This window comes from Enterobacter sp. HSTU-ASh6 (assembly GCF_026319105.1).
Taxonomy (GTDB): domain Bacteria; phylum Pseudomonadota; class Gammaproteobacteria; order Enterobacterales; family Enterobacteriaceae; genus Enterobacter; species Enterobacter sichuanensis.
Window position 1 is genome coordinate 111,878 of record NZ_WSPD01000010.1, and the last position, 56,990, is coordinate 168,867.

General features: G+C 55.8%; 54 protein-coding genes and 2 pseudogenes (1 of these 56 cut by a window edge). 23 read left to right on the forward strand and 33 right to left on the reverse strand.

Annotated elements, in window-relative coordinates:
• The first annotated feature begins 30 nt into the window (after nt 1–30).
• Both GM298_RS14220 and GM298_RS14225 read left to right on the forward strand, forming a co-directional pair.
• Complete coding sequence (locus GM298_RS14220; protein ID WP_025758602.1) at nt 31–1,056, forward strand: LLM class flavin-dependent oxidoreductase; 1,026 nt, start codon at nt 31–33, stop codon at nt 1,054–1,056.
• A gap of 28 nt (nt 1,057–1,084) precedes the next feature.
• Nucleotides 1,085–2,032 carry a zinc-dependent alcohol dehydrogenase family protein gene (locus tag GM298_RS14225; RefSeq protein WP_266154314.1) on the forward strand — a complete coding sequence of 316 codons (948 nt, stop codon included), beginning with the start codon at nt 1,085–1,087 and terminating at the stop codon, nt 2,030–2,032.
• 3 nt (nt 2,033–2,035) lie between these two features.
• On the opposite strand, the gene GM298_RS14230 is transcribed toward GM298_RS14225, so the two are convergent.
• Nucleotides 2,036–3,070, reverse strand: a complete 1,035-nt coding sequence (locus GM298_RS14230; protein WP_059385276.1) for an AI-2E family transporter — start codon at nt 3,068–3,070, stop codon at nt 2,036–2,038.
• Nucleotides 3,071–3,491: 421 nt separating this feature from the next.
• Between GM298_RS14230 and mdtJ the strand changes: the two genes are divergently transcribed.
• The 3 genes from mdtJ (at nt 3,492) to GM298_RS14245 (ending at nt 6,417) form a co-directional block, all read left to right on the forward strand.
• Complete coding sequence (mdtJ, locus tag GM298_RS14235) at nt 3,492–3,854, forward strand: multidrug/spermidine efflux SMR transporter subunit MdtJ (RefSeq protein WP_025758605.1); 363 nt, start codon at nt 3,492–3,494, stop codon at nt 3,852–3,854.
• Complete coding sequence (gene mdtI, locus GM298_RS14240) at nt 3,841–4,170, forward strand: multidrug/spermidine efflux SMR transporter subunit MdtI (RefSeq protein ID WP_025758607.1); 330 nt, start codon at nt 3,841–3,843, stop codon at nt 4,168–4,170. Before mdtJ ends, mdtI begins: the two co-directional genes overlap by 14 nt.
• Nucleotides 4,171–4,254: 84 nt before the next feature.
• On the forward strand, nt 4,255–6,417 hold the full coding sequence (locus tag GM298_RS14245) for a bifunctional diguanylate cyclase/phosphodiesterase (protein ID WP_047958430.1): 2,163 nt from the start codon (nt 4,255–4,257) through the stop codon (nt 6,415–6,417).
• 1 nt (nt 6,418) lies between these two features.
• Here GM298_RS14245 and GM298_RS14250 read toward each other — a convergent pair whose 3' ends face one another.
• From GM298_RS14250 to puuD, 9 genes are all read right to left on the reverse strand, one after another.
• Entirely contained in the window at nt 6,419–7,240 is an 822-nt protein-coding gene (locus GM298_RS14250; RefSeq protein ID WP_045284891.1) for a trypsin-like serine peptidase, read from the reverse strand.
• 278 nt (nt 7,241–7,518) lie between these two features.
• On the reverse strand, nt 7,519–7,911 hold the full coding sequence (gene asr, locus GM298_RS14255; protein ID WP_266154316.1) for an acid resistance repetitive basic protein Asr: 393 nt from the start codon (nt 7,909–7,911) through the stop codon (nt 7,519–7,521).
• A 166-nt stretch (nt 7,912–8,077) separates the two neighbouring features.
• Nucleotides 8,078–8,617, reverse strand: coding sequence for a thioredoxin fold domain-containing protein (locus GM298_RS14260; RefSeq protein WP_025758611.1), 540 nt, complete (start codon nt 8,615–8,617; stop codon nt 8,078–8,080).
• Nucleotides 8,618–8,780: 163 nt separating this feature from the next.
• Complete coding sequence (locus GM298_RS14265) at nt 8,781–10,268, reverse strand: carboxypeptidase M32 (protein WP_266154317.1); 1,488 nt, start codon at nt 10,266–10,268, stop codon at nt 8,781–8,783.
• Between the two features lie 149 nt (nt 10,269–10,417).
• On the reverse strand, nt 10,418–11,689 hold the full coding sequence (gene puuE, locus GM298_RS14270) for a 4-aminobutyrate transaminase (protein ID WP_045284887.1): 1,272 nt from the start codon (nt 11,687–11,689) through the stop codon (nt 10,418–10,420).
• A gap of 25 nt (nt 11,690–11,714) precedes the next feature.
• The gene (locus GM298_RS14275) at nt 11,715–12,995 is read right to left on the reverse strand and encodes an NAD(P)/FAD-dependent oxidoreductase (protein WP_266154319.1); all 1,281 of its coding nucleotides are present in this window, start codon (nt 12,993–12,995) and stop codon (nt 11,715–11,717) included.
• The gene (gene puuC, locus GM298_RS14280) at nt 12,992–14,485 is read right to left on the reverse strand and encodes an aldehyde dehydrogenase PuuC (protein WP_126801185.1); all 1,494 of its coding nucleotides are present in this window, start codon (nt 14,483–14,485) and stop codon (nt 12,992–12,994) included. Before puuC ends, GM298_RS14275 begins: the two co-directional genes overlap by 4 nt.
• A gap of 157 nt (nt 14,486–14,642) precedes the next feature.
• Nucleotides 14,643–15,200 carry an HTH-type transcriptional regulator PuuR gene (gene puuR, locus GM298_RS14285; protein WP_008502454.1) on the reverse strand — a complete coding sequence of 186 codons (558 nt, stop codon included), beginning with the start codon at nt 15,198–15,200 and terminating at the stop codon, nt 14,643–14,645.
• A 25-nt stretch (nt 15,201–15,225) separates the two neighbouring features.
• Nucleotides 15,226–15,990 (reverse strand): gamma-glutamyl-gamma-aminobutyrate hydrolase, encoded by a 765-nt coding sequence (gene puuD, locus GM298_RS14290; protein ID WP_025758617.1) that lies wholly within the window; start codon nt 15,988–15,990, stop codon nt 15,226–15,228.
• Between the two features lie 214 nt (nt 15,991–16,204).
• Between puuD and GM298_RS14295 the strand changes: the two genes are divergently transcribed.
• Nucleotides 16,205–17,623, forward strand: coding sequence for a glutamine synthetase family protein (locus GM298_RS14295; RefSeq protein WP_013096832.1), 1,419 nt, complete (start codon nt 16,205–16,207; stop codon nt 17,621–17,623).
• A 356-nt stretch (nt 17,624–17,979) separates the two neighbouring features.
• A complete protein-coding gene (locus GM298_RS14300; protein ID WP_095449736.1) occupies nt 17,980–19,371 on the forward strand; it encodes an APC family permease in 1,392 nt (463 codons plus the stop codon).
• Nucleotides 19,372–19,446: 75 nt separating this feature from the next.
• On the opposite strand, the gene GM298_RS14305 is transcribed toward GM298_RS14300, so the two are convergent.
• Nucleotides 19,447–20,700, reverse strand: a complete 1,254-nt coding sequence (locus GM298_RS14305) for an MFS transporter (RefSeq protein WP_252087123.1) — start codon at nt 20,698–20,700, stop codon at nt 19,447–19,449.
• A gap of 121 nt (nt 20,701–20,821) precedes the next feature.
• Here GM298_RS14305 and GM298_RS14310 point away from each other — a divergent pair, with 121 nt between their 5' ends.
• The 3 genes from GM298_RS14310 (at nt 20,822) to bioD (ending at nt 23,895) form a co-directional block, all read left to right on the forward strand.
• Nucleotides 20,822–21,754: a LysR family transcriptional regulator gene (locus tag GM298_RS14310; protein WP_095449734.1), complete on the forward strand. Its 933-nt coding sequence runs from the start codon at nt 20,822–20,824 to the stop codon at nt 21,752–21,754.
• 94 nt (nt 21,755–21,848) lie between these two features.
• Complete coding sequence (gene mlc, locus GM298_RS14315) at nt 21,849–23,069, forward strand: sugar metabolism global transcriptional regulator Mlc (RefSeq protein WP_025758620.1); 1,221 nt, start codon at nt 21,849–21,851, stop codon at nt 23,067–23,069.
• A 130-nt stretch (nt 23,070–23,199) separates the two neighbouring features.
• The gene (bioD, locus tag GM298_RS14320) at nt 23,200–23,895 is read left to right on the forward strand and encodes a dethiobiotin synthase (protein WP_266154321.1); all 696 of its coding nucleotides are present in this window, start codon (nt 23,200–23,202) and stop codon (nt 23,893–23,895) included.
• Here the strand turns inward: bioD and clcB are convergent.
• From clcB to GM298_RS14350, 6 genes are all read right to left on the reverse strand, one after another.
• On the reverse strand, nt 23,830–25,140 hold the full coding sequence (clcB, locus tag GM298_RS14325; protein ID WP_266154322.1) for a voltage-gated ClC-type chloride channel ClcB: 1,311 nt from the start codon (nt 25,138–25,140) through the stop codon (nt 23,830–23,832). The two genes, bioD and clcB, sit on opposite strands and share 66 nt — an antisense overlap.
• A gap of 102 nt (nt 25,141–25,242) precedes the next feature.
• The gene (gene osmV / locus GM298_RS14330) at nt 25,243–26,391 is read right to left on the reverse strand and encodes an osmoprotectant ABC transporter ATP-binding protein OsmV (RefSeq protein ID WP_025758624.1); all 1,149 of its coding nucleotides are present in this window, start codon (nt 26,389–26,391) and stop codon (nt 25,243–25,245) included.
• Complete coding sequence (gene osmW / locus GM298_RS14335; protein WP_045284879.1) at nt 26,391–27,038, reverse strand: osmoprotectant ABC transporter permease OsmW; 648 nt, start codon at nt 27,036–27,038, stop codon at nt 26,391–26,393. Before osmW ends, osmV begins: the two co-directional genes overlap by 1 nt.
• 8 nt (nt 27,039–27,046) lie before the next feature.
• Nucleotides 27,047–27,946, reverse strand: coding sequence for an osmoprotectant ABC transporter substrate-binding protein OsmX (gene osmX / locus GM298_RS14340; protein ID WP_045284878.1), 900 nt, complete (start codon nt 27,944–27,946; stop codon nt 27,047–27,049).
• 18 nt (nt 27,947–27,964) lie between these two features.
• Nucleotides 27,965–28,675: an osmoprotectant ABC transporter permease OsmY gene (osmY, locus tag GM298_RS14345; protein ID WP_059385289.1), complete on the reverse strand. Its 711-nt coding sequence runs from the start codon at nt 28,673–28,675 to the stop codon at nt 27,965–27,967.
• A 274-nt stretch (nt 28,676–28,949) separates the two neighbouring features.
• Nucleotides 28,950–29,897, reverse strand: a complete 948-nt coding sequence (locus tag GM298_RS14350) for an NAD-dependent epimerase/dehydratase family protein (protein WP_259564677.1) — start codon at nt 29,895–29,897, stop codon at nt 28,950–28,952.
• A gap of 92 nt (nt 29,898–29,989) precedes the next feature.
• Here GM298_RS14350 and GM298_RS14355 point away from each other — a divergent pair, with 92 nt between their 5' ends.
• The gene (locus GM298_RS14355; protein ID WP_262783860.1) at nt 29,990–30,424 is read left to right on the forward strand and encodes a MerR family DNA-binding transcriptional regulator; all 435 of its coding nucleotides are present in this window, start codon (nt 29,990–29,992) and stop codon (nt 30,422–30,424) included.
• Here GM298_RS14355 and GM298_RS14360 read toward each other — a convergent pair.
• Together GM298_RS14360 and GM298_RS14365 are read right to left on the reverse strand one after the other, a co-directional pair.
• A complete protein-coding gene (locus tag GM298_RS14360; RefSeq protein WP_266154325.1) occupies nt 30,389–31,126 on the reverse strand; it encodes a YoaK family protein in 738 nt (245 codons plus the stop codon). The genes GM298_RS14355 and GM298_RS14360 overlap by 36 nt on opposite strands.
• 160 nt (nt 31,127–31,286) lie before the next feature.
• Nucleotides 31,287–31,910: a glutathione S-transferase family protein gene (locus tag GM298_RS14365; protein ID WP_266154326.1), complete on the reverse strand. Its 624-nt coding sequence runs from the start codon at nt 31,908–31,910 to the stop codon at nt 31,287–31,289.
• A gap of 431 nt (nt 31,911–32,341) precedes the next feature.
• Here GM298_RS14365 and GM298_RS14370 point away from each other — a divergent pair, with 431 nt between their 5' ends.
• Entirely contained in the window at nt 32,342–32,797 is a 456-nt protein-coding gene (locus GM298_RS14370) for a hypothetical protein (RefSeq protein WP_266154327.1), read from the forward strand.
• A 37-nt stretch (nt 32,798–32,834) separates the two neighbouring features.
• Here the strand turns inward: GM298_RS14370 and GM298_RS14375 are convergent.
• Nucleotides 32,835–33,032, reverse strand: a pseudogene (locus GM298_RS14375) (YybH family protein); the annotation flags it as partial.
• Nucleotides 33,031–33,660, reverse strand: coding sequence for a hypothetical protein (locus tag GM298_RS14380; protein ID WP_266154328.1), 630 nt, complete (start codon nt 33,658–33,660; stop codon nt 33,031–33,033). The gene GM298_RS14380 and the pseudogene GM298_RS14375, both read right to left, overlap by 2 nt.
• Nucleotides 33,661–33,953: 293 nt before the next feature.
• Between GM298_RS14380 and GM298_RS14385 the strand changes: the two genes are divergently transcribed.
• Nucleotides 33,954–34,625 (forward strand): DUF4019 domain-containing protein, encoded by a 672-nt coding sequence (locus tag GM298_RS14385; protein ID WP_126801175.1) that lies wholly within the window; start codon nt 33,954–33,956, stop codon nt 34,623–34,625.
• 348 nt (nt 34,626–34,973) lie between these two features.
• Here GM298_RS14385 and GM298_RS14390 read toward each other — a convergent pair whose 3' ends face one another.
• The 3 genes from GM298_RS14390 to GM298_RS14400 all read right to left on the reverse strand — a co-directional run bounded on the left by GM298_RS14390 (nt 34,974) and on the right by GM298_RS14400 (nt 36,023).
• A complete protein-coding gene (locus tag GM298_RS14390; RefSeq protein WP_266154330.1) occupies nt 34,974–35,189 on the reverse strand; it encodes a DUF6500 family protein in 216 nt (71 codons plus the stop codon).
• Between the two features lie 92 nt (nt 35,190–35,281).
• Complete coding sequence (locus GM298_RS14395) at nt 35,282–35,599, reverse strand: YebG family protein (RefSeq protein ID WP_025760254.1); 318 nt, start codon at nt 35,597–35,599, stop codon at nt 35,282–35,284.
• A gap of 70 nt (nt 35,600–35,669) precedes the next feature.
• The gene (locus GM298_RS14400) at nt 35,670–36,023 is read right to left on the reverse strand and encodes a helix-turn-helix domain-containing protein (RefSeq protein WP_095449810.1); all 354 of its coding nucleotides are present in this window, start codon (nt 36,021–36,023) and stop codon (nt 35,670–35,672) included.
• 335 nt (nt 36,024–36,358) lie between these two features.
• Here GM298_RS14400 and GM298_RS14405 point away from each other — a divergent pair, with 335 nt between their 5' ends.
• Together GM298_RS14405 and oqxB are read left to right on the forward strand one after the other, a co-directional pair.
• A complete protein-coding gene (locus GM298_RS14405; RefSeq protein ID WP_025760255.1) occupies nt 36,359–37,534 on the forward strand; it encodes an efflux RND transporter periplasmic adaptor subunit in 1,176 nt (391 codons plus the stop codon).
• Nucleotides 37,535–37,558: 24 nt separating this feature from the next.
• On the forward strand, nt 37,559–40,714 hold the full coding sequence (gene oqxB / locus GM298_RS14410) for a multidrug efflux RND transporter permease subunit OqxB (RefSeq protein WP_266154331.1): 3,156 nt from the start codon (nt 37,559–37,561) through the stop codon (nt 40,712–40,714).
• 66 nt (nt 40,715–40,780) lie between these two features.
• Here oqxB and GM298_RS14415 read toward each other — a convergent pair whose 3' ends face one another.
• The 3 genes from GM298_RS14415 to GM298_RS14425 all read right to left on the reverse strand — a co-directional run bounded on the left by GM298_RS14415 (nt 40,781) and on the right by GM298_RS14425 (nt 43,463).
• On the reverse strand, nt 40,781–41,260 hold the full coding sequence (locus GM298_RS14415) for an RrF2 family transcriptional regulator (RefSeq protein WP_266154332.1): 480 nt from the start codon (nt 41,258–41,260) through the stop codon (nt 40,781–40,783).
• A 137-nt stretch (nt 41,261–41,397) separates the two neighbouring features.
• Nucleotides 41,398–42,786, reverse strand: a complete 1,389-nt coding sequence (locus GM298_RS14420; protein WP_266154333.1) for a sensor histidine kinase — start codon at nt 42,784–42,786, stop codon at nt 41,398–41,400.
• Nucleotides 42,786–43,463, reverse strand: coding sequence for a response regulator transcription factor (locus GM298_RS14425; RefSeq protein WP_025760259.1), 678 nt, complete (start codon nt 43,461–43,463; stop codon nt 42,786–42,788). The genes GM298_RS14420 and GM298_RS14425 overlap by 1 nt, the downstream gene beginning before the upstream one ends.
• A gap of 98 nt (nt 43,464–43,561) precedes the next feature.
• On the opposite strand from GM298_RS14425, the pseudogene GM298_RS14430 reads away from it, so the two are divergent.
• Nucleotides 43,562–43,786, forward strand: a pseudogene (locus GM298_RS14430) (nucleotidyltransferase family protein); the annotation flags it as partial.
• Nucleotides 43,787–44,007: 221 nt separating this feature from the next.
• Here GM298_RS14430 and GM298_RS14435 read toward each other — a convergent pair.
• On the reverse strand, nt 44,008–44,691 hold the full coding sequence (locus GM298_RS14435; protein WP_045284864.1) for a hypothetical protein: 684 nt from the start codon (nt 44,689–44,691) through the stop codon (nt 44,008–44,010).
• Nucleotides 44,692–45,180: 489 nt separating this feature from the next.
• Between GM298_RS14435 and GM298_RS14440 the strand changes: the two genes are divergently transcribed.
• Complete coding sequence (locus GM298_RS14440) at nt 45,181–46,896, forward strand: SulP family inorganic anion transporter (protein WP_047958469.1); 1,716 nt, start codon at nt 45,181–45,183, stop codon at nt 46,894–46,896.
• Nucleotides 46,897–46,940: 44 nt separating this feature from the next.
• Here the strand turns inward: GM298_RS14440 and dmsD are convergent, their stop codons facing one another.
• The 3 genes from dmsD to GM298_RS14455 all read right to left on the reverse strand — a co-directional run bounded on the left by dmsD (nt 46,941) and on the right by GM298_RS14455 (nt 50,501).
• Entirely contained in the window at nt 46,941–47,555 is a 615-nt protein-coding gene (gene dmsD / locus GM298_RS14445; protein WP_266154335.1) for a Tat proofreading chaperone DmsD, read from the reverse strand.
• A gap of 82 nt (nt 47,556–47,637) precedes the next feature.
• The gene (gene ynfE / locus GM298_RS14450; RefSeq protein ID WP_266154336.1) at nt 47,638–50,076 is read right to left on the reverse strand and encodes a selenate/tellurate reductase subunit YnfE; all 2,439 of its coding nucleotides are present in this window, start codon (nt 50,074–50,076) and stop codon (nt 47,638–47,640) included.
• Nucleotides 50,077–50,207: 131 nt separating this feature from the next.
• A complete protein-coding gene (locus GM298_RS14455; protein WP_095440751.1) occupies nt 50,208–50,501 on the reverse strand; it encodes a DUF1161 domain-containing protein in 294 nt (97 codons plus the stop codon).
• A 104-nt stretch (nt 50,502–50,605) separates the two neighbouring features.
• Here GM298_RS14455 and GM298_RS14460 point away from each other — a divergent pair, with 104 nt between their 5' ends.
• Nucleotides 50,606–51,316 carry a YnfC family lipoprotein gene (locus GM298_RS14460; RefSeq protein ID WP_266154338.1) on the forward strand — a complete coding sequence of 237 codons (711 nt, stop codon included), beginning with the start codon at nt 50,606–50,608 and terminating at the stop codon, nt 51,314–51,316.
• Nucleotides 51,317–51,333: 17 nt separating this feature from the next.
• Here GM298_RS14460 and speG read toward each other — a convergent pair whose 3' ends face one another.
• Both speG and GM298_RS14470 read right to left on the reverse strand, forming a co-directional pair.
• Nucleotides 51,334–51,894, reverse strand: coding sequence for a spermidine N1-acetyltransferase (gene speG, locus GM298_RS14465; RefSeq protein ID WP_023311549.1), 561 nt, complete (start codon nt 51,892–51,894; stop codon nt 51,334–51,336).
• The gene (locus GM298_RS14470; RefSeq protein ID WP_008502414.1) at nt 51,894–52,232 is read right to left on the reverse strand and encodes a DUF1283 family protein; all 339 of its coding nucleotides are present in this window, start codon (nt 52,230–52,232) and stop codon (nt 51,894–51,896) included. Before GM298_RS14470 ends, speG begins: the two co-directional genes overlap by 1 nt.
• A 152-nt stretch (nt 52,233–52,384) precedes the next feature.
• Here GM298_RS14470 and GM298_RS14475 point away from each other — a divergent pair, with 152 nt between their 5' ends.
• From GM298_RS14475 to GM298_RS14495, 5 genes are all read left to right on the forward strand, one after another.
• Nucleotides 52,385–52,711, forward strand: a complete 327-nt coding sequence (locus tag GM298_RS14475; RefSeq protein WP_025757996.1) for a YnfA family protein — start codon at nt 52,385–52,387, stop codon at nt 52,709–52,711.
• Between the two features lie 111 nt (nt 52,712–52,822).
• On the forward strand, nt 52,823–54,037 hold the full coding sequence (gene manD, locus GM298_RS14480) for a D-mannonate dehydratase ManD (protein WP_047958474.1): 1,215 nt from the start codon (nt 52,823–52,825) through the stop codon (nt 54,035–54,037).
• Between the two features lie 14 nt (nt 54,038–54,051).
• Nucleotides 54,052–55,071, forward strand: coding sequence for a Zn-dependent oxidoreductase (locus GM298_RS14485; protein WP_025757994.1), 1,020 nt, complete (start codon nt 54,052–54,054; stop codon nt 55,069–55,071).
• 73 nt (nt 55,072–55,144) lie between these two features.
• Nucleotides 55,145–56,512 (forward strand): MFS transporter, encoded by a 1,368-nt coding sequence (locus tag GM298_RS14490; RefSeq protein WP_047958476.1) that lies wholly within the window; start codon nt 55,145–55,147, stop codon nt 56,510–56,512.
• A 219-nt stretch (nt 56,513–56,731) separates the two neighbouring features.
• Nucleotides 56,732–56,990: the 5' portion of a mannitol dehydrogenase family protein gene (locus GM298_RS14495; protein WP_128339591.1), read on the forward strand. 1,205 nt of this gene lie beyond the right edge of the window; the window shows 259 of its 1,464 coding nt (coding positions 1–259); it begins with the start codon at nt 56,732–56,734; its stop codon lies beyond the right edge, outside the window.

Below are 56,990 nucleotides of genomic sequence, written 5' to 3' on the forward strand. Positions count from 1 at the left end.
GCACGCAACGCATTCTCAGGACACATCGTAATGAAAAAGATCGGGTTTTTATCGTTTGGTCACTGGACACCTTCTCCGCAGTCCGGCACGCGCTCAGCGGCAGATACGCTGCTGCAGTCCATCGATTTAGCCGTGGCGGCTGAAGAGCTGGGGGCAGACGGTGCCTATTTCCGCGTACACCACTTCGCCCGACAGCTTAGCTCACCGTTTCCTCTGCTGGCCGCCATTGGCGCAAAAACGAAAACCATCGAAATCGGCACGGGCGTGATTGATATGCGTTACGAAAATCCGCTGTATATGGCCGAGGATGCGGGCGCGGCGGACCTCATTTCCGGTGGACGTTTGCAGCTTGGCATTAGCCGCGGCTCTCCGGAACAGGTTATTGATGGCTGGCGTCATTTCGGCTATGTCCCGCAGGAAGGGGAAAACGAATCGGATATGGCGCGCCGCCATACCGAAGTGCTGCTTGATGTGCTGCGCGGTGAAGGGTTTGCCAAACCAAATCCGCAGCCGATGTTTCCGAATCCGCCGGGGCTGCTGCGCCTGGAGCCCTATTCCGAAGGGCTGCGCGAGCGTATCTGGTGGGGCGCCGGTTCAAATGCGACGGCAGTGTGGGCGGCAAAGCTGGGCATGAATCTGCAAAGTTCAACCCTGAAAGACGATGAAACCGGTGAGCCGTTCCATATTCAGCAGGCAAAACAGATCCGCGCCTACCGTCAGGCCTGGAAAGAGGCCGGACATACGCGCGAGCCGCGGGTGTCGGTGAGCCGCAGCATTTTTGCATTAATGGACGACCGCGACCGGATGTACTTCGGCACCAGCCGCAACGACAGCGACAGCGTGGGTTACCTGGATGAGAAAACGCGCGCCATCTTCGGGCGCAGCTATGCCGCGGAGCCGGATAAGCTCATTGAACAGCTGAAAAAGGACGAGGCGATTGCCGAGGCCGATACGCTCTTACTGACCGTACCGAACCAGCTGGGGGTGGATTATAATGCGCACGTGATTGAGTCTATTCTCAAACATGTCGCACCGGCAATGGGCTGGCGCGAGTAGTTGTTACGCTAGCAGCCGTGAGATCGTTATGGAAAACCTTGCCCTCTGGTATCGCCGTTTTGGCGAGCCAGAATCTGTTCTGCAACCTGAAACCGCGTCATTGGGGGCGCTAGCACCGGGTCATCTCCGTGTCCGGATGCTGTTTTCGCCAGTCAATGCGTCCGATCTCATTCCCATCACGGGCGCCTATCGGCACAGAACTCCGTTACCGGCGGTAGCGGGGTATGAGGGCGTCGGTGTCGTTACTCAGGCTCCCGCGTCGTTTAGTCATCTGCTGGGTAAACGCGTTCTGCCGCTGCGTGGGCAAGGCACCTGGCAGCGCTATGTTGATTGCCCGGCCGAGTATGCGATCCCCGTACCGGACACCATTGACGTGCATCTGGCCGCGCGGGCCTATATCAATCCGCTGGCGGCGCAGATGATGCTGACCCGCTACCCCGCTCAGGGAAAACGGGTGTTGCTTACGGCTGCAGGATCGGATTGCGGCATTCTGCTGGGGCAATGGGCGCGTCAGGCGGGTGCGGAAGCGGTGTACGGCATTCACCGTTCCGCCGTGCATGCTGAACGGCTGGAGGCGATGGGGATCATTCCTGTTGCGCAGCATGACGCGCACAGAATCGGCGCCGTCGCCGCACGCAGCGATATTGTCTACGATGCCACCGGCGGGCCGCTTGCGGAAGCAATCCTCAGCGTGATGCCCGGGCAGGGGATGTTTGTCTGCTACGGACTGCTCTCCGGCCAGACTTTCCGACAGCTGCGTCCTGAGCCACGCGTGGCGTGGTTCCATATCCGTAACGGCCTGGATGGGCTCAGCGCGGGGGCGTGGCGCGCGGCGTTCGATCGCATCTGGCTTCGCCTGCCCGCCAGCCGGTACAGCGATGTCGCGGTATACCCCCTGGCGGAATGGCAGAGGGCGCTCAGCGCTTATCGCGAAGGTGGAAGGACCTGCAAGCCTCTCCTGTCAATGATGGACTGACCGCTACTGATGGCTCATATCGCTCAGCAGCACGGCGATACTTTGCCCGCCTGCCGTCTGTTCCAGGGCAATTTTGACGATGATGGTCAGCGGGACGGAGAGCAGCATCCCTACGGGCCCGAGCAGCCAGCCCCAGAATATCAGGGACAAAAAGACCACCAGCGTGGAGAGCCCCAGTCCTCGCCCCATCATGCGAGGCTCAAGAATATTGCCGAACACCAGATTGATCGCCAGATATCCGGCCAGCAGGACCAGCGCGTCATAGAACCCACTGAACACCAGCACCTGAAGGATAGGGGGGATCGCCGCCAGCACCGACCCGATGTTGGGAATATAGTTGAGCGCAAACGCCAGTAATCCCCAGACAAACGCAAAGCGGACGTCCAGCGCCAGCAGCATCAACCAGACGACAACGCCCGTCACCAGGCTAATAGCCGTTTTCAGCACCAGATAGCGGGAAACGCTGTCCAGCGCGCGTTGAATGGCCCCCATTCCCTCAACCGGCCGGACCATGATCTGCTGCAGCTTCGCCGGCAGCTGGGGCACCTCCAGCAGCATAAACACCACCGTTAAGAACAGCAGGAAAATGGAGGTCATGGCATTGGAAAGCTGCGTCAGCAGGCTGGTGACAACTGTCATGGCCGCATTGGGGTCGATAAATTTAAGGAGCTCTTCGACCGAGACTTCGATCCCTGCGCGCTGCAGCCAGGGTTCAATCTGCAGCAGCGGTATTGCCAGCGAAGAGCGGTATTTCGGCAACGTTCGGGCCAGCTCATTCAGCGAGGTACCGAGATAGGCCACCAGCAAGACCATGGCGATAATAATAATGCTGATAAGCAGCGTGATCGCCAGCACGCGCGGGATGCGTAGCCGCGTCATGCGCTGCACCAGCGGGTTAAGGATCACCGCAATAAACAGCGCCAGAATAAACGGCACAATGATGTCGGCGGCAACGCGAACGCCTGTCAGTATAATCACCAGCATGCCCAGCATGATGACAGTTTTTAACCCGTTCAGGGTAATGATGGGTTTGGCCATGGTGACTCCGCAATGTTCTTTTTATTTATAATAAAGGTGAAGGGCGATGCAATAAACTAACCAAAATCAAACGGGATGAGTAAAGAATTGCAAAGACTTTGAGTTAAATCCTGGCTTATGGTACAAATTTGGCGTGTTCAACTACCGAGGACAATTTTGATCCGCAAAGACGAGAAGCAACACCGCGGATAATTGTAATTTTATGGACAATATGTTCAGGACGTACTCTTCAAACCACACTGCTGTATTTTCCACCTCTTTTTACCTGCTTTCTGGTGAGCAACACTGGCGCACCGCACTATAGTCATATCTTCTGCCTGAGCTGGCGCTAAGCGCTTAGCTATCTGATTTCAATTCGTATTTTTTGGTTTGCTGCGTACAGCGAGCCACGATGGATTATATTCTCAAGCAGGAGAAAAACATGTTTTACTGGATCCTTTTAGCTCTGGCAATTATCGCGGAAATTACCGGCACGCTGTCGATGAAATGGGCAAGCGTCAGCGAGGGTAATACCGGATTTATTTTAATGCTGGTGATGATTTCCCTTTCTTATATTTTCCTCTCGTTTGCGGTGAAGAAAATTGCGCTGGGTGTCGCGTATGCCCTATGGGAAGGGATCGGCATTTTATTAATTACGCTGTTCAGCGTGCTGATATTTGACGAAACATTAACAACCATGAAGATCGCTGGCTTAACAACGCTGGTCGCGGGTATTGTGCTGATTAAATCAGGTACCCGTAAACCGACTAAACAGCTGAAGGAGCAGAACCATGCAACAGTTTGAGTGGGTTCATGCGGCCTGGCTGGGGCTTGCCATCGTGCTGGAAATTCTGGCGAACGTTCTGCTGAAATTCTCCGACGGTTTCCGTCGTAAAGTTTATGGCCTGCTGTCGATTGCCGCGGTGCTGGGGGCATTCAGCGCCCTGTCCCAGGCGGTCAAAGGGATCGACCTGTCGGTGGCCTATGCGCTGTGGGGCGGTTTTGGTATCGCCGCCACGCTGGCCGCAGGCTGGGTACTCTTCGGGCAGCGTTTAAATAACAAAGGCTGGATCGGGCTTATACTGCTGCTTGCCGGCATGATCATGATAAAACTCGCCTGACAGACTTCACGCCATGATTTACAGGCAGCGAAATTCGCTGCCTGTATTACGCTTAGAAAAGCAAAACCGTGAAGAGGATGGCTGATGTATCGCACATTAAGCTGGCGCAATATTCCCAATGCGAGAACGTTGTTTGCCATGGTCTTCATGGCGGGGATCGGCTTAATTATCTCCATCGTCGCACTTCTCTATCTTTCCCTGCACCTAATCAGTACAAAAACCAATGAAATTGATGAACACCGCACGGCGCTTTCCGTGCAGGGCGCCATTCAGACATCGGTGAATCGCGTCTCCTCGCTGGTCCTTGATAACGCCGTCTGGGACGATGCGGTTCGGGAGGCTTACCGCTCCACGCTGGATACCGACTGGTTGTACAACACCTGGGGCGCCGGCTTTAAAATCAACAACCTCTATGACGGCACCTTTGTGCTGGATGAACATTTCAATGTCATCTGGGGATCGTTTAAAAGTCAGCCTTTTCAGGAGACGACGCTCGATTTTTTCGGCAAAGGCCTGAAAGCCCTCATTGACCAGCATGCGCGCGCCTTAGCGAGCGAGAAAAATATCTATGCCGGGATCAGCAAAACGCGAAGCGGCGTCGCCTTTGTGGGGATTGGGCTGATACGCCCAATGGTCGGACGATTGCGGGTGACCGATGGAACGCGCCGCTATCTGGTGATTACCCGTCACCTGAATGCCCGAATATTGTCTGACCTGGGGGCGACCTTTCAGATTGAGAACCTCAACTTTACGCCAGAAAAAATCAACGCGCTGAGCATGCCGCTGCGCAGCGCGGCAGGGGAGTTGGTCGGTTATCTGAACTGGCAGGCGCGGCTTCCGGGTGCGCAGGCCGCCCGGGCGGCCTCTTCTGACATCAGACAGATTGTGGTTCTGGCCTCGGCTCTGATCCTGCTGTTTATTCTGGTGAGCAGCGTGGGGCTGTACAAGCTTGCCCGCGGAGAGAGTCTGGCGCGTCTGGTCGCCAGAACGGACTGGCTAAGCCGTCTGCCGAACCGGCGTGCGCTCATTGAAGCGCTGGACCGGGTGAGTTTACGGGGGGATATCGACGTCAAAAGCGTGGTGTTCATCGATCTGGATGGCTTTAAAGACGTCAATGATATCTACGGTCACAGCGTGGGTGACGATCTGATTGTGGCGATTGCGAAAACATTGAATGAACGCGTGCCGCCGGGCGGAATGCTGGCGCGAATGGGCGGGGATGAATTTGCCATGACCATTGGCGGAGATAACGCGGAAGCCCGGGCCGCCGCGTTTGCCGTTTCGGTGCTGGACGCGTTCGCCACCCCGATTCAGCTGGGGGAACGCACAATCCATATGGGGGCCAGTATCGGTATCGCCAGCGGAACCCTGATTGAATGCACCAGCTCCGAGCTGTTTCGTCGCGCCGATATTGCCATGTATCATTCCAAAATGAGCGGGAAAGGGCGGATTACCCACTACGACGCCGAACTGAACAGCGCCCGTGAACGCAAGCTGGCGATTGAGAATCAGATCCGTAACGGTCTGGAGCGTGATGAGTTCGAGGTCTGGTATCAGCCGATTATTGACGCCCACAGCCAGAAAATGAGCAGCGTCGAGGCGCTGGTCCGTTGGCCACGACGTCCGGAAGGGCCCCTGGGCCCGGATACCTTTATCACCATCGCGGAGACCAGTGGCCTGATTTACAAACTGGGGCAGTTTGTGTTGCAGCGGGCCTGTCAGGATCTGCAGCCGTACAGTGACTTAACGCTCTCGGTTAATATCTCCCCCGCACAATTTCGCGATCCTGCCTTCGAAGAAAAAGTCGCCAGCGTGCTGGAGATCACCGATTTTCCGGCCAACCGACTACAGCTTGAGGTCACCGAGTCCTATGTGCTGGAAAACCCGGAGCGTGCCCGCATGGCAATAGCCAACCTGAAGGCGTTGGGTATCGCGGTAGCGCTGGATGACTTTGGCACCGGTTATTCAAGCATTGGCTATTTACGGCGTTTCAACTTTGACACCATCAAGATCGATAAGTCGCTGGCCGGGCTGGTAGACAATGATGAACAGGCGGCCGCGCTGGTGAGCGGCACGGTGCGGATCGCCAATGCGCTGGGCATGGCGGTGGTTGCAGAAGGGGTCGAAACCGAAAAGCAAATGAAACTCCTGCGGCTGGCTGGCTGCGATCAGCTGCAGGGTTTTTGGTTCAGCCAGCCCATGCCGATAGAGTCAATCAAGGCGTTACATCAGGTCAGACGGTGCTGATTTACTGCTGCGCCAGCGCTTCCAGCTGGTCGCGAAAACCGGTGACGGACAGGGCCCGGTTATCGGCACGCCAGCGGTCTTTCGCCGCCGGGGCTGAGCTCTGAACACCGATCAACTGCCAGCCGTTTTCCGTTTTCAACATCAGCGGTGAGCCGCTATCGCCTGGTAACGTATCGCACTGGTGAGAGAGTACGCTGGTTTGTGCCCAGCCGGTCACAATGCAGTCGGTGTGCGTGTAAAGCGTATCCAGATGATCGACAGGATAGCCTGATTGCGTCACCTTGCGGTCGGCGGCTTTCAGCGCGGCGGTAAGGGCGGCTTTATCACCGTCAAATAACGGCAGTGGCGTAATACCTGAAGGCGGGTAGCGTAAAACGATCAGGCCAAAGTCCCATGAGGCGGCGCCGGGTGGCACAATCCAGCCGTCACCATCCGGTTTCAGGCGTTTGCCGAGAGAGGGATCCACCCGGCCTTCAATGCCGTGGATTTCATAGCGCCAGGTGCCTTTTTGCGACACAAAGCGCAAGGCAACCGCTTTATCCGGCTTGCCGTTTGGCGGCGTTAACAGACAGTGGCCTGCCGTCAGGGCAAGCTGCGGGGTGATCAACGTGGCGGTACATAAGTTACCGCTGGCGGTTTCCAGCTGACCTATAGCATCCCAGGGGGCCTGGGTGGGATCGGCGACGCGCGTGCGGTCGTCATGACCGAAAAAAAGCGTCTTTAGCTCTTTCGCGCTAATGGTGTCATCACCGCCATCATCCGCATGTGAGAATCCAGAAAAAAGACCAAACGTTCCCAGTAACAACACAACAGATTTACGCATATCACACTCTGGTGGGGGTAATTATGATTATTAAAAGTGAACCCTATGAAAATACTATAGACGGGACAGCGCTAAAGTGGGAGTAAAATCAGCGTGCTACATTCAGGAAAGATAAAAATGGCTGGCGATGAGCGCGCATAAAATAAGCAGGATCAGAATCAGCTCAAACCGATAGCGTCGCAGCATACGCCCTCCGGATAAAAAAACGGCGCGGAACCTTTTCCGGTTCAGCGCCGGTTTACCAACGTGCCCCGGAGGGCACGGTTAAGCTTGTACTCTTACGCAGCTGGCTGTGCAGCTGGTTTAGCAGCTTCGTGTTTTACTGCTTTTTTGTGATGTTTTTTAGCAGCCTGCGCTTTCTGTTCTACAGGCGGTTTGGTCGCTTTTTTGTGGTGCTTTTTAGCGGCCTGCGCTTTCTGCTCTACAGCTGGCTTAGTCGCGTCTTGTTTTACGGCTTTTTTGTGGTGCTTTTTAGCCGCTTGCGCTTTTTGCTCAGCAGCTGGTTTAGCGGCTTTATGATGTTTCTTGTGGTGTACCGCTTTTGCAGGCGCAGCGGTGGTGGTTGCAGCTGGCGCAGCGGCAGCTGGAGCAGTTGCAGTAGTCTCAGCAGCGAACGCAGCAGAAGACAGACCCATAGCAGCGGCAACAACCAGAGCTAATACTTTATTCATGTTCATACCCTCGAATTTGGTTTTTCATTTAACCCCACTGCGGGGCCGTTGAAATAACTATATCCCTGTAAATTCGGGGTTTCCGTGAGTGATTGGTATCGGCGTGTAACGGAATGTACAAAGGGGGAGAAGCGTGTACGAACAGGCCCGTTCGTACACGTGAGGGCTATTTCTTTAACGCAGCCAGAATTGCAGCCGGTGGCTGGCTGCCAACAATCGAGCGTGATTCAGGCTCAATGACCACCATGAACGGTGTGATGTTGATGCCCAGCCTTTCAGCCAGCGCAGACTGGCGAGCGATCCGGTCGGAACAGGCCTGCGTTGTGTCGTTATCCGGTAAAAAACCCGTCATCGCTTTTTGCAGGCTTTTGACCCTGTCGGTTGAACACCAGACGCGCCCCATATCCTCAATGACCGAGTCGCGAATAGCGTCGGGGGCAACGGTCAAAAACGACATGGTCAAACCGGCATCCGTATACTGCCTGACGTTTTTCACCACGTTGCTGCAGTAGATGCACTGGTTATCAATAAACACCAGTAGCTTGTATTTTTCTGCGGGAGCCTGAAATGTGATGGGCTGGAGGTCAGCGAGAGAGTGGGTGATATCGTTATATGCTTCTTGCGGAGTGTTATCCGCGGCCGCGAAGGTGCTTAAACTCGTCGCACACAGTACGGCTAACGCCATCGTTTTCATTATGCCTTTCATTATTCATCCCTTTATTTATTGTTAACCCTGGCCTGATTGCGGTGTATTTATATGGCCAGGATTTAACTACATACCTTAAGTGCGCTCGGAAATAAATGTGCAAAATCATCTTATTATGCAGAAGGGCAAGGAAAGTGCCGGAGCGCGCTCCGGCAGAAGGGAATTACAAATAACGTGAAGTGAGATGTTCGCGGAAGTAACGGATATTGAGATCTTCCCCCGTCGCCTGGGTAATCAACTGCGAGGTGGTAAAGCGGCTGCCGTGCTGCCAGATGTTCTGGCGCAACCAGTCAAACAGCGCCGAAAAATCACCTTCAGCGATTGAGGACTGCAGATCCGGAAGCGCCGTTTTCGCCGCATGGAACAGCTGTGCGGCATACATGGCCCCCAGCGTATACGACGGGAAGTAACCAAATCCACCGTCGGTCCAGTGAATATCCTGCATACAGCCGTTGCGGTAGTTGTCTTTGGTGGATAACCCGAGCCAGGCCTGCATTTTTTCATCCCACAGGGCGGGAATGTCGTCCACCTCGATCTCGCCGTTGATCAGCGCGCGCTCAATCTCATAGCGCAGCACCACGTGCGCCGGGTAGCTCACCTCATCGGCATCCACGCGGATATAGCCCGGCTTCACGCGCTGGTTCCAGGCGATAAAGTTCTCTTCGCTGAACGCCGCCTGGCTGCCAAAGCGGGCGTGCACCGCAGGGAGAAGATGTTTAAGGAAGGCCTCGCTACGGCCAAGCTGCATTTCAAAGAACAGGCTTTGGGATTCGTGGATCGCGGTTGAGCGGGCGAGGGCAATCGGCTGTCCTGCCCAGGCGCGCGGCAGGTTTTGTTCGTAGCGCGCGTGTCCGGTTTCGTGGATCACGCCAAACAGCGCGCTGAGCAGTTCATCTTCGTCATAGCGCGTGGTGATGCGCACGTCCTCCGGTACGCCGCCGCAGAACGGGTGCGCACTCACGTCCAGGCGACCGCCGTTAAAATCGAAGCCGAGCATCTTCATCGCTTCCAGGCCCAGCTCGCGCTGTGTTGCCGTCGGGAAGGGGCCCTGCGGGGGAACAAACGACCGTTGAGCCTGTTTTTCCACCACGCTTGCCAGCAGGTCCGGCAGCCAGGATTGCATATCACCGAACAGAACGTCCAGACGGGCGCTGGTCATGTCGGGCTCAAAAATATCCAGCAGTGCGTCGTACGGTGTGCACCCTTTGGCTTCGGCCCGCAGGCGAGCCTCTTCGCGGCTGAGTTTGACCACCTCTTTCAGGTTGGCGGAAAAGCCCTGCCAGTCGTTAGCGGGACGCTGGGTGCGCCAGGCGTGTTCACACTTGCTGCCCGCCAGGGATTTGGCCTCCACCAGCGATTCCGGTAGCAGCGAGTCCTGCTGATATTGACGCGTCATTTCCCGCAGGTTGGCGCGTTCGACGTCATTCAGATCTTCACCTGCTGCTGTAGCCAGCAGATCGCCCACTTTCTTATCGGTCAGGATCTGGTGTTGCAGGACGCTCATTTCTGCCAGCGCTTCGCCGCGCGCGGCGCTGCCGCCAGGCGGCATCATGGTAAACATGTCCCAGCTGGCGATGGAGGAGAGGTGCGAGAAACGGGAGAGGCGCTGGAAGGTTTTCACAAGTGACTGATAGGCGGATGTTTTTTGCAATTGTTTTTCCTCTTGCCAGGGATGTGTTTCAGGGAGCATACAATGAAACAGACCAAATTCCCCAACATTTCCCACACGGAGGAGATCTCTGCAGATCTCCTTCGCTGAAACCGTCGCCGGCATCCCGGCAGACGGTTTTCGCTGGGCACTTAGGCCTTATCACGCATAACCTGTTGCAGGATCGCCAGCGCCTGGGTGAACTGGGCATCCGGAATGGTCAGCGGATAAAGGAAACGGATCACGTTGCCATACTGGCCGCAGATCAATAACAGAAGGCCCTGAGCGAGAGCTTTTTGCTGGATCGCCTGCGCGATGGCGGCCGAAGGTTCACGGCTTTCGGGATCAAAAAACTCCGCCGCAATCATCGATCCTCTTCCCCTTATCGCCACGAGCGCAGGAAAGGTACCCTGGATCTCCTCCAGCGTGGCTTTCAGTCGATCGCCCAGATGACGGGCGCGCTCGCACAGCGACTCGTTGTCGATAATATTCAGCACCGCGTGCGCGGCGGCCACCGCAAGCGGGTTGCCTGCATAAGTCCCCCCCAGACCGCCGGGAGCTGGCGCGTCCATGATTTCAGCGCGACCCACCACGCCAGACAGCGGCATTCCGCCTGCCAGGCTTTTAGCCATCGTCATCAGGTCGGGCTTGTCGGCGTAGTGTTCCATGGCAAACAGTTTACCCGTACGGGCGAAGCCGCTCTGCACTTCGTCGGCAATCATCACGATCCCGTGCTCATCACAGATTCGGCGGATGGCGGCCACCAGCTCTGGCGGGGCGACGTTGAATCCGCCTTCACCCTGGATGGGTTCAAAAATAATCGCCGCCACCTGTTTCGCCTCAATGTCTGCTTTGAACAGGCGTTCTATCGCCGTAATGGCATCCTGCGTCGTGATGCCGTGCAGCTCAGAGGGATACGGCACGTGATAAACCGACCCCGGGAAGGGGCCAAATCCCAGCTTATAAGGCGCGACCTTGCCGGTTAAGGCCATGGTCATATAGGTTCGGCCGTGAAAGCCTCCCCCGAAGGCAATCACACCCGGTCTGCCGGTGTGGGCCCGGGCGATTTTAATGGCGTTTTCCACCGCTTCTGCGCCCGTGGTGAAGAACGCCGTTTTAGCCGGGCTCTGGACCGGGGCCAGCTCGTTAAGTTTCTCGGCTAATGAAACATAGCTTTCATACGGCACAATCTGGTAGGCCGTGTGGGTGAACTGGTGAAGCTGTTTTTCCACTGCGGCCACCAGTTCAGGATGACGATGGCCGGTATTCAGCACCGCGATCCCGGCGGCGAAATCAATATAGTCGTTGCCTTCCACGTCGGTAAGGGTGGCATTCTCCGCCGTGCGGGCAAAGAAATTACACATTACGCCTACGCCGCGCGGGGTGGCAGAAAGTCTGCGCTGATGAAATTCCTGGTTACTCATGTCAGATACCCTTTTGTCAAAACGATCATACGCCAAGACGATCGCGCAGGCTGTAATACGCCGCGCCCATCGCCGTAAATGGAATCCGCAGGCTGCGGCCGCCCGGGAAGGGGTAGTGCGGGAGGTTGGCAAACGCATCAAAGCGCTCAGCGTCACCGCGCAACAGTTCCGAGATCAGCCGTCCGGCCAGGTGGGTGCAGGTCACGCCGTGGCCGCTGTAGCCCTGCATGTAATAGATGTTTTTATCCAGACGACCAAACTGCGGCATACGCGACAGGGTCAGCAGGAAGTTGCCTGTCCAGCGGTAGTCGATTTTGACGCCGGCCAGCTGAGGGAAGGTTTTCAGCAGCTTTGGCATCACCAGGCGCTCGACATCGTCCGGATCGCGTGCGCCATAGACTACGCCACCGCCGTACAGCAGGCGGTTGTCGGCGGTGAGACGGTAGTAATCCAGCAGGTAGTTACAATCTTCCACGCAGTAGTTATTGGGGATCAGCGTGCGGGCTACCTCTTCCGGCAGCGGGGCGGTGGTCACCACCTGGGTGCCGCAGGGCATGCTGCGTTTTGCCAGTTCCGGTTCTATCTTATCGCCCAGATAGGCATTCCCGGCGACGATCACGTAGCGGGCCGCCACCTGGCCATGCTGTGTGCTCACCACGGCGGGGCTGGTGTGCTGAATGGCGGTGACCGGGGACTGTTCAAACACCCGCCCGCCGTTCAGGCGAATGGCGTCCGCTTCGCCGATCGCCAGGTTCAGCGGATGAATGTGTCCCCCGCTGCGGTCCAGCAGCGCGCCGGTATAGCGTTCGCTGTCGACTTCCCGACGGATGGCGTTGGCGTCCAGCAATTCCAGCTGCGTGTTGCCGTAGCGTTCCCAGTTGGCTTTTTGCTCCTCCAGCGTTTCCAGCTGCTTATGGTTTAACGCCACAAACAACCCGCCGGGACGATAGTCGCACTGAATCTGATAGCGCTGGATACGCTCCCGGATGATCTCTCCGCCTTCAAACATCATGCTCCCGAGGACTCTGGCGGCATCGGGTCCGTAGTTTTTCTCAATCACGTCGATATCGCGGCTGTAGGAGTTAACCAACTGGCCGCCGTTGCGTCCGCTGGCGCCGAAACCAATGCGCGCCCCTTCAAGGAGCACCACGTCGTAGCCCATTTCGGAGAGATGCAGCGCGGAGGAGAGGCCGGTATAGCCGCCGCCCACCACGCACACGTCACAGCTGATCGACTCGTTAAGCGTCGGGAAAGGTTCGTAAGCGTTCGCGCTGGCCGCGTAGTAGCTGGTGGTATGTTCGGTCATGATTGAGACTCCAGGGCAATCCAGATGGTTTTCAGTTCAGTAAATTTTTCGAGCGCGTGCAGGGACTTATCGCGACCGTTGCCGCTCTGCTTATAGCCGCCAAAGGGGACGGTCATATCACCGTCGTTATAGTTATTGACGAAGACTGAGCCTGCTTTCAGGCGGCGGCTCATGCGATGCGCGCGGGAGAGATCGCGGGTCCATAGCGCCGCGCCAAGCCCATATTCACTGTCGTTGGCCAGCGTTAAGGCTTCCTCTTCGGTTTTAAAACGGGTGACGACCAGCACTGGCCCGAAAATCTCGTCCCGGCACAGCGGGGAGTCAGGGTCGATGTCGACAAAAATGGTTGGACCGACTGCGCAAGGCCACGATTGTTCCCGCCCGTCCAGCAGCAGCGTACCTTTCCGGGTTCCCTCGCGAATAAACGTGTGGACGGTATCGGCGTGCCCGGCGTCGATGAGCATCCCCATCGTGTTGTCAGGGTCGAGCGGATCGCCCGGCTGCCAGTGACTGGCCTGCGCTTTCAGCCTTGCCAGAAAGTCATCGGCGATGCTGTCTTCAAGCAGCAGGCGGGTACCGGCGATACAGACTTGCCCCTGGTTGTAAAAAATCCCGGCGGCGGTCGCGCTCACGGCCTTGTCCAGGTCCGGGCAGTCGGCAAAGATAATGTTGGCGCTCTTGCCGCCGGCCTCCAGCCAGACGCGCTTCATGTTGCTTTCTCCCGCGTCCTTTAACAGCTGCTTGCCGGTACGGGTTGAGCCGGTAAACGTCAGCACCTCAACCTCCGGATGCAGTGCCAGCGCCTGGCCCGCTTCGTGGCCGTAACCGCTTATCACATTCAGCACGCCGTCCGGCAGACCCGCCTCTTTCGCCAGCCCGGCCAGCCGCAGGGCGGTGAGCGGTGATTTCTCCGACGGTTTCAATACCACGCTATTGCCCGCGATCAGCGCCGGGCCCAGCTTCCAGCAGGCCAGCAGCAGCGGGAAGTTCCAGGGGACGATGGCCGCGACAACCCCGATCGGCTCGCGCACGATCATCGCCAGCTCGTCCGGACCCGTAGGCGCCACTTCGCCGTAGACTTTATCCGCCGCTTCGGCGTACCAGCGAATGGCGCGAGCCGCACCGGGAATATCGTCGCGCAGGCTATGGCGGATGGGTTTACCGGTGTCCAGTGTTTCCAGCAAGGCCAGCTCTTCGCCGTGGTGTTCCATCAGATCGGCGAGCTTATTTAGCACGGCCTTGCGCTGCGCCGGCGACGCCTGCGACCAGTCACCGCGCTCAAATACCTCACGCGCGGCCTGAACCGCGCGGTCCACGTCCGCCTGCTTGCCCCGGGCCACGTTCGCCAGCGTCTGTTGGGTAGCAGGATTGACGGTTGCAAACGTGGCATTATCGGCGGCGTCACAATAAACACCGTTAATAAATAACCGGGTCTCAATGGCGCTGTTTTTTACTTTATCCTGCCAGTAAGTCAGGTGCTGAAAATGCATATTCACTCCTTTCTTTCGCAATCAGATAAATAAAGGCATGGCCGTTTCAGGCAATACGAAGCCGTGAGGCATCCCGGGAATTAACCCGTTGAATGCCGACATTGATCGTTTTTATTTGTCCCGGCGTAAGCGTGCTTACGCCGGGACTGAGTGGTAATTAGAACGTGGTGGGGGTGTGGGCACTGATAATGCGGCAGATGCCTGCCGAGGTGTTGCTGAAGCTGTGCGGTATGCCGGTATTGATGGCATAGCTCTGCCCCGCAACCAGGTGATATTGCTGGCCATTAATGGTCAGCAATATTTCACCTTCCAGTATCGTACCGATCTCCTCACCCTGGTGTTTGATCCTCTCTCCGGTCGTGGTTCCAGGCTGGTAAGTTTCAAAAATCATCGCCAGCGTACGGTTCGGATTTCCGTTATGAACCAGCTTCATCGAAACCCCCTGACTGCCTATTTCGATAAGGTCTTCCTGATTAATAACCACCTGCGGTTCATCAGGTTTTTCCGGTTCCGAAAAGAATTCCGAGAGCGACAGCCCATAGACTTTCAGCAGCTTTTGTAGCGTACTGATGGCAGGACTGACTTTGTCCTGCTCAATGGTGCTGATGGCACTGTGTGTTAACCCAGACAGTTCGGCGGCACGCCGCTGCGAGAGACCCAGCTGCTGGCGGATCTCAGACAGACGTTTCCCTGGCGCCAGTCCGTCATCGCTCATAGTTGCATTTCCTTTACGGTAGTGGTCAAAGCCGTTGCTTCTCGGCAATGTGGCTTTGACAGGCGGTGATAAAACCTTCAAACAACATACGGGACAGGGCGTACTCGCTGCTGTTCCATTCGGGGTGCCATTGCACACCGAGGGCAAAAGGGTGGTCATGAACGCTAACCGCTTCGACCAGCCCGTCCGTCGAGCGGGCCTCCACGCGGAGCCGTGGTCCTAACGTTCGTGCGCCTTGCCCGTGTAACGAGTTTACCCAAAATGTGTTACAGCCTGGTATTAATTGAGACAGCAGTCCTCCCTCCTGAACCTGAACTTCATGAGACGGGGCGTATTGTAGCTCAACCGGCAGTTCAGGATCTTCCCGGTGCTCAAGCAGGTCGTTCTGCTCGAACAGGCGGCGATACAGCGTCCCTCCCGTCGCAACAACCAGTTCCTGCAGCCCCCGGCAGATGGCGAAAATGGGGATGCGCCTTTCGAGCGCGGCGGCAATCAACGCCATACTCAGAAGATCTCGCCCGGGATCGGCGTTAGGCTCATCGCCGTTTTCACCATACAGGTGCGGCTGCACGTTACTGGGGCTGCCCGGAAGGTAAATCCCGTCCAGGGTGGGCAGCAGAGCGGTAATGAGCTCTGGCTCCGCCAGCGCATGCGGTAAGGCAATAGGTAAGCCTCCCGCGTTAATAATGGCATTCAGGTACTTTTCTTGCAGGGTCTGGGTCTCATGACCCTTAAGCCTGTTTCTACACATCACCACGCCAATGACTGGCTTGTTCATTATATTTTCCATGATCGCCCTCACAAAGTGGACTAAATTTAGGCCATTATCGCCTGTTAAACGGCCTTTTCGTTCAATATTTTCTCAATCTAGCAACGAGATCTGCCTTTTGCAAACTTAATTTAACATTTGACAAACAAATTATTTGCATACAGATTCGATAGGGTGGACATTATATTTGACAGTCCAGAGCAGCGAACGCAAATCCCAAAAACGGTGGTAAATCATGGAAACCAATATCGTAGAAGTTGAGAACTTTGTGCAGCACACGGATGAGAGGCGGGGCAGCGCCTTCACACAGGAAGTGAAGCGCTATTTAGAAAAGTATCCTGACACCCAGTTTATTGATGTCCTCCTGACCGACCTGAACGGCTGTTTTCGCGGCAAACGCATCCCGGTTGCCGGGCTGAGCAAACTTGAAAAAGGCTGCTATTTCCCGGCATCGGTTTTCGCCATGGACATTTTAGGTAACGTAGTGGAAGAGGCGGGCCTGGGGCAGGAGCTCGGCGAGCCGGACTGTATCTGTGTGCCGGTGCCGGGCACCCTGACACCGTCCGCCGCCGACCCGGAATACATTGGTCAGGTGCAGCTCACCATGGTCGATGAAGATGGCGCTCCCTTTGACGTTGAGCCGCGGAACGTACTCAACCGACTCTGGCAGCAGCTACGCCAGCGCGGTCTGTTCCCCGTGGTAGCGGTAGAGCTGGAGTTCTATTTACTTGACCGTAAACGCGATGCCGACGGCTATCTGCAGCCCCCCTGCGCGCCGGGCACCGACGTGCGTAACACTCAGAGTCAGGTCTACTCGGTTGATAATCTGAACCACTTTGCTGACGTGCTGAATGACATCGACGAACTGGCGCAGCTGCAGTTGATCCCCGCCGACGGGGCAGTGGCTGAGGCCTCCCCGGGCCAGTTTGAGATTAACCTGCACCATACGGAAAACGTGCTCGATGCCTGCGATGATGCGCTGGCGCTAAAACGTCTCGTCAGGCAGATGGCGGAAAAACATAAGATGCACGCCACGTTTATGGCAAAGCCGTATGAAGAGCATGCGGGCAGCGGGATGCATATCCACATCAGCATGCAAAACAACAGAGGCGAGAACGTGTTCGCAGACGCCAGCGGCGAGGATTCCGCGCTGCTGAAACGCGCCCTGGCCGGGATGATCGATCTGATGCCAGCGTCCATGGCGCTGCTGGCACCGAACGTCAACTCCTACCGCCGTTTCCAGCCGGGAATGTACGTGCCGACACAGGCGTCATGGGGTCACAATAATCGCACCGTTGCCCTGCGTATCCCCTGCGGCGATCGCCATAACCATCGGGTCGAATACCGGGTGGCGGGAGCAGACGCGAATCCGTATCTGGTGATGGCGGCGATTTTTGCCGGGATTTTACATGGTCTGGATAACGATTTACCCCTGCAGGAAGAAGTTGAAGGTAATGGTCTGGAGCAGGACGGACTACCATTCCCGATTCGTCAGAGCGATGCGCTGTGGGAATTTATGCAAAACGATCACCTTCGCGAGCGCCTGGGCGAACGTTTCTGCCACGTCTATCACGCCTGCAAAAATGATGAATTACTGCAGTTTGAACGCCTGATTACCGAAACGGAAATCGAGTGGATGCTGAAAAACGCCTGATGACGTGCCCCGGTAAGGGGCCGCTTTGTTTCATCGCGTACGTATCACCAAACGGCCTGCGCGGAGCCTGGCCGAACTGTTCGCTGGCACGCCAGCTATCTCCCGGGAGTCGCGTTATGGAGAGCAGGCGGCACAGGGATTTTCTTAACGACACTGTGTGACGAGGTAGGAAATGATGCAGATGTTCAACTATCCGCAGGGCGAAGGGGGCCGGTCAGGCTCCTGCTGTGAGTGCGAGCCAGAGACGGTGTGCTGGTCCGATCGCGTATGTTCTTTACAACTTCCCCCTTTGCTAAGCAGGTTTGCGTTAAGGACAACGCGATTGCAAACCACGGTAAGCATGGGGGGGACGGTTTATGGCGACTAACACGTCTCTTGACTCGTCGGGCATGACCGGAAGAACCCGGCTGCGCAGCTCCCTCAAGCTCTGGCAGGTGGTCATGATGGGGCTGGCTTACCTCACCCCCATGACCGTGTTTGATACCTTCGGCATTGTGTCCGGTATCAGCAATGGCCACGTGCCCGCCTCGTATCTCCTGGCGCTGGCTGGCGTCATGTTTACCGCCATCAGCTACGGCAAGCTGGTACGACAGTTCCCGGAAGCGGGCTCTGCGTACACCTACACGCAGAAATCGATCGGACCCCACCTGGGTTTTATGGTCGGCTGGTCATCGCTGCTGGACTATCTCTTCCTGCCGATGATCAACGTGCTGCTGGCGAAGATCTACCTTTCCGCGTTGTTCCCTGAAGTCCCGCCGTGGGTCTGGGTGGTGGGGTTTGTGACGATCCTGACGCTGGCGAACCTGAAGAGCGTTAATTTGGTCGCCAACTTTAATACCCTGTTTGTGCTGGTGCAGATCGCCATCATGGTGGTATTTGTCATACTCGTGGTGCATGGCCTGCACAAGGGGGAGGGCGTCGGCACCGTCTGGTCGCTCCAGCCGTTTATCAGCGAGAACGCACACCTGATCCCCATTATTACCGGCGCGACTATCGTCTGCTTCTCTTTCCTCGGCTTTGACGCGGTCACCACCCTGTCGGAAGAGACGCCAAACGCGGCGCGGGTGATCCCCAAAGCCATTTTCCTGACCGCACTGTATGGCGGGCTGATATTTATTGTTGCCTCGTTTTTCATGCAGCTCTTTTTCCCGACGATCGCGCGCTTCAAGAACCCGGACGCCGCGCTGCCGGAAATCGCGCTGTACGTGGGCGGCAAGCTCTTCCAGTCGGTGTTTCTGTGTACCACGTTTGTGAATACGCTCGCTTCAGGCCTGGCCTCGCACGCCAGCGTCTCACGCTTGCTGTATGTGATGGGGCGTGACAACGTCTTTCCGGAGCGGGTGTTTGGTTACGTGCATCCGAAATGGCGTACGCCGGCTTTGAACGTTATTATGGTGGGGATCGTGGCGCTGTCGGCCCTGTACTTTGATCTCGTGACCGCGACGGCGCTGATCAACTTTGGCGCACTGGTGGCGTTTACGTTTGTTAATCTCTCGGTGTACAACCATTTCTGGCGGCGTAAGGGGCTGAACAAAACGTGGAAAGATAGGTTCCACTATCTCCTGTTGCCACTCATTGGTGCCGTAACGGTCGGCGTGCTGTGGATAAACCTCGAAGCGACGTCCTTGACGCTTGGCCTCATCTGGGCGGCACTGGGGATCCTTTACCTGACGTGGCTAACGCGCCGTTTTCGGAAACCGCCTCCGCAGTTTGAAGCCGGTAAGATAGAGCAGGCCTGGGATTCCTGAACGTAAAACGGCACCAGTACGCTGGTGCCGTTTATCCGTAGCGCTCGTCTTACCGGACATCTTCCCGCAAGCGTGTTACCTCAGACGTTTATGAAGGCTTCCCCCCACCAGCAGCGCCGCGCAGAGCATCAGTGCGATAAAGCCGCCCACGCCGTTCCAGCCGTAGTGATGCCAGAACACGCCGCCGAGCGTCCCGGCGATGCTGGAACCCAGATAATAGCTAAACAGATACAGCGACGATGCCTGGCCTTTGGCGCGCCGTGCGCGCGGGCCAATCCAGCTGCTGGCGACCGAGTGGGCGGCAAAGAACCCTGCGGAGAAGAGCAGCATGCCGGCAAAAATCAGCCACAGGGAGGAGAAGAGGGTCAGCAGCAGGCCGACGAGCATCACTGCCGTGAAGAACAGCATCACCGGACCGCGCCCATAGCGTGCGGTCATCGCCCCGGCTTTTGGCGAACTCCAGGTGCCGGTCAGGTACGCTACGGAAAGCAGACCCACCACCGCCTGGCTCAGATGCCACGGAGAGAGCATCAGGCGATAGCCAATATAGTTAAACAGCGTAACGAAGGCACCCATCAGCAGGAAGCCGGTCAGGAACAGGCGCGGCAGTCCCTTATCGCGCCAGTGCAGGCGGAAGTTGATAAAAAGCGTTTTTGGGCGCAACGAGGTTGGACGAAAATGGCGCGACTCCGGCAGAATTTTCCAGAACATCAGTGCGGATGCCAGCGCAAAACAGCCGATCACCGCCAGCGCAATTCGCCAGCTAAAGAAGTCCGTGAAAACCCCGCTCAGCAGGCGTCCGCTCATGCCGCCAATCGAGTTCCCGCTGATGTAAAGCCCCATCGAGAACGCCACAAAACTCGGGTGGATCTCCTCGCTGAGGTAGGTCATCCCGACCGCCGCCACCCCGCTGAGCGATAGCCCAATCAGCGCGCGCATCACCAGAATGCCGTGCCAGCTGGTCATCATGGTTGAGAGCAACGTACAGACCGAGGCCAGCATCAGGGCGGTCACCATTACCTGTTTACGGCCGATGGCGTCGGACAGCGGGCCGGTAAAGAGCAGGCCAATCGCCAGCATAGCGGTTGAAATGGAGAGCGATACGCTGCTGCTGGCAGGTGATACGCCAAATTCGTGCGAAAGCACGGGCAGGATCGGCTGAACACAATAGAGCAGGGCGAAGGTTGCCAGACCGGCTGAAAAGAGCGCCAGCGTGACGCGCATAAATTGGGGGGTACCACGTTTAATGAACTGAACCGGCTGCGATGCTGCAGGTAAATCATTGATATCGCTTGCCGGATCGATACCAATCGTAGTTGTACGACTCACACAGTTTCCTTGCTTAAACATCCCCGTGATTTCTGGTGACGGGTATGACCACACCTTCAGGGTAGGAAAATGTAAATATTCTGTCTAATATATTAATAATCTCAAATGATACTTTAAAAATATGAATATCGAGCTGCGTCACCTTCGCTATTTTGTCGCTGTCGCTGAGGAGCTGCATTTTGGCCGTGCGGCGGCACGGCTGAATATCTCTCAGCCGCCCTTAAGCCAGCAGATTCAGATCCTGGAGCAGCAGGTCGGAGCGCGTCTCCTGGCCCGCACCAACCGCAGCGTGAGCCTGACGGCGGCGGGGAAACAGTTTCTTGTCGACAGCCGACAGATCCTGAATATGGTTGAGGATGCCGCCGCCCGGGCTGAACGGCTGTATCTCGGTGAGACCGGGGAGCTGCGCATCGGGTTTACCTCGTCCGCACCGTTTATCAGCGCCGTCTCGGAGACCCTGTCGTCATTTCGCCGCCATTTCCCCGATGTTCATATTCAGACGCGTGAAATCAATACCCGCGAGCAGATCGCGCCGCTCAATGAAGGTACGCTGGATCTGGGGTTGATGCGCAATACCCAACTGCCGGACACGCTGGCATGGGAGGTGATTCTGCGCGAACCGCTGATGGCTATGATCCCTCACGATCACCCCCTGGCCTCGCGTCCGACGGTTTCACTGGCCGAACTGGCAAAAGAGCCGTTTGTCTTTTTTGACCCGCAGGTTGGGACGGGGCTGTATGACGATATCCTGGGGCTGATGCGCCGCTACGATCTTGCCCCGGTTATTACCCAGGAAGTGGGGGAGGCGATGACCATTATTGGCCTGGTCGCCGCTGGGCTGGGGGTTTCTATTCTCCCGGCCTCCTTTAAGCGGGTGCAGTTGCGCGAAATGCGCTGGGTTCCCCTCGCGCAAGAGGATGCTGTGTCAGAGATGTGGCTGGTCTGGTCAAAACATCGTGAACAGAGTCATGCCGCACAGCGTTTCAAACAGCAGCTCATTAACGCCTCATCGGGGCGAGATTTTGTGGCAAAAGGTGGTAAAAACGTGCGGTAAATCACATGGCTAAGTAAATATTTGACGCCGGCCATGGAAGTGCTTCACCATAGCCAAAAGTTTATTTCGATGCTCGAAAATAAGGGAGTACGAGGTGGTTGCTGATAGTCAGCCAGGGCACATTGATCAGATTAAGCAGACCAACGCTGGCGCGGTGTATCGCCTGATTGATCAGCTTGGTCCGGTTTCGCGTATCGATCTTTCGCGCCTGGCACAACTGGCACCTGCCAGTATCACCAAGATTGTCCGCGAAATGCTGGAAGCGCACCTGGTTCAGGAAACGGAAATTCAGGAGCCGGGCAGCCGTGGCCGTCCGGCAGTCGGGCTGGTGGTCGAGACGGAAGCCTGGCACTACCTGTCACTGCGCATCAGCCGCGGGGAGATTTTCCTTGCCCTGCGGGATCTGAGCAGCAAGCTGGTGGTGGAAGACCGGCTTGAGCTGCCGCTCAACGCTGAGCAACCGCTCCTCGAGTCGATTGTGTCGCATATCGATCGCTTCTTTATCCGTCATCAACAGCGGCTGGAACGCTTAACGGCGATTGCCATCACCATGCCGGGCATCATTGATACCGAAAATGGCATTGTTCACCGCATGCCGTTTTACGACGACGTCAAAGAGATGCCGCTGGGTGAAGTGCTGAAAAACCATACCGGCGTGCCGGTCTATATTCAGCATGACATCAGCGCCTGGACAATGGCGGAGGCGCTGTTTGGTGCCTCGCGCGGGGCGCGGGATGTGATTCAGGTGGTCATCGATCATAACGTCGGGGCGGGCGTGATCACCGACGGGCGTCTTCTCCACGCTGGCAGCAGCAGCCTCGTGGAGATTGGCCATACTCAGGTCGACCCGTACGGTAAGCGTTGCTATTGCGGCAACCACGGCTGTCTGGAGACCATTGCCAGCGTGGAAAGCGTGCTGGAGCTGGCGCAGGTGAGGCTAGGCCAGTCCATGAGCTCTTCGCTGCATGGACAACCCCTGACGGTAGATTCACTCTGCGCCGCGGCTCGCCAGGGCGATCTGCTGGCGAAGGACATCATTACCGGCGTGGGGAATAACGTGGGCCGCATTCTGGCCATCATGGTGAACCTCTTTAACCCGCAAAAAATCCTCATTGGCTCGCCGCTCAGCCAGGCGGCGGAGATCCTGTTCCCGGCGATCTCGGCCTGCATTCACCAGCAGTCGCTCCCTGCGTACAGCAAAAATATTGCGGTAGAAAGCACCCAGTTTTCCAACCAGGGGACGATGGCCGGCGCAGCGCTGGTCAAGGACGCCATGTATAACGGCTCGCTGCTGATCCGCCTGCTGCAGGGCTAACTCTTTTCCGCAGATGTAAGAAAAATTGCGCTATCTCAAGCCGGGTAGCGCACGCATCCCGTAGACTTCCTCCACTGAATTATTTACCTGGTTTATATTTTCGAAGCATACCCAAGAGGTGGAGTGAGTCATGCTTAAGCGTTTCTTTGTTACTGGTACAGATACCTCTGTCGGCAAGACCGTCGTATCCCGCGCATTGCTGCAGGCGCTGGCAGCAAGCGGTAAACGCGTGGCAGGGTACAAGCCGGTCGCAAAAGGGAGTAAAGAGACGCCAGAGGGATTGCGTAATAAAGACGCCCTGGTACTGCAAAGCGTCTCGTCACTGGAACTGCCTTATCACGCGGTCAATCCTGTTGCGTTAAGCGAAGAGGAGAGCAGCGTGGCGCATAGCGGTATGATCAATTATCCGCTGCTGTCCGACGGGCTGGCGAACCTTTGCGAGAAGGTCGATCACGTGGTGGTTGAAGGCACGGGCGGCTGGCGCAGCCTGATGAATGACCTGCGTCCGCTCTCTGAATGGGTGGTGCAGGAACAGCTTCCGGTGGTTATGGTCGTGGGTATCCAGGAAGGGTGCATCAACCATGCGCTGCTGACCGCGCAGGCGATTGCCAATGACGGCCTGCCGCTGATTGGCTGGGTGGCAAACCGAATCAACCCGGGCCTGGCGCACTACGCTGAAATCATCGACGTGCTGAGCACCAAGCTGCCGGGGCCGCTGGTGGGAGAATTGCCTTATCTGCCCCGCGCCGAACAGCGCGAGCTAGCGCAATACATCGATCTCTCGGCCCTCGGTGGCGTGTTGACCGTAGACCGAGTCGTGGCGTAACGTTCGCGACAGCACGGACGCCAGCACGCAGGCGACCAGCAAGCCGGGCAGTAAAAAATATTGTCCGGTCATTTCACAGACCATCAGCGCCGACATAATAGGCGCATGGGTGGTGGCGGCGAGCAGCGTTGCCATCCCCGCCAGCCCCAGCAAAATCGCCGTTTCAGACCCCGGTAACCACAGCGCGAAGAGTTGGGCGAATAGCATGCCTGTCGCCATGCCGACAAACAGCGTGGGCGTAAATACCCCGCCCGGCGCTCCTGAGCCGCTGCTGGCCAGCACCGCCAGCAATTTACAGATAAACACCCCGGCAATCACCGTCAGGACCGGCGGGGCGAGCAGAAAAGCCTGAACCACGCTGTAGCCATTCCCCCACACCTTAGGCGTGAGGAGGGACAGCAGCCCGACGATCAAACCACCGAGCGCCAGCTGCCACGGCGGAGAAAGTTTAAGACGCAGGAACAGCCCGTGGCTGAAGTCCATCAGCCACATCAGCAGCGGTCCGCAGAGCCCTGCCAGCAGACCCATGGCGACCAGCAGGCCATAATCCGCCGCGGTGAGCATACCGCTCAGATGCACGGCGTAGAGCGTACCCGCGCCCGGTGCGAGGAGCTGCGTGGTGAGAAGCGCCACGACCGCGGCGATCGCTACAGGGCCGAGCGAGGCCAGCATCAGGGTGCCAAACAGGATCTCTGCAATGAACAGGCTGCCGGCTAAGGGCGCATGATAAGCACTGGCCATCCCGGCGGCGGCACCGCAGGCGATCCATAACTTCCATTCGGATTTGGGCGTAAAGCGCCGGGCAAAGAAGGAGGCGGCGAGAGCGGCAAGCAGGATCATCGCCCCTTCACGCCCGATGGCGCTGCCGCTGGCCACGACCAGCAGCGACGCCAGGGATTTCACAAGGCTGGCGCCGTAATCAAACTGGCCGTCGCCCGTCTCCAGCGCTTCCATATAATCGGTGGGCGCATGAGGCCGCTGGGCGGTCAGCCGTTGCCATCCCCAGAGCAGCAGCCCGGCAGCCAGCCCGCCCAGCGCGGGCGTCAGCGCACGCCGCAAGGGAGAGAGCGACGCGGCAGCATTCACCAGGCTGCCGCTGTCGTTGCTGAGAAGCAGCCACTCCAGCAGGTACATGCTGTGACGGAACACCGCAACGGCCAGCGCGGCCAGCACGCCGGTGACGGAGGCAATCAGCAGGCGACGAAACATCGCGCGGATGTCGGGATACGTATGAAGACGTTGCATGAGTCGTAATTAAACAGGAACGATACGATATTGTGGCGGGAAATCGCGGGGTTAGCAAAAGGTCTGCGTGCGAAAAAGCCGGGCAAAGCCCGGCCGGAAAGGTTAGCTCTCGCTGTGAATATTCAGCGCCCGACGCGTACGGCCGGAACTGAGGTACTCGGCAATATAGTCCTGGGAAATCTCGCCATTGTAGCGCCCGTCCTCATCCACAATCGGCATCCAGCTGGTATTACTCTCATACAGACGTGACAGCACCACGCGCAGGTTATCTTCCGCTTTGCCGGTCATGCGGAACGGATGCAGAATATCGGCGCAGGTACCGCTGGCGTTACGCGCTTCGCGACGCTTCACGAAGCCCAGCGGTTTGCCGTGCTCATCGACCACCGTCACGGCACGAATGTCATTATCATCCATGGTGGCAAAGGCTTCCGGAAGCGGCGTAGAGCCGCGTACCGTAATGGTTGGCTGCTGGTCGGTCACGTCACCTGCGGAGACCAGCAGCAGGCGTTTCAGGGTGCGGTCCTGGCCGACGAACGAGCCGACAAACTCATTCGCCGGTTTCGCCAGCAGTTCATCCGGGCTGGCGCACTGGACGATTTTCCCCTGCCGGAATACCGCGATACGGTCGCCAAGCTTCAGAGCCTCATCGATATCGTGGCTGACCAGCATGACGGTTTTTTTCAGCTTGCGCTGCATCTCCAGGAACTGGTTCTGGATCACCTCGCGGTTGATCGGGTCCACCGCGCCGAAAGGTTCATCCATCAGCAGTACCGGAGGATCGGCCGCCAGGGCGCGAATGACGCCAATGCGCTGCTGTTGCCCGCCGGACATCTCGCGCGGATAGCGGTGGAGAAACTTATGCGGATCCATCGCCACCATATCCATCAGCGCTTCGGCGCGGGCTTTACAGCGCGCTTTATCCCAGCCCAGCATGCGCGGTACGACGGTGATGTTCTCTTCAATGGTCATGTTCGGAAACAGCCCAATCTGCTGGATGACGTAGCCAATGTTGCGGCGCAGGGTCACGGTATCCATGCCGCTGGTGTCTTCACCGTTAATCAGGATCGTCCCGCTGCTGGGGGTAATGAGACGGTTAATCATTTTCAGGGTGGTGGTTTTCCCGCAGCCGGACGGGCCGAGCAGGACGCACATTTCCCCTTCGGGCACGTTCAGGTTGACGTTGTCGACGGCCCTGAAGGTCTGGCCGTGCTTCTGTGAAAAGTGTTTGGTGAGGTTTTCCAGTTTTATCATTATCGAATCCCCTTTGGAGTCAGAACCACCTGCAGACGGTGCAGCAGCCAGTCGAGCACAATCGCTAAAAGACAAATCATCAGCGCGCCCGCAATCAACATGCGAATATCGCTTCCGCCGATACCGTTGAGCAGCAGCAGGCCGAGCCCGCCCGCGCCGATCACCGCGGCAATCGCCATCACGCCGATGTTCATCACCACGGCGGTGCGGATCCCGCCAAAAATCACCGGCAGCGCCATCGGGATTTCAACCCAGCGCAGGCGCTGCCAGAAGGTCATGCCGATACCGCGCCCGGCTTCGCGCAGCCCCGGCGGCAGGCTGTCGAGCGCGGTGTGGGTGTTACGCACAATCGGCAGCAGCGAATAGAGAAACACCGCCGTGATGGCGGGCAGGGCGCCAATTCCCTGACCGATCAGCGAAAACAGCGGTATCATCAGGCCAAACAGGGCAATAGACGGGATGGTCAGCACGATAGTGGCGAGTCCCAGCACCGGCGTCGCCAGCCACTTGTGACGCACAATCAAAATGCCCAGCGGGACGCCGATGAGAATGGCTAAGCCTACGGCCAGCGCCACCAGCCACAGATGTTGCAGCGTCAGGGTCAGCAGGTAGTCCCGGTTGTCCAGAATGTAGTGAATCGTCTCCATAGCGCCTCCTACAGCAACTGTTTGCTACGCAGGAAATCTCGGGCGACCTGCTGCGGTGACTGATGGTCGATATCCACCTTCTTGTTCAGTTCGGTGATAACGTCGTTATTGAGCTGGGCGGAGAGGGTGTTGAGCGCCTCTTCCAGGCCCGGGTTGGCCTCCAGCGTCTCCTTACGCACCACCGGGGTGACCGCATAGCTCGGGAAGAAGCCTTTATCATCCTCCAGCACTTTCAGGTCAAAGCCCTTCACGCGCCCGTCGGTGGTGTAGACCAGTCCTGCATCAACAAAACCATCGCGCACCGCGTTATAGACCAGACCGGGATCCATCTGGCGGATCTGCGGGCGGTCCAGGGTCATGTGATAGGCCGCCTGCAGCGGCTTCATGCCGTCGCTGCGCCCGGCAAATTCCAGGTCTAAGCCCAGCAGCCAGTTTTTATCCGGGTTGGTTTTACGGACCTGTTCAATTTTCGCCACCATCTCTGACATGGTGTTGATATGTTCCGCCTCGGCGCGCTTGCGCTGCATGGCGAAGGCATAGGTGTTGTTCATGTCGGCGGGCTTGAGCCATACCAGACCGTGTTTCGCGTCCAGGCGTTTCACCGTCTCGTAAGACGCCTGCGGCGACATGCGCTTGTTGATGTGGTTAAAGATGATTAATGACGTGCCGGTGTACTCCCACGTCATATCAATCTGCTTGTTAATCATCGCGTTACGGGAAATTACCGTGGCGATATTGGTTTGCGGCTGCACCTGAAAGCCTTTCTTTTGCAGGTACTGCACGGTCATCGCCGAGAGAATATGCTGCTCGGTAAAGCTCTTGGTCGCCAGAATCAGCGGGGCCGCCATCGCCTGACCGGTAAACAGCACCGCGGCACACAGCGCCGCCAGGCAGGAAATCAGTCTCATAAAAGCTCCTTGTTATTGTTATCGGGGGAGATGGGGACTCATCACGCGACCCAGCGCCGCCAGCAGGCTATCGAGGATCAGGGCGAACAGAGCGGTGGCCGCCGCGCCGAGGATCAGGGTCGGGAAATCGTTCAGATAGATGCCGGGGAAAATCAGCTCGCCGTAGCTGCTGGCGCCAATCAGGAACGCCAGCGGCGCGGTACCGACGTTAATGGCGGTGGCGATGCGGATCCCCGAGAGCATGACCGGCCAGGCGTTCGGCAGCTCGACCTGACGCAGACGCTGCCATCGGGTCATCCCAATCCCGTTTGCGGCTTCCAGTAACGACGCCGGGACCGCGCACAGCCCGGCGTAGGTATTGCGCACAATCGGCAGCAGCGAGGCGAGGAAGAGGGCGATAATGGCGGGCGTATCGCCGATGCCAATCACCACCATCGCCAGCGCCAGCACGGCCAGCGGCGGCAGCGTATTGCCGACGTTGAAGATTTGCATCACGTATTCGGCGATCCCCCGCGCCGCCGGGCGGCTCAGCAGGATCCCGGCCGGAATACCCACCAGCAGGGCAAAAAACATCGACGAGAAAACCAGAATCATATGCTGTTGCCCGAGATAAAGCAGGTCTACCTGGCGCGCCCTGATTGTCTCCAGCCCAATACCCCAGACGAGGAGGGCGAGGACCACCAGAATGGCGCCGACAAACAGCAGCGAACGTTTGAGTAATGGGTGCATTGCGGTGTGTCTCCCTGTGCGCATGCGTTATAGCAACCACCGGTTGCCTGTTGTTATGCCATGTTTCGGCAGGGGTAGATGTCCTATAGCAAGCGTTTGGGAAGGGTTCCAGCGAAGGGGGAAAATCAGTAACCCTATGAAACTAGTGGCAACATCAGGTCAGGCCTTATGGCATAAGGCCTGATTGTGAGGCGGGCAGAATAGTCCTAAAGAAGAGATTTAAATGTGACGTTGTCACGAATTTAAAGCCGCTCGCAGGGCGGAGAGGCAAAAATTACGCCGTTTTCGCCGCTTTGCGTTGCCACTCCTGCCAGATTTCCTCCAGCCCTTGCCGGTAGGTGGTGACGGCAAATTCAGGGAATCGGCGTTTGAATTTCGTCGAATCAAACAGGTTGTCCTCGTCGTACCTGGGCAATAGCTCCCGTATTTCACGGGCGCCCTGCGAAAACAGCGCTGTCGCGGCGAAGGCCAGCTTGCCGAGGATGGCGTAGTCCGCTGGCTGTCCGAAGATCTCACAGGCGAGGGCGACGAATTGCTGGTACGTCAGCCTTTCGTCGCAGCAGGGTAAATGCCACGTCTGGCCGAAGGCGTCAGGGGTGTTGCCCAGCAGGGCAAGCGCTCGGCTGGCATCCGGCGTCCAGATGAGGGTGCGAAGCGTGTCGTCACGGACCGGAACGCGCGGACGCTTATGCTGCTTCAGCCTGTCGATAATAAGCGTATTGGTGAAGCTCTGCGTTTTATCGGGCCCATAGAACTCAGGCGCGCGACCGATGAGCACGGGAATGTCACCCCGTTGCATTTCATCAAGCACACGGTTGGCCATTTCTGCCCGGACTTGTCCTTTCCGTCCCCGGGGGGCAAAACGCGTCTCTTCTGTCTGCGGCACCGCGTTCTGGGGGTACATATAGGTGTTGTCGAAATAGACGAATTTTGCACCTGCCTGCCGCGTGGCCTCCAGGGCATTTTCCAGCATGGCTGGAAACTGACGTTCCCACAGCGCGGAATCAGGCGGCAGACCGGCAGTAAAGTAGACCGTGTCGCTACCATTAACCGCGTTCTGCGTCTGCCCGGCATCGAGGAGATTGGCCGAAACGGTGACATCGCTGTCGTTGATTTTTTGCGGATGGCGGCTGACCAGCCTGATATCGTCGGTGTAGCCGCGTTTGAGCTCGCGGGTCAGTTCACGGGCGATTTGCCCGCTGGCACCCAGAATAGTTTGCATTTTAGCTCCCTGATGAGATGACGATCCGGTTGACCGTATAAAAAGTTTAAGCTTAAAGTAAACTTTAAGGTCAATATGCCAGAGTGAACGAAATGAAAATTGGCGAACTGTCGAAAATGACGGGCATTGCCCCGTCGCGCATTCGGTTCTATGAGGCGCAAGGTTTACTGCCGCGCCCGGTCAGGCAGGAGAACGGATACCGCGCCTATTCCACCGATGCGGCAACGCTGCTGAACATCATCGACAATGCGCAGCGTACCGGGTTTACCCTCGAGCAAATACGTCGCTTCCTGCCGCAGCCGCAACAGCGCTGGGATCATGAGGGACTGATCCAGTCCCTTAAGACGCGTATTGCGGAGATAGAGGCGATGCAGAAGCAGCTTGAGGAAAACCGTAAAGAGCTGCTGACGCTGGTTGCCAGTCTCAGCAACCGGCCGGAGGGCATCACCTGTGACGACAACATGCAGCGTCTGCTGGGGCAGCTGCAGCACTCAGACGGAAGCGCGAACCCGTCGAACGCGCGTTGAGACAGTGATAATTGAGACAGTGGCGACCACGGTGAGCATCCCCCCGAGTATCAACATGGCGTTAAAGCCAATCCACCTGAACAATATAAGCCCGACGATACCGCCGGAAATAAACGAGAAAAGGGTGGTTAAGTGGGTTTTCAACTGACTTTTTTGTGCGGCCGTATCTTTGGAGTAATCCCTGCGGAGCATCGCCACCATGACAGAGGCCAGCGCGATCCCCGCGTCCGTCAGCGTGCCGGTAATATGCGTTGATCTCACCCGCCCGCCGGAAAGCTGCGTGGAGGTGGAATTATGAATGCCCATCAGAAAGCAGAGAAAAAGAATAATCTCGCGGTTGCTGGTGAGGGCATGAAAATACATCTCGTAGAAGGAGACGCCGGTCAGTAATATCCCCTCGACAAACAGGATCTGGCAAAAAACCAGCCTGACATTATGGATAATACCCCATATCACGATCGTTCGCGCAATAATGGCGCCGGCCACAAAAGAGAGAATAATCGAGCCGAAGAAAATAATGTCGCTCAGGTCGGTGGAAGAGACTTCGCTGGATAATTGCGAGGTGTTGCCGGTCATGTGTGAGGGGAAAAAGCCAAATGCCCCAAGGGCGATGGCGTTCAGCAAACCTGCAGAGGTCGCCAGCCAGAGAGCAAGCCGGCGATCCTCATGGTGCGTTCGTTCTTTCTTGAGTTTAATCAGCAAGAATACCTCCGGGTTGAGCTTTGCCTGACTATTCAGGCTAGCAAAGCGGTGCAACGGGCTGTCCAGGATATGGCTTAATTATTATTCCCTCTGACGACAATCAGGGTTTCGTAATTAAATAAAACAGCCTCGCTGCGGATATTCATTCTGACAGTAAGATTTATATCATGCCGTTATTGCCGTGGCGCAAAAACGCCGGGCGCTGGTTGAGATGTTCAAACCAGGCCTCAATCGCGGGCACGTCTGGCTTATCAAAGGGCGTCATTTTCCAGCGATTCACCGACAGCCCAAGCACCACATCCGCAAGGGTAAACGTCTCGCCCGCCGCAAAGGCACCGGTGCGCTGCAATTGATTCTCCAGAATAGTGACGCAGTGGTTCCACTCCTGGATCCCCGCCGCAATGCGCTCCGGGTCGTTAAAGTCCGGGTTTTTACGCCCCAGCGCCGGGAAGACATAGCGCCAGGCGTTATTGAATTCTGTTGCCTGCCAGTCCATCCAGCGCTCAACGTTGGCACAGGCCTGCGGTTCTGCGGGCAGCAGATCGTGACGGCCGGCCTTGCGCACCAGATAACGGCAGATGGCGTTGGACTCCCACAGCACGAAATCGCCATCAATCAGTACCGGCACCATGGCGTTGGGGTTCAGGGCGCGAAAGGCATCCGTTTCTGTCGAGGCAAAACCGCTGCCGTAATCTTCCTGTTGATACTCGAGGCCTGCTTCTTCGCAGGTCCAGAGCACTTTACGCACGTTGATGGAGGTGGTTTTGCCGAGGATGTTGATCATTGCGCAGGTGTCCTTTAATGGATGTTATTGTTTAAAAACAATACACCAGATGTGCCAGAGAGGTTGGGGCAAAATTTGGTGGGGCGTGCGCTTTCTGACTCCGGTGAACGATTCTGGAAGGCGCCTCGCAAACCGCAAAGTAACCTTATGAAATTCAGCGTTATGTCTTTTCCTCTACGGGGCGCGGTCGTAAAGTGCCTGCGTTGCGGCACATCCGCAATCGGGCGTAGGAACCCGCATCTACCATATAGTGACATTTCGTATGTCGCGGCAGCGCCGATCCCGTTACAATTGCGGTGGCGCTGGCGGAGCAGCCGTAAGGCTGGCCGTTTTTCTATATGGGCGGTATTCCTACCTCTGTCAGCGCTACCCCCCGAGCGTAGGAACTCAAGGGGGTGGTTATATGGACTACATATAGAAGGATGCTGGATATGACTACTATCCCAACCCTGACTTATCTCCCGTCTGACGAAAACGTCATTCTGCAACTTATCTCCCGACCGCTTCCGGCCGATGCCGATCTCTTTGACGTCGCCGACAACTGCGCCGCGCTGGTGAGCGTGCTGGTCGAAACCGATGATGTCGCGAGCCGTACAGCGCTGTGCGAGCGTCTTCTTGAGGCTCTGCGCAGGCTGCGTGCACTCTGCGATGTCGATCTACCACCATACCTGATTGAACAGCTGATCATCGGTGAGAAACTGAATTCCTGCGTACCCGATTGCTGGCAGGACACCTTAACGCAGGTGGACTATGTTCTGGCGCTGACGCAAGCGGTGAAGGGGGAAACGCTGCCCGCTCACGTAACAAAAGAACTGACGGGCCTGCTGCACGATATGGTGTGGCTGCTGGCTGAGTTTGTGAAGGAGCCGCGCATCACTGCGCATTAAGGGCAGGGAGGGGCGTCGGGCCCCTTTGAAACCGTGCTTATTGTGATGAATTCGCTGTATCCAGAAGTGATGTTCCGTAGGAGTTGTCGATAGTACAACGCCAGCGACCATCGCTCTCCAGCCGAAAAACATAGGTCGCGCGGCGGGATATTTCTGTTATCCCGCCCTGATCATCAGGAAAGCGCAGAACGGTTTCCATGATAACGAGGGCGTTACCCCCACCTTCGATCACTTTACGTCGTCTGTACCGCAGCCAAAAAAGTCATGTCCCCTCCCATATGCGCAGGAACCATTTCTTGAGGGTTTAGCAAGTGATATCCCGGGCTAGTAGGCCAAGGATCAAGAACGCCAACAGCCCTAACATCTGGTCCAAACGGCGTCATAAAATAATCGACAGAAACAACAACCATAGCATGGCTACGATTGGCGTATAAAAGAGGCCTGTCGTGGGCTAATTCGTTAATTATAATCATATTATTCATTGCAAGAATTTGATTAAATATATCATATGCTGCTACTACCTGAGACTGAAAGCTAACCCCCTGAGAGTCCAACCATGGTTGGCTTAAATTATTACCCATTGTTGATGTGTTACCTGTAGTGCAAATAGCGATATTTGAATTAAAACTTCTCTTAACAATTTCGGCTTGTTCAATGTGATGTCCATGAGCCTCAAAAATCATAGCAATCGATGCAGCCCAACACCAAAATGGGCAACTTTGAGTAACACGTTTGGGATGTGCTACATAAGCCCTCATTGGTTGCCCCTGAGGAGTCATAGGACCAAGTGGCATCACTGCTGATTTAGCAGACTGCATGGCAGTAAAACACAATAACATGCTTAAAAAACTGCGCCTATTCATGATAGCCTCGCCAATAAAAAATGAGATAACAAAGCATTGCTAAAAATCACATACATTAATTAGGTATTGCTAACGTGTTGACATGCACATTCTTTTAACATTATCACGCGAATAGAACTGATTTATGTAGTAAGCATGGGTGATATGCAAGCCATTGATTACTACATTATAGCTAATATCAATTAATTCATAATCATTCTTATGTAGATGGTACCTTTAGTAAGGTTATGCTATAAACCTTCCAGGCAATATATTTTTTCACTGTCCTCGTAACTCTGTGAGTGAGGTTAATTATGGCTGAAAAAATTTCAAAGCTCTCAATAGAAAAAGCATTACTATTTTCTTTTGCAGTTTTTTTTGTAATCATCATGTTGATACTCGTTGTTGCAATACCTAAACCAACAGAAATGCAGTGGCGAGTATTCGGGTTAGTTCTTGCTATGATTGCAGGCGGATTTGGCGCTATGCTGCCAGGTGCGTTGGAAGTCAATGTGAACAAAACCATTAAAGCGGCAGGTGCAGCCGGTTTTTTCGTAATCGTCTATTTTTTCAATCCGGCTGTTCTTGTATCCGAGGATCCTTTTAAATTCCCCCCGCCACCACCTAGTGCTGACGCACAGAAGGTTGCAGAAAAAATGCTCAGCGAAGTTAACAATGGACAATATGTAGAGCTTTATGAAAGCATGCATCCAGAATTTAAGGCTATGTATGATAAAAATCAATTTACTCTTTTATCAAATAATGTGAGAGCCCCTTTCGGAAAAGCCAGTAAAACAACTCAATTTGGTACTAATTCATCTAAAATATACAGCCCCCGTGGATATGTTCTCCAGTTTACATATCTATCTGAGTTTTCTGATGGCAGTAAAATATATGAAACACCTACAGTATTCGCAAGCGATAGCTCTACATGGCATCCTTTTGGTTATACAGTACAATCCATAAAAAACAATCATGAGAAATGAGTTGACCTGTTCCCAATTATTTAACAAAAACTGATGTTAACAACGTCTGCTTCTGGCACCGGGCAGACTACACCAGAAACAAAATATCCAGCTAGCGGCAGCGTAAAAGACACAGAGAAGATTGGCACACTCACGGGCGCAGAATCGGGAGTGGCCACTCCCATTCAGTACTCAACTGGAGAGTATCCTGTTGTTGAGGATGAATTGGCTTTGCTTATGAGAGCTGGACCGTTTATTTCGCCTCTCTGCACCCAGCCGTAACTTGGGCATCGATGATTGGCAAACTGATTTCATAACAATTATGCGACGGTTAGAGCAATGCAATCCCGCCGATCCCGCTTTCCAGCGTTATAAAGCTAAAACAAGCTTTCTGATCTTTTCAGCCTTTTCAAAATGGTCCAATTTCATTTCCATAATCCACCAGTGCGCAACTTCCATAAGCAGTTCAGGATTGTCATTTTTATTAGCAAAAAAAGCATAAAACGAAAGCCCAACATCGCTTCCCTTAGAGGCGATTTTTGAATCACAGATCCTGATGTTCTTTTCCTTCATTCCTTGCCGCACGCCATCTCCTTAACTCTTTTCATTTGCTGATTAAAAAAGCCGTAAGCATTTATCTGCTTACGGCTTTCGGACAGGTGATGATTTTCTTACAATCAGGCCGCTTTCACAGCCCTGATTTTTTTACTGCCAGCCTCATCTGACGCTGTTTCGTCAGTAGCGACAGGCGCATCGAGAGCGGGAAGCTTGCTGGTACGCAGAATATGCTGCACGGTCTCTTTCTGCTCGGCGAGATACAGACCAAGATTTTCAGCCTGCGTTTCATCCATCTGCATTCCGCTTTGCAACAGCCAGTCGGTGAACGCGTCGGCCATATCGAGCAGCTTGTCGTGAGCGTCAGCCTCTTTCTTACTGGCAAATGTCATTTTCTCTTCACCTTTTCTTACGACAACAAATTTTGTTTCAACAGCCATCGTGCACCTCGCTATACTGTATTTATATACAGTATAGCAGCAACAGATCGACGTTGCAGCAAAATATGCATTACTGGCGAAGTTGCTGTGTTTCCGGGCCACCCATGCTGCGCCGCCATGCCCCAGGAGCCTGGCCATACTGACGCTTGAAGCTGCGGTTGAAGGACTGCTGGGAGTCAAAGCCCAGGGCGATCGCCACGTTCAGGATCGGTTCGTCGCTGTGGGTTAACCGTTCAACCGATTTTTGCAGCTTTCGAGCACGAATATACCCGGCGAGGGGATAGCCCGTATGTTCTTTAAACAGGCGCTGCAGGTGCCATTTTGAATAGCCGGATCGCCTGGCGACGGTCTCAATGTCCAGACGACTGTCCAGATTGTTGTCGATCCAGTCGAGTAAATCGTGCATAAATGCGCCAGTGTTCATCTGATTACCCCCACGCAGCGTAGAAAAAGTATCTTTGTCTGTTGCATTTAAAGGTGGCGTGTTTTTCCGTTAATTGCAAGTTTTATTGTTGCATTTAAATCCCTGTCCGAAACGGGTCTTTTCACATCGACACAAATAGCACATAAAGTGCAACAATTATTCTTGCACTTAGTTAAGCGCCTTCCTACAATCGCCGCGATAGTGTACTCGCAACTGTTACAGTTTTGTGGCGATGAACGACACAAATGGCCTTCAGCCAGCTACCGGACAAAGGAAGTGGCGCGGCGCCTCCCGCTGCGTCTTGCCCGGCAGCTACAATTACCGGAATAAAAATAATGAGCCTGCAAAAAACCTGGGGAAACGTTTATCTGAGCGCGCTGGGGGGGATGTTGATCTCCGCGCTGCTCGTGGGATGTGATAACAGCGTCGCGCAAAACGCCGCGCCACCCGCGCCCTCCGTCAGTGCGGCTGACGTGGTCGTGAAATCCATCAGCCAGTGGGATAGTTTTAACGGCCGGATTGAAGCGGTGGAAAGCGTTCAGCTGCGCCCGCGCGTCTCCGGCTACATTGATAAAGTGAATTACACCGACGGCCAGGAAGTGAAAAAGGGCGAGGTGCTGTTCACCATTGATGACCGAACCTACCGCGCCGCGCTGGAACAGGCACAGGCGAACCTGGCGAGGGCCAAAACGCAGGCCAGCCTGGCGCAAAGTGAGGCTAACCGTACCGATAAGCTTATCGCTTCTCATCTGGTCTCCCGGGAAGAGTGGGAGCAGCGTCGTTCGGCCGCCGTTCAGGCGCAGGCCGACATTCGCGCCGCGCAGGCGGCAGTAGACGCAGCACAGCTTAACCTGGACTTCACTAAAGTGACCGCGCCTATCGATGGCCGCGCCAGCCGGGCGTTGATCACCAGCGGTAATCTGGTCACCGCGGGCGATACCGCCAGCGTGCTCACCACGCTGGTCTCGCAGAAGACGGTTTACGTCTATTTCGATGTGGATGAGTCGACCTATCTTCACTATCAAAACCTCGCCCGCAGCGGGCAGGGGGCATCCAGCAATCATATGGCGCTGCCGGTTGAGATTGGCCTGACGGGCGAAGAAGGCTATCCCCATCAGGGCAAAGTGGATTTCCTGGACAACCAGCTCACGCCGAGTACCGGTACCATCCGCATGCGTGCGCTGCTGGATAACTCCCAACGTCAGTTCACACCGGGGCTGTTTGCCCGCGTACGCCTGCCGGGCAGCGCAGCATTCAAAGCCACGCTTATCGACGACAAAGCGGTGCTGACCGATCAGGATCGCAAATACGTCTACATCGTGGATAAAGAGGGGAAAGCCCAGCGCCGCGACATTACGCCGGGGCGTCTGGCAGACGGTTTACGCATCGTGCGGCAGGGGCTGAACCCAGGCGATAAAGTCATCGTCGAGGGTTTACAAAAAGTGTTTATGCCGGGAATGCCGGTTAACGCCAAAACCGTTGCCATGACCGCCAGCGCCGCACTCAACTGATCCTTTGACCTGAGAATCCAATCTATGGACTTTTCCCGCTTTTTCATCGACAGGCCGATTTTTGCCGCCGTCCTGTCGATTCTGATTTTTATCACAGGATTGATCGCCATCCCGCTGCTGCCGGTGAGCGAATATCCTGACGTCGTGCCGCCAAGCGTTCAGGTGCGCGCGGAGTACCCGGGCGCCAACCCGAAAGTGATTGCCGAGGCCGTGGCGACGCCGCTGGAAGAGGCGATCAACGGCGTTGAGAATATGATGTACATGAAATCCGTCGCGGGCTCGGACGGCGTGCTGGTCACCACCGTGACCTTCCGTCCGGGGACTGACCCGGATCAGGCGCAGGTTCAGGTGCAAAACCGTGTCGCGCAGGCCGAGGCGCGTCTGCCGGAAGACGTACGCCGTCTGGGCATTACCACCCAGAAACAGTCGCCGACGCTGACGCTGGTGGTGCATCTGTTTTCGCCTAACGGTAAGTACGACTCCCTGTACATGCGTAACTACGCCACCCTGAAGGTGAAGGATGAGCTGGCGCGCCTGCCTGGCGTGGGTCAGATCCAGATCTTCGGCTCGGGCGAATACGCGATGCGCATCTGGCTGGATCCGAATAAAGTGGCGGCGCGCGGGCTGACCGCCTCGGATGTGGTGACGGCGATGCAGGAGCAGAACGTTCAGGTGTCCGCCGGTCAGCTTGGCGCCGAGCCGCTGCCGAAAGAGAGCGATTTCCTGATCTCCATTAACGCCCAGGGCCGTCTGCATACTGAAGAAGAGTTTGGCAATATCGTTCTGAAAACCACGCAGGATGGTACAGTCGTCCGCCTGCGCGACGTGGCGCGAATTGAGATGGGCTCCGGCAGCTATGCGCTGCGTTCTCAGCTGAACAATAAAGACGCGGTCGGGATTGGTATCTTCCAGTCGCCGGGGGCGAACGCCATCGACTTGTCTAATGCGGTGCGCGCCAAAATGGACGAACTGTCCACGCGTTTCCCGGACGATATGAAGTGGGCGGCACCTTACGATCCGACGGTCTTTGTGCGTGATTCCATCCGTGCGGTCGTGCAAACGCTGCTGGAAGCGGTAGTGCTGGTGGTGCTGGTGGTGATTCTGTTCCTGCAAACCTGGCGCGCGTCAATCATTCCGCTGATCGCGGTGCCGGTGTCGGTGGTGGGTACCTTCAGCATCCTCTACCTGCTGGGCTTCTCGCTCAACACCCTGAGTTTATTCGGGCTGGTATTGGCCATCGGTATCGTGGTGGATGACGCCATCGTGGTGGTGGAAAACGTCGAGCGAAATATTGAAGAGGGGCTTGCACCGCTTGCGGCGGCGCATCAGGCGATGCGTGAGGTCTCCGGGCCGATTATCGCGATTGCGCTGGTGCTGTGCGCGGTGTTTGTGCCGATGGCGTTCCTCTCGGGCGTGACCGGCCAGTTCTACAAGCAGTTTGCGGTGACGATCGCCATCTCCACGGTGATCTCCGCCATCAACTCGCTGACGCTCTCTCCGGCGCTGGCGGCCCTGCTGCTAAAACCGCACGGCGCACCGAAAGATTTGCCGACCCGGCTTATCGACCGACTGTTCGGCTGGCTTTTCCGTCCGTTTAACCGCTTCTTCCACCGCAGCTCGAACGGCTATCAGGGGCTGGTGGGTAAAACCCTCGGACGTCGCGGCGCGGTGTTCGTAGTCTATCTGCTGCTGCTCTGCGCGGCGGGCGTGATGTTTAAAGCGGTACCCGGCGGGTTTATTCCGACGCAGGACAAGCTGTACCTGATTGGCGGTGTGAAAATGCCGGAAGGCTCTTCGCTGGCGCGCACCGACGCGGTGATCCGCAAAATGAGCGAAATCGGGATGAATACCGAAGGCGTGGACTATGCGGTGGCGTTCCCGGGGCTGAATGCCCTGCAGTTCACCAACACGCCGAATACCGGGACGGTGTTCTTTGGCCTGAAGCCGTTCGACCAGCGTAAGCATTCCGCGGCGGAAATTAACGCGGAGATCAACGCGAAAATCGCGCAAATCCAGGAGGGCTTTGGCTTCTCCATCCTGCCGCCGCCGATTTTAGGGCTGGGTCAGGGGTCGGGTTATTCCCTGTACATTCAGGATCGCGCCGGTCTGGGCTATGGTGCGCTGCAAAACGCGGTTAACACCATGTCCGGGGCGATTATGCAGACGCCGGGGATGCATTTCCCAATCTCGACCTACCAGGCAAACGTTCCGCAATTGGACGTGCAGGTTGACCGTGATAAGGCGAAAGCGCAGGGCGTGTCGCTGACCGATCTTTTCGGGACGCTGCAAACCTATCTCGGCTCGTCGTACGTGAATGACTTTAACCAGTTCGGCCGTACCTGGCGCGTGATGGCGCAGGCGGACGGGCAGTTCCGCGACAGCGTGGAAGATATCGCGAACTTACGCACCCGCAATAGCCAGGGCGAAATGGTGCCGATTGGCAGTATGGTGAATATCACGACCACCTACGGGCCGGACCCGGTGATTCGCTACAATGGCTACCCGGCAGCGGATCTGATTGGCGATGCCGACCCGCGTGTGCTTTCGTCCACTCAGGCGATGACGCAGCTGGCGGGTATGTCTAAGCAGATCCTGCCAAACGGGATGAATATTGAATGGACGGACCTGAGCTTCCAGCAGGCCACGCAGGGCAATACGGCGCTGATCGTCTTCCCGGTCGCGGTACTGCTGGCGTTCCTGGTGCTGGCTGCGCTGTACGAAAGCTGGACGCTGCCGCTGGCGGTGATCCTCATCGTACCGATGACGATGCTCTCCGCACTCTTTGGCGTCTGGCTGACCGGTGGCGATAACAACGTGTTCGTGCAGGTGGGGCTGGTGGTCCTGATGGGGCTGGCCTGTAAAAACGCCATCCTTATCGTGGAGTTTGCCCGCGAGCTGGAAATCCAGGGGAAAGGGATCATGGAGGCCGCGCTGGAGGCGTGCCGCCTGCGTTTACGCCCGATTGTGATGACCTCCATCGCCTTTATTGCCGGGACCATTCCGCTGATCCTCGGCCACGGCGCGGGGGCAGAAGTACGCGGCGTCACCGGGATCACCGTCTTCTCTGGGATGCTGGGCGTGACGCTGTTTGGCCTGTTCCTGACGCCGGTGTTCTACGTGACGCTGCGTAAGTTCGTGACGCGCGGGAAAAAAGAGGAAAGGGACGTTCTGCCAGCGTAAGGACGTTGCAGTTAATAAAAAACCGCCTTCACAGTGAAGGCGGTTTTTTTTGTACCAGGTAAATTATTACGATGTTTTTTGATACTGGGCGATAAGATCGGGGAGCGGATCCCATCCGCTGCTGTCGGCGTTTTTCACCGCTTCCAGCGCGCTTGCTACGGTGTGGCGGGCCAGTACGGCTAACGACGCCTGCTCGGCCTCTTCGGAAATTGATTTAAAGTACCAGCACGCGTTAGCGCTGACCACGCAGCGGGCCGGCACGTCAGGGCGCAACGCCCACAGTTTTTTATCTTCGATGACCGAAAGGTAGATATCGCGCAGGGTGATCTCTTCCGGCGGGCGACCAAGATGAATGGAGCCATTGCGGCCAAGCGTTGAGACGATAATGCCGTCACGCGTGAGCGGAACCATTAATTTGCGGATGAAGCTCGGGTTCGCTTCCAGGCCGTAGGCCAGAATCGCACTCGTTGAACGTTCGCCCAATTGCTCCGCCATCGCTACGCTGAGAACCATCTGCAAAGCTGTCGGGAAGCGGTAATCTAACATTTTTGTATCCTGGGTTGCGGTGAATCTTGTTCTTTTTGGCACCGCAGAGGTGAATAAGCAATAAACAACAATATAACAAATACGGTTTTTTTTTTGAAGCAATCTGCGGCATTTGCGATCAAACACCCTGTTCTGGTTTAGCTAAACGTGCGGTTGGGGAAGTCAACCGTCACCATCAGGCCGCCTTCAGCGGATGGACTCAGGTTAACGCGGCTGTTGTGCTGCTGCGCCACCGCTTTGACGATGGCAAGCCCCAGACCGCTTCCGCTTTGCATCTGATTCGGGTCGCGGAAAAAACGGTCGAACACACGTTCCCGCAGTTCAGGCGCAATACCGGGCCCCGCATCCGAGACACGCAGCTGCGTGCAGCCATCGAGTGCGCGTACGTCGACCTGAATCCGCCCCCCTTCAGGACTGTACTTCACCGCATTCTCAATCAGGTTATCAATCAGCGACACCAGGCGTTCCCTGACGCCCGCGATCCAGATGTCATCCTGCGAGAAGAACTCCAGCTCAATCCTGCGCGCAGAGGCTAACGGCTCCAGCTCGGCCATGCGCTCCTGAATGAGAGTTGTCAGCGGCACCGGCTCCATCTCGGTGTCAATGCGCGCTTCGCTGTGCATCATCAGCAGCAGCTGATTGACGAGACGCGCAGCACGGCTGTTGCTGCGAATAACCCCCGCAAGCAGCTCCTGTTGGCTCTCGCTGATGACCCAGGACTGCAGCGCCTCCACGTTGATGCGCATCGCTGCGAGGGGAGTACGCAGCTCGTGCGCCGCATCGGCAATGAAAACCCGTTCCCGCTCAGCGCTTTCACGCACCCGGGCAAGGAAATCATTGATCGCATCCACCATCTGGCGAAGCTCCCTGTGTTTGGGGACGGCCTTTAAAGGGGAGAGATCGTCAGGCGTGCGTAACGTAATTTCACTGACCACCCGGTTCCAGGGGCGCATCGCAATGCGGATCGACAGCCACGCGGGAAACAGCAGAAAAGGGAAGCAGACCAGCAGCGGCAGGATGTAGTAACCCCGCGAGTTCAGGTAGATAAAGAAGTTCCAGCCGCTGGCTGGCGTGAAGAGGGTGACCTCCACGTCGGAGTGAGGGGACTTAAGGGTGCGGCTGGTCCAGGTACGATCGTCACTCTGAACGCGCTCCAGTTCCCCGAACCGGGTGTTTGTTATCCCAGAGGGCGCGCCGTCGGAGGCAAAAATAACATCATTGTTCTTGCGCACGATAAGGTTAATCGACAGCACGGGATCTTCACCGCCGCCATAGCCTTCGCGCAGCGCCTGGCTAAAGGCTTCGAGCACCGCGGTGCGATCCTGCGGGCGTTCGTCCATCCGCTCAACCAGGGTAAAAAGGGTTTCGTAGGTTTTACTGCCCGTGAGGATGGGAGGACTGCGCAGGTCCTCCCACAGAATGAAGGTTAAAAAAAGACACCACAGCAGCGTAAGCAACAGCATCTGGGCGATGATAATTCGCCGCACCAGCGTGGGGTGTCGCAGGTGGGACCAAAAGTTTCGCATTAACCGGTCACCTTCTGGACAGAGACGGTATCAATGACATACCCGACGCCCCGTACCGTTCGCACGTAACCGTCGCCAATTTTTCGCCGCAAATTACCCATATGCACGTCGAGCGCATTGCTGAGGTTTTCTTTGTTGCCGAAGATCCTTTCTTCCAGGAACCGGCGCGTTAGCACGCGGTCAGCGCGCAGCATCAGCGTTTCAAGCAGGGCGTATTCACTGGCCGTCAGGTCAACGTGGCGCGCGCTCACCGTCACGCGACGCGTCGGCACATGAAGCGACAGCCCGCGAATTTCTATTGCCTCATTTTCAAAACCGTAACTGCGTCGCGCAAGGGCTCTCACCCTTGCCAGCAGCTCGGCGAGAACAAAGGGTTTGACGAGATAGTCGTCTGCGCCCGCATCCAGCCCGTACAGGCGATCCTGCAACGTTCCTCGCGCCGTCAGGATGATAACGGGGATGCCCTTAAGCTGCTGGCGCAAACGCGTCATCAGGCTCATGCCATCGCCATCGGGCAGCCCTAAGTCGAGTAAAACAAGCTCAGGCACGCAGACGTCAAGCTGATGCAGCGCATCCTCTTTCCGGCGAACCCATATAACGTCAAAGCCTTGATCGGAGAGGGCGATACGTACGCCATTGCCGAGATCCAGGTCGTCTTCAATAAGTAGAATTTTCACAGTGGTAACTGTATCGGCAGTGAATGAAGAACATCTTAAGAAAAAGCGGCTTGCGGTTTTGAGGGGGTAATTACGGTAATTTAAGCCGCTCCGGTTTAGATGGCGGGGCGGCCTATCACTCAACAGAAAATGCGCTATTGTACTGGCCTGAAACTGCGACGGCCGTGGCCGTCAGACTGGGCGATAACGATCTCATCGAGGTCATTGCTCCCTATGGTCTTAATGACCGGTTTGAGCTGCGTTTAAGACCGACGCCCGTATTTGATCGGGAAAAGTATGATGCCTTTAGGCGACGTTGGCTAGCGCGTTATCCTCAGTTGCAGCACATCACTGATCATCGTCGATGTTTTGTAGCAAGTCTGTGTGTTGGATGGACATTATTTTATCAAGGTTTGGCGGAAAGAAGAGGGACGAGAGAAGAGGGAAGTTGCGAGGGGTGTAGGTATGGTGTGAGCGAGAAGCGGACTTAAACTCATTCGGCTTCCGGCTATTACGCTAGCATATGTGGCGGAAGACTTTTTGGCATACGACTACAACGTCTCAGTTAACTCTTTAATGGATAACATTTTGTCCAGTTGTAATTGACCTTCACTAATATCAATTCTCCCGAAACATTGCCGAAATTAAGAGCCTGACGTTCAATAAAAAATTGACGTAGGGTTACGGGTAAAAAAGCAGCGCTGTAGCGCAGAAGTGTGCTGTGCCAGAATGGTGCTGGTAAAGGGCTGCCGGTATGTCGCATTAGCAACTCTTTTTTCCAGTGTGAATCCAGAACCTTTTCGCAAAACGACTGGCGCAGATCTATCGCAGCACGTTCAGGGATCCCAGCAAGCAACAACTGGCTGGGCAACGCAACTAACCGGAGATCTTTGATAACAATTTTTTTCGCATGAAATTCTGTCCAGATATTTGTCAATTGCTCCATTTTCTCTGGCAATTGTTCGTTTACGTTATACAGTGGTAGTGTCAGGGGTAAGAAAGTGAAATGGAAACCCTGTGTTGGCAGCGTATCGGCAAGCGGATCATCCTTTGTGAGCCTTTTCATTTCCTCAATAAGATGTGAGACAGAACCGGACACAGGAGGCTTAATGCCTGCTGCAAGAGCAAGTTTAAGCGGATCGTAGTAGTTTTCTTCTCTGGCCTTCCCAATCCCTGCATTTTTCAGCCACATTGCGAGGGTGTTCTCATTTGCAGCAAGATACATTTTTTGCAGGTTTACTGAGTTCATGACATACCTTCTGACAGAAGTGTGCGACCAGATGATTGATTATATTTCTTTCAGGCATCTCAGACTATGCGTTTAATTGTCCAGTTTAATCTGAACTGAAGATATGAGATGCATGGCTGATAAGAAATATCTATACGGGGCGGAAGTTAATCTGCTCACCGTCCACTCCTGGCACTAAGCAGACAATCTTCTGGGCTTAACTTTTTCTCAAGACTCCTCATACCGAACCACAAACCTGTTAGATCATCGGCTCCCGTGCTGTCGATTCCACCCATCCGTCGTCCGCGTGCAGCACGGCAGCATCCGGCAGGTACAACCCCGGCTAAGCAGTAGTTTTTGAACTATGTTTAACACCAGTCAGAATATCAAAATAGTTAAGTGTTTATATGGCCCGAGCGGCGGGGCCTCCGTCCGGAGCATTTGAAAGCCAGAACCTCACTTAAAAGTGTGCCAACATTTCGCGGGTAATATTAATCTCCGGAGAATAACGTGTTCGGAAAGTATTTTTTAAGCTACATGCCGGGCCTGCAAAATTTGTTAGCCTACGATAAAAGCTGGCTAAAACATGATGTTAAAGCCGGGTTATCCGTCGCGGCTGTCGCGCTACCGGTTGCGATTGCTTATGCGGAGCTGGCGGGGGTTGGGGCCATAGTCGGGCTGTACTCCTGCGTTTTACCGATGATAGCGTATGCACTGTTTGGCTCTTCACGTCAGCTTATTGTCGGCCCTGATGCCACAACCTGTGCGGTGATTGCGGCCGTGGTGTTTCCTCTTTCGGCGGGAAATCCTGAACTGCACTGGCAACTGACGATCGTCATGACGTTGATGATGGGCGGATGGTGTCTGCTTGCCAGTAAATTTCGCCTCGGCGCGCTTGCCGATCTGCTTTCTCATCCCATTCTTACCGGTTTGCTGAATGGCGTAGCCGTGACGATTATTGTCGGGCAAATCGGCAAGGTTTTAGGGATCAAGCTTGATGAGGCGCAGGTTATCGAGAAAATCATCGCCTTGCCAGGCCGCATTTCAGACAGCCATTTTTTAACCGCAGGAATATCACTTTTAACGCTCGCTATTTTAATGGCTATCAAAACGTACCGCAGCCACTGGCCCGCACCTTTGATTGCCATTGTTCTGACGACGTTACTGGTCTGGGGGACATCTGCACAACAGTACGGTATTGCCACCATTGGGGGAGACGGTTTCCAGCCTGGTTTGCCCGTTGTTCACTGGGAGACGTTCCAGCCTGGTCCGATGCGTGATTTGGTGATCCCGGCGCTGAACCTGGCGTTGGTCAGTTTTGTGAGTCTGATGCTGACCGCCCGCAGTTTCGCCGCGAAAAATGGCTATGAAATTAATGCGGATGCCGAGTTCCGGGCGCTGGGTATTGCGAACCTGATGGCGGGATTATCTCAGGGGTTTGCTATCAGTGGCGCCGATTCCCGGACCGCGGTGAATGATTCAGTTGGGGGGAAAAGCCAGCTGGTTTCCGTGGTCGCCGCCTTAATCATCGGTATCGTCGTGGTATTTTTCACTCAGCCACTGCAGTTTATTCCGGTTTCGGCGTTAGGGATTGTTCTAATGTATGCATCGTGGTCATTGATTGATTTACGTGGGCTTTGGAACCTGAGACGGCGAAATAAACAGGCCTTTCGCCTGGCCTTCTTCACGTTTGGCTGTGTGTTAATTATCGGCGTTATCCAGGGGATCGGCCTCGCGGTGTTGCTTGGCCTGTTACAGTTCCTGCGTACCGTCTTTCGTCCCTCCGAGCACTTACTGGGCACTGACGAAGATGGCATGATTCACTCATTAGGCAATACCACCGATATTAAAATGGTCCCGGGTGTGCTGATGTATCGGTTTAACTCACCCTTGACCTATTTTAATGTGGCTTATTTTAAACGCCGGGTTTTGAACTTAGTTGATGGTGCAGCATTACAGCCTAAATGGGTGATTATTGATGCCGTGGCTTGCTTCACCTATTCAGACATCAGTGTTCTGGCAACCATAAATGAGTTAAAGCGCGACCTGAAAGCTCGGCAGGTTACGTTAATTCTTGCGGGCAGGAAAACAGAATTAACGCGCTGGTTTAAAGACAGCCGGCCAACAATGAATGATGATGACATGATTCTGGCACCAGACCTCTATCTGGCACTTCGGTTCATTCAAAGCAAAGAGAGTGCGAGTGAATCGGGTGGAGAGGTATAAACCAAACCCAGGCTTGCCCGCCAGCCGCGAGCAAGCCGTACCCCTTAGCGATACAGCGTCTTTTCCGCAACCGGAACAAGCAACGCGGAACGCCAGTCCGCCAGCGTCAGCTGCGCGAGTTTGCCCAGCGCGGTATAAAACGGATGCCCGGCGTTGTCGACAAACACCGAGAGGAAACGGGTACTCCACGGCAGAAGATGCCACGCCAGAAGCCGATCGCACTCCGCTTCGCGACCATTCTCGGCCAGCCACGCCGCCAGCAGCAGCAGGGTACCGAAATGATCTTCCGGTTCATTTTGCTGCATCTCAAAAGCAATGCCGTTTTCTCGCATCCACTGGCGCAGCGCGAGGGTCGAGTCGCCAAACAGCACCGATTCGCGGTCCAGCCAGACGGAGCCCCACGGCGGTGCGGGCAGGGCATAAGGGCCAATAAACAGCCGTTGCCAGGCGTCCGTCAGCGGCTCATCGGCTGGGGCGGCAAAGGTTTCGGCAAGGGGCTGCAGCGTTTCCGGTGGCAGCGGCCAGTCCTGAACCCATTCACCCGTGGTAAGGGCCTGCACCAGCGGCGCGGCCTGCTCGCTGTCGGGTGAAAAATAAAACAGCGCGCCCAGTACGCGGGCGCTGAACGCGAACGATTCACGCGGTGAGACGTCTTTCATTAAACCTTCCTTGCTCGCGCGGATTGCGCCCGCGCGGCTGTGTTAATCAAGAATACTGACCGTATAATAAACCACGATCGTGCTAAACCTTTTCGATCTGCACCAGATTGGTGTGCTGCGGGTTGCCTTTTGCCAGCGGCGACGGGCGGTGCGTGGTCAGGGTATTGATGCATGATCCGTGGTCAATACGATCGCCGCTCATCCTGGCGTCGTGCCAGGCGCCCTGGCCCATGGCGCTCACGCCGGGCATGATGCGCGGTGTGACTTTCGCTTCAATTCGCACTTCACCGCGTTCGTTAAAGACGCGCACCATATCGCCGTTCTTAATGCCGCGTTTTTCGGCATCGACCGGGTTAAGCCATACCTCCTGCCGACAGGCCGCTTTCAGCACGTCGACGTTGCCATAGCTTGAGTGGGTACGGGCTTTGAAGTGGAAGCCAAACAGCTGCAGCGGGAACTGCTCGCGTTCGGGCGCGTCCCAGCCGTCAAAGGTCGAGGCGTAGACGGGCAGCGGGCTGATGGTTTCATCTTTTTCCAGCTCCCAGGTGGCGGCAATCTCCGCGAGTTTGCTGGAATAAATTTCAATCTTGCCCGACGGCGTTTTCAGCGGATTGGCCTCCGGGTTCTCGCGGAATTTTTTATAGGCCACAAAGTGCCCGTTCGGATCTTTGCGCTTATAAATGCCCATTTTTTTCAGCTCGTTATAGGAGGGCAGTGTGGGATCTTTTTCGAGCATTTTGGCATACAGATACTGCAGCCACTGCGCCTGCGTCCGTCCTTCGGTGAATTTCTGATGAATATCCGGTCCAAGGCGTTTCGCCACTTCACTCATGATCCAGTAGATGGGCTTGCGCTCAAACTTCGGCGCGGTCACGGGCTGGAGGAAAATCAGATAGCCCATGTTCCCGGCGTAATCGTTCGGAATGATGTCTTCCTGCTCAACGGTCATGAGATCCGGCAGCAGGATATCGGCATATTTCGCTGATGAGGTCATAAAGTTGTCGATGACGACAATCATTTCGCACTTGCTTTCATCCTGCAGGATATCGTGGGTTTTATTGATATCGGAGTGCTGGTTGATGAGGGTATTGCCCGCGTAGTTCCAGATGAACTTAATCGGCACGTCCAGCTTATCTTTCCCGCGCACGCCGTCGCGCAGGGCGGTCATTTCCGGTCCACGAGCGATGGCATCCGTCCAGCTGAAGCAGGAAATTTGCGTTTTGACCGGGTTGTCCGGCAGCGGCATACGTTCGATAGTGATGGTGTATGTCGACTCACGCGCGCCGCTGTTACCGCCGTTGATCCCCACGTTTCCGGTGAGGATAGGCAGCATCGCGATCGCGCGGGCGGTCAGTTCACCGTTTGCCTGGCGCTGGGGTCCCCAACCCTGGCAGATGTAAGCCGGTTTGGCGGAGCCGATTTCACGGGCAAGCTTAACAATGCGATCGGCGGGTATGCCCGTAATGCGGGAAGCCCACTCAGGGGTTTTCGCGGTCTTGTCATCACCCTGACCGAGAATATACGCTTTGTAGTGGCCGTTAGCGGGTGCGCCTTCCGGCAGCGTTTTCTCATCATAGCCCACGCAGTATTTATCCAGGAACGGCTGGTCGACCAGGTTTTCGGCGATCAATACCCACGCAATACCGGCTACCAGCGCGGCATCGGTACCCGGACGGATGGGGATCCACTCATCTTCGCGGCCAGCGGCGGTGTCAGTGTAGCGCGGGTCGATGACGATCATGCGCGCACTGGAGCGCTCGCGAGCCTGCTCCAGATAGTACGTAATCCCGCCACCGCTCATGCGCGTTTCCGCTGGGTTATTGCCAAACATTACCACCAGTTTGGTGTTTTCGATGTCAGACGTGCTGTTGCCGTCGTTGCTGCCGTAGGTGTAGGGCATCGCACAGGCGATTTGTGCCGTGCTGTAAGTGCCGTAGTGGCTCAGGAAACCGCCGTAGCAGTTCATCAGGCGCGCCACCAGTGAAGCATAAGGGGAGGAACGGGTAATATTGCCGCCGACAATGCCGGAAGAGTAGTTGATGTAAACCGCTTCGTTGCCGTATTTGGCTACGACGTCTTTCAGGCTGGCAGTGAGGGTATTGAGGGCTTCGTCCCACGTGATGCGCTCGAATTTGCCTTCACCGCGTTTACCCACCCGTTTCATCGGGTAGTTCAGACGGTCAGGATGATTAATGCGGCGGCGAATAGAACGTCCGCGCAGGCAGGCGCGCACCTGATGGTTACCGTAAATATCGTCACCGGTATTATCCGTTTCAACCCAGTACACTTCGTCGTCACGGACGTGCAGACGCAATGCACAGCGGCTGCCGCAGTTAACCGAGCAGGCGCCCCAGACCACTTTATCTTCGGCAGCATTCATGGCGTTTTGCACGGCCGCGGCGGCACGTTTCACGCCAAAGGGCAACGACAAACCGCCGGCGGCAAGCGCCAGAGAACCAATGGCGGTAGATTTTACGAGTGTTCGACGGCTAATTCCGCCGTGATGTTCACTATCGGACATGGCTCACCCCATCATTATAATTGCGTATTATTTTTCCCGTTATTACAACCGGGCTAATGATGGGGTGAGTGTTACTGATTTGGGGGGATTAGATCTTAATCCTCATCAAATCAACGGGAATTGCAGGCAAATTACTGCGGTTCAGTCGGCGCGGAGTCCTGACTGCCTGCCGCCGATCCGCTACCTGTGCGGGTATAAAGGATTTTAAAGGTATCGTTAGCGCAATGACCCACCACCTGTGCATCCGGCTGGTCGGCCTGATCGTTCGGTACAATGTTCAGCGTAAAACCGGACTCCGGCACGCCGTTGTTGATAATTTTTTGCTGAATGTCGCTTTTCACACGCTCGCAGGAATCCGGTGCCGCCAGTGCGGCCGTTGAGGCACTCATTAACAGCAGGGCGGTAATCCAGGGTAACCGTTTCATTTGTAGCTCCTTTTCTCTGTGTAGAGATTAATTTTAGCAGGCTTCGTGTAAACAACTGTATTTGCTAATATGATTGGGAATAATCTCCCTGTACGGAAATGAATGTGAAGAAATACGCAGCGATAACGCTACTGGCAGCAGCACTGGTGGGATGCGATAACAACTCCGCGCCGCTGTCGTTTACGCCGGAGATGGCGAGTTTTTCCAACGAGTTTGATTTCGATCCCCTGCGCGGCCCGGTTAAAGACTTTACCCAGACTCTGTTCAACGAAAAGGGCGAAGTGTCCAAACGGGTCACCGGCACCGTATCGGCAGAAGGGTGTTTTGATACGCTGGAGCTGCACGACCTGGAGGCCAATACCGGCGTGGCGCTGATACTGGATGCCAATTACTACCTTGATGCGGAAACCCAGCAGCGAAAAGTGAAGCTGCAGGGGAAATGCCAGCTGGCCGAACTGCCGTCAGCCGGAGTGACGTGGGATACCGACGACAACGGGTTTGTGGTGGCGGCCCACGGCAAAGAGATGGAAGTGAAGTATCGCTATGATGCCGATGGCTACCCGCTGGGCAAAACCACCATTTCCGGGGATCAGCATCTGTCCGTCCAGTCGACACCGTCTAAGGATCTGCGCAAAAGAATGGACTACTCGGCAGTCAGCATGCTGAACGACAAACCGCTGGGTAATGTGAAGCAGAGCTGCGACTACGACCGACACAACAACCCGGTAAGCTGCGACCTGATCATCACGGACGATAGCGTCAAGCCCGCCGTTGAGCGCAAATACACCATCAAAAATACGATTGAATACTACTGAGAATAAAACCGCGCAGGTTACTGCGCGGTCGGTTTCAGCAGGCTGGCGCCTGACGGTTTGTGCCCGGCCAGGTGCTGATGCTGGAAAATGCACATGCGGATGGTGTTACGGTATTCACCGTTGATAAAGAACTCGTGAATCAGCTCGCCTTCCACCATAAAGCCCAGCTTGCGGTAGATATGGATCGCTTTCTCGTTCTCTTTGTCCACAATCAGGTAAAGCTTGTAGAGATTCAAAACGTTGAATCCGTAATCCATTGCCAGCTTCGCCGCACGTGAGGCAAGGCCTTTACCCTGATGCTCAGGGGAAATAATGATCTGGAACTCCGCCCGGCGGTGAACGTGGTTGATCTCAACCAGCTCAACAAGACCGGCTTTTTCGCCTTCGCACTCCACCACAAAACGACGCTCACTCTGATCGTGAATGTGCTTGTCGTAAAGATCGGACAGCTCGACAAACGCCTCGTAGGGCTCTTCAAACCAGTAGCGCATCACGCTGGCATTGTTGTCGAGCTGGTGGACAAAGCGCAGATCTTCACGCTCCAGCGGACGAAGTTTTACGTCACAGGGCGCCGACATTATGGGGCTACCGTACGGCCAGTGCGGCGATCCAGGCAGCGCAGGGTGTTAGGCTCCCAGTAGGCGTTGACGTTTGCGCTTTGCTGACACTTATCGCGCGCGTCAAAGGCGACATCTTCTTTGTCCCACTCTTTTTCGGCACGTTTGTTGACCTTCTGGCGAAGGCTGCGGGTGTCATTCCATTGTTCTTTGTCCATGGCGGCGTTCTGGCGGCTTTGCGCGCTGTCACCAGACTCAATGATGAGTTTGCTGGTTTCCGCTGTCGCAGAGGCGGCAAAGGCGAACGATGACAGCGCCAGCAGGGCTGTCAGACAAAGGCGTTTGCTTAATGTGGTCATAGCGTTTCCTTTTAAATGGGTGCAGATAATCAAGTTACCCCGTACAGATTCTACACTAAAGCGAAATGACGGCATACCCGCGGGGTAAGTATGGAAAAGTAAAGGGCATCATCAGGTATCATGTCTAAATGGATCCTCACCTGAAGTGAAACATGCTCAAAACAACGCTGCTTTTTTTTGCCACCGCGCTGTGCGAAATCATCGGCTGCTTCCTGCCCTGGCTCTGGCTGAAGAAGGGGGGAAGCGCACTGTTGCTGATCCCGGCCGGGGTCGCGCTGGCCCTGTTTGTCTGGTTATTAACGTTGCATCCGGCGGCCAGCGGTCGCGTCTATGCGGCTTACGGCGGTGTTTATGTCTGCACCGCGCTGCTGTGGTTACGGGTGGTAGATGGCGTCAAACTCAGCGCATACGACTGGGCCGGGGCGCTGATCGCCCTTTGCGGCATGCTGATTATTGTCGCAGGATGGGGGCGCGCCTGAGCGCCCCAGTTTTGTGATCCTACGCGGATATTTTGATCATCATACTTGTATGGTAGTAGCTCAGTTGCGTAAATTTCCCACATCACAACACGCGATGTAAGGAAAAGAATTATGAAGATTGTCGGGGCTGAAGTATTTGTGACCTGTCCGGGACGTAACTTTGTCACCCTTAAAATCACCACTGATGAGGGGATCGTCGGTCTGGGCGATGCCACGCTGAACGGACGCGAGCTCTCCGTGGCCTCTTATCTGAAAGATCACCTGTGCCCTCAGCTGATTGGCCGCGATGCACACCGCATTGAAGATATCTGGCAGTTTTTCTATAAAGGCGCCTACTGGCGTCGCGGCCCGGTCACCATGTCGGCTATCTCCGCGGTGGATATGGCGCTGTGGGACATCAAAGCCAAAGCCGCCAACATGCCCCTGTACCAGCTGCTGGGCGGCGCGTCCCGGGAAGGGGTCATGGTCTACTGCCACACCACCGGGCACACCATTGACGACGTGCTGGAAGATTACGCCCGGCATAAAGAGATGGGCTTCAGGGCGATCCGCGTGCAATGCGGCGTGCCGGGCATGAAAACCACCTACGGCATGGCCAAAGGGAAAGGGCTGGCCTACGAGCCTGCGACCAAAGGCGACTGGCCAGAAGAGCAGCTCTGGTCCACCGAGAAATACCTCGATTTCACGCCGAAGTTGTTCGATGCGGTGCGCAGCCAGTTCGGCTTTAATGAACATCTTCTGCACGATATGCACCACCGCCTGACGCCGATTGAAGCGGCCCGTTTTGGCAAGAGCATTGAAGAATTCCGCATGTTCTGGATGGAAGACCCTACGCCTGCGGAAAACCAGGCCTGCTTCCGCCTTATCCGCCAGCACACCGTCACGCCAATTGCGGTGGGTGAGGTGTTTAACAGCATCTGGGACTGCAAGCAGCTTATTGAAGAGCAGCTTATCGACTATATCCGTACCACCCTTACCCATGCGGGCGGGATCACCGGGATGCGTCGCATCGCGGACTTCGCCTCGCTCTACCAGGTCCGTACCGGTTCACATGGCCCATCGGATCTGTCGCCTGTGTGTCATGCCGCCGCGCTGCATTTCGACCTGTGGGTGCCGAACTTTGGCGTACAGGAGTACATGGGCTACTCCGAACAGATGCTGGAAGTCTTCCCGCACAGCTGGCGTTTTGATAACGGCTATATGCATCCGGGCGACAAGCCGGGGCTGGGCATCGAATTTGATGAAAAACTGGCCGCGAAATACCCCTACGATCCCGCCTATCTGCCGGTGGCCCGTCTCGAAGACGGGACGCTGTGGAACTGGTAATGGAGGAGCTAACGATGAAAAGCGTAGTGATTCAACAGCCGAACGAACTGGTGCTTGAAGAGCGTCCTCTCCCGGAACCGGGCGCAGGTGAGGTCCGCGTTAACATCCGGCTAGCCGGCATCTGCGGTTCAGACAGCCACATCTACCGCGGGCACAACCCGTTTGCGAAGTATCCGCGCGTGATCGGCCATGAGTTTTTCGGCGTGATCGACGCCGTGGGCGAGGGTGTCGACAGCGCCCGCCTGGGCCAGCGCGTCTCCGTCGACCCGGTGATCAGCTGCGGGCACTGCTATCCGTGCTCCGTCGGGAAACCGAACGTCTGCACCTCGCTGGTGGTACTGGGCGTACACCGTGACGGCGGTTTTAGTGAATATGCGACCGTGCCCGCTAAAAATGCCTGGCCAATTCCGGATGCAATCCCGGATAACCATGCCGTCATGGTTGAGCCCTTCACTATTGCCGCCAACGTGACGGGGCAGGCCAGCCCCACTGAACAGGACGTTGCGCTGATCTATGGCGCAGGCCCGATGGGGCTGGTCACCGTACAGGCGCTGAAGGGCGTTTATAAGGTGAAGCAGGTTATCGTGGTTGACCGTATAGATGAACGCCTTGCAATGGCGCAGCGCAGTGGCGCGGACTGGGTCTTCAATAACGGCGAGCAGTCGTTGCAGGTCGCGCTGGACGAAAAAGGCATCAGGCCGACATTAATCATTGATGCTGCCTGTCACCCGTCGATTCTGCAGGAAGCGATAACCCTGGCCTCTCCGGCGGCGCGCATTGTGCTGATGGGCTTCTCCAGCGAGCCGAGCCAGATTGTGCAGCAGGGCATTACCGGCAAAGAGCTGGCGATCTTCTCCTCGCGCCTGAATGCCAACAAATTCCCGGTCGTCATCGACTGGCTGGAAAAAGGGCTGATCGACCCGGAAAAACTGATCACCCATACCTTTGACTATCACCACGTTACAGACGCCATTGAACTGTTTGAAAAAGACCAGCGGCAGTGTTGCAAAGTCTTGCTCACGTTCGGGCAATAATCATTTACGCGGTTAAGCGCCTGCGCAGACAGGCGCTAAGTGGTACGCATCTTACCTTTCAGAGATAGCCATTATGACGCAAGTACAACCTCAAAGAACCACCTCCGATCTGGTGAAAGCCGCCGTTTCCGGCTGGCTGGGTACCGCGCTCGAATTTATGGACTTCCAGCTTTACTCGCTGGGGGCCGCCCTGGTTTTCCATGAGATCTTCTTCCCGGAACAATCCGCCGCGATGGCGCTGATCCTGGCGATGGGCACCTACGGCGCAGGCTATATTGCGCGCATCGTCGGAGCCTTTATCTTCGGACGAATGGGCGACAGCATTGGCCGTAAGAAAGTACTGTTTATCACCATTACCATGATGGGGATCTGTACCACGCTGATTGGCGTCCTGCCGACCTATGCCCAGATAGGAATTTTCGCCCCCGTTCTGCTGGTGACGCTGCGCATTATTCAGGGACTGGGTGCCGGGGCGGAAATCTCCGGAGCGGGGACGATGCTTGCGGAGTACGCGCCGAAAGGTAAACGCGGCATTATCTCCTCGCTGGTGGCGATGGGCACCAACTGCGGGACGCTGAGCGCAACGGCTATCTGGGCCATTATGTTCTTCGCCCTTGACCGCGAACAGCTGCTCGCCTGGGGCTGGCGCGTGCCGTTCCTTGCAAGCGTTGTGGTGATGATCTTTGCCATCTGGCTCCGTATGAACCTGAAAGAGAGCCCGGTGTTTGAGAAAGTTAACGAAGAAGAAACCGCGATGCCGGACACCTCGCTGGGCTCGATGGTGAAAAGCAAATCCTTCTGGCTGGCGACCGGCCTGCGCTTTGGTCAGGCGGGGAATTCAGGCCTGATTCAGACGTTCCTGGCGGGTTATCTGGTTCAGACACTGCTGTTCGATAAAGCCATCCCGACCGATGCGCTGATGATCAGCTCCATTCTTGGGTTTATCTCCATTCCGCTGCTGGGCTGGCTTTCCGATAAAGTGGGCCGTCGGCTGCCGTACATAATCCTCAATATCTCCGCCATTCTTCTCGCGTATCCGATGCTGTCGATCATCGTCGACAAAAGCTACGCGCCGGGGACGATCATGCTCTCGATCATCGTTATCCACAATTTCGCCGTACTGGGGCTGTTTGCGCTGGAAAATATCACCATGGCGGAGATGTTTGGCTCGCGAAATCGCTTTACCCGCATGGCTATCTCAAAAGAGGCGGGTGGTCTGGTGGCAGTAGGTTTTGGTCCGGTACTGGCAGGGATCTTTTGTAACATGACCGGCTCCTGGTGGCCGATTGTTGCCATGCTGGTGGCCTATTCCGCGATCGGGCTGGTCTCGGCAATCCTGATGCCAGAAGTGCGCGACCGTGATTTGAGCGCGGCGCAAGACGCGGCGGAGACGGTGCCAGAAGAGACAGTGGGTTACGGAGCGCTCTCCTCGCGCCGTTAGTGGTTTATATCTTTCGTGAGATATCACACAACTTTCTCTTTATGTCACACCACGTGCGCAAAAGTTAATATAAATCAAAACCTCAAACGGCAGTATCAGTATGGTTGGTGGCAGTTATGGTTTACCCCAGCTGCCATTCTAGTTGGTGTAGTCAGCAGGCGCTGCCGTTTAACAACATGCGGCAGCGCTCCACAGCGTTCTAATTAACGAGTCTTAATCATGGAAAACAAGTTATTGCAGGCCCACGCGACGCTGCCCCAGTACGATCGCGACAGCCTCAAAGCACGCATCGTTCATTTAGGGTTTGGCGCTTTTCACCGGGCGCATCAGGCGGTGTATGCCGACATACTCGCGGCAGAACAGGGCAGCGACTGGGGCTACTGCGAGGTTAACCTGATTGGCGGCGAGCAGCAGATCGCCGATCTTAACGCGCAGGATAACCTCTATACGGTGGCGGAAATGTCCGCTGATGCATGGA

Bases quoted from the DNA above. Each gene is read 5' to 3' on its own strand.
- dmsD (WP_266154335.1), bottom strand. From the start codon at position 47,555: ATGAAAGACGTCTCACCGCGTGAATCGTTCGCGTTCAGCGCCCGCGTA.
- GM298_RS14415 (WP_266154332.1), bottom strand. From the start codon at position 41,260: ATGTTAGATTACCGCTTCCCGACAGCTTTGCAGATGGTTCTCAGCGTA.
- osmV (WP_025758624.1), bottom strand. From the start codon at position 26,391: ATGATAAAACTGGAAAACCTCACCAAACACTTTTCACAGAAGCACGGC.
- GM298_RS14250 (WP_045284891.1), bottom strand. From the start codon at position 7,240: ATGCGTAAATCTGTTGTGTTGTTACTGGGAACGTTTGGTCTTTTTTCT.
- GM298_RS14435 (WP_045284864.1), bottom strand. From the start codon at position 44,691: ATGAACTCAGTAAACCTGCAAAAAATGTATCTTGCTGCAAATGAGAAC.
- GM298_RS14220 (WP_025758602.1), top strand. From the start codon at position 31: ATGAAAAAGATCGGGTTTTTATCGTTTGGTCACTGGACACCTTCTCCG.
- GM298_RS14370 (WP_266154327.1), top strand. From the start codon at position 32,342: ATGACTACTATCCCAACCCTGACTTATCTCCCGTCTGACGAAAACGTC.
- manD (WP_047958474.1), top strand. From the start codon at position 52,823: ATGAAGATTGTCGGGGCTGAAGTATTTGTGACCTGTCCGGGACGTAAC.
- GM298_RS14245 (WP_047958430.1), top strand. From the start codon at position 4,255: ATGTATCGCACATTAAGCTGGCGCAATATTCCCAATGCGAGAACGTTG.
- GM298_RS14470 (WP_008502414.1), bottom strand. From the start codon at position 52,232: ATGACCACATTAAGCAAACGCCTTTGTCTGACAGCCCTGCTGGCGCTG.
- GM298_RS14490 (WP_047958476.1), top strand. From the start codon at position 55,145: ATGACGCAAGTACAACCTCAAAGAACCACCTCCGATCTGGTGAAAGCC.
- speG (WP_023311549.1), bottom strand. From the start codon at position 51,894: ATGTCGGCGCCCTGTGACGTAAAACTTCGTCCGCTGGAGCGTGAAGAT.
- GM298_RS14225 (WP_266154314.1), top strand. From the start codon at position 1,085: ATGGAAAACCTTGCCCTCTGGTATCGCCGTTTTGGCGAGCCAGAATCT.
- ynfE (WP_266154336.1), bottom strand. From the start codon at position 50,076: ATGTCCGATAGTGAACATCACGGCGGAATTAGCCGTCGAACACTCGTA.
- GM298_RS14485 (WP_025757994.1), top strand. From the start codon at position 54,052: ATGAAAAGCGTAGTGATTCAACAGCCGAACGAACTGGTGCTTGAAGAG.
- GM298_RS14395 (WP_025760254.1), bottom strand. From the start codon at position 35,599: ATGGCTGTTGAAACAAAATTTGTTGTCGTAAGAAAAGGTGAAGAGAAA.
- puuE (WP_045284887.1), bottom strand. From the start codon at position 11,689: ATGAGTAACCAGGAATTTCATCAGCGCAGACTTTCTGCCACCCCGCGC.
- oqxB (WP_266154331.1), top strand. From the start codon at position 37,559: ATGGACTTTTCCCGCTTTTTCATCGACAGGCCGATTTTTGCCGCCGTC.
- GM298_RS14420 (WP_266154333.1), bottom strand. From the start codon at position 42,786: ATGCGAAACTTTTGGTCCCACCTGCGACACCCCACGCTGGTGCGGCGA.
- puuD (WP_025758617.1), bottom strand. From the start codon at position 15,990: ATGGAAAATATAATGAACAAGCCAGTCATTGGCGTGGTGATGTGTAGA.
- GM298_RS14230 (WP_059385276.1), bottom strand. From the start codon at position 3,070: ATGGCCAAACCCATCATTACCCTGAACGGGTTAAAAACTGTCATCATG.
- GM298_RS14400 (WP_095449810.1), bottom strand. From the start codon at position 36,023: ATGAACACTGGCGCATTTATGCACGATTTACTCGACTGGATCGACAAC.
- GM298_RS14380 (WP_266154328.1), bottom strand. From the start codon at position 33,660: ATGAATAGGCGCAGTTTTTTAAGCATGTTATTGTGTTTTACTGCCATG.
- mdtJ (WP_025758605.1), top strand. From the start codon at position 3,492: ATGTTTTACTGGATCCTTTTAGCTCTGGCAATTATCGCGGAAATTACC.
- GM298_RS14310 (WP_095449734.1), top strand. From the start codon at position 20,822: ATGAATATCGAGCTGCGTCACCTTCGCTATTTTGTCGCTGTCGCTGAG.
- osmX (WP_045284878.1), bottom strand. From the start codon at position 27,946: ATGAGACTGATTTCCTGCCTGGCGGCGCTGTGTGCCGCGGTGCTGTTT.
- GM298_RS14455 (WP_095440751.1), bottom strand. From the start codon at position 50,501: ATGAAACGGTTACCCTGGATTACCGCCCTGCTGTTAATGAGTGCCTCA.
- GM298_RS14365 (WP_266154326.1), bottom strand. From the start codon at position 31,910: ATGATCAACATCCTCGGCAAAACCACCTCCATCAACGTGCGTAAAGTG.
- GM298_RS14295 (WP_013096832.1), top strand. From the start codon at position 16,205: ATGGAAACCAATATCGTAGAAGTTGAGAACTTTGTGCAGCACACGGAT.
- GM298_RS14475 (WP_025757996.1), top strand. From the start codon at position 52,385: ATGCTCAAAACAACGCTGCTTTTTTTTGCCACCGCGCTGTGCGAAATC.
- GM298_RS14300 (WP_095449736.1), top strand. From the start codon at position 17,980: ATGGCGACTAACACGTCTCTTGACTCGTCGGGCATGACCGGAAGAACC.
- GM298_RS14260 (WP_025758611.1), bottom strand. From the start codon at position 8,617: ATGAAAGGCATAATGAAAACGATGGCGTTAGCCGTACTGTGTGCGACG.
- asr (WP_266154316.1), bottom strand. From the start codon at position 7,911: ATGAATAAAGTATTAGCTCTGGTTGTTGCCGCTGCTATGGGTCTGTCT.
- osmW (WP_045284879.1), bottom strand. From the start codon at position 27,038: ATGGAGACGATTCACTACATTCTGGACAACCGGGACTACCTGCTGACC.
- GM298_RS14350 (WP_259564677.1), bottom strand. From the start codon at position 29,897: ATGCAAACTATTCTGGGTGCCAGCGGGCAAATCGCCCGTGAACTGACC.
- GM298_RS14355 (WP_262783860.1), top strand. From the start codon at position 29,990: ATGAAAATTGGCGAACTGTCGAAAATGACGGGCATTGCCCCGTCGCGC.
- GM298_RS14405 (WP_025760255.1), top strand. From the start codon at position 36,359: ATGAGCCTGCAAAAAACCTGGGGAAACGTTTATCTGAGCGCGCTGGGG.
- bioD (WP_266154321.1), top strand. From the start codon at position 23,200: ATGCTTAAGCGTTTCTTTGTTACTGGTACAGATACCTCTGTCGGCAAG.
- osmY (WP_059385289.1), bottom strand. From the start codon at position 28,675: ATGCACCCATTACTCAAACGTTCGCTGCTGTTTGTCGGCGCCATTCTG.
- clcB (WP_266154322.1), bottom strand. From the start codon at position 25,140: ATGCAACGTCTTCATACGTATCCCGACATCCGCGCGATGTTTCGTCGC.
- puuR (WP_008502454.1), bottom strand. From the start codon at position 15,200: ATGAGCGATGACGGACTGGCGCCAGGGAAACGTCTGTCTGAGATCCGC.
- GM298_RS14275 (WP_266154319.1), bottom strand. From the start codon at position 12,995: ATGACCGAACATACCACCAGCTACTACGCGGCCAGCGCGAACGCTTAC.
- puuC (WP_126801185.1), bottom strand. From the start codon at position 14,485: ATGCATTTTCAGCACCTGACTTACTGGCAGGATAAAGTAAAAAACAGC.
- mdtI (WP_025758607.1), top strand. From the start codon at position 3,841: ATGCAACAGTTTGAGTGGGTTCATGCGGCCTGGCTGGGGCTTGCCATC.
- GM298_RS14385 (WP_126801175.1), top strand. From the start codon at position 33,954: ATGGCTGAAAAAATTTCAAAGCTCTCAATAGAAAAAGCATTACTATTT.